Source organism: Allobosea sp. FBZP-16 (genome assembly GCF_002831785.1).
In the GTDB taxonomy this organism is placed as follows: domain Bacteria; phylum Pseudomonadota; class Alphaproteobacteria; order Rhizobiales; family Beijerinckiaceae; genus Allobosea; species Allobosea lupini.
The window spans coordinates 91,243-148,248 of the sequence record NZ_LNCQ01000014.1 but is presented as its reverse complement, the minus strand read 5'-3'; the positions used below and the strand labels follow the sequence as shown (position 1 = coordinate 148,248).

Sequence of the window (57,006 nt, the reverse complement as noted above, 5' to 3'; positions counted from 1 at the left end):
CCGGCACCGCCGTCCACCACGGCCATTTCAGGCTGATCTGGGTGATGGCGCTCTCGCCGAAGATGGCGACGAGATAGGCGGCGAAGGCCGCGACGGTCATCTGGATCAGGCTGACGATGCCGCCATAGCCGGCAAGGAACATCAGGCTCAACGCGATCATGCCGAGGATCATTGCGTAGGCGAGGATTTGGACGAGCCAGAACGGACTCGCGATCAGCGGCATCACCAGCAGCAGCGCCGCGACGATCCAGAAGGCGGTGCCCTGCCGGGCGATCACCTCGGCGAGGCCCTCGCGGGGCCGCGGGGTGGCGATCGCGAGGCGGGGTTCGGCCAGCGCCATCGTCAGCGCCTCACCGCCGCAAGGCCCTGCGGCCGGATCGCCAGCACCACGACCATGATGACGAAGGTCAGCATCACCGCATAGGTCGGCATGTAGACCGAGCCGAACTGCTCCGCGAGGCCGACGATCAGCGCGCCCATCGCCGCGCCGGGGATCGAGCCCATGCCGCCGACGATGACGACAACCAGCGAGGACAGGAGGATCTTGGTGTCCTCGCCCGGCTGCAGCGACTGGAAGGTGCCGCCGACGACGCCGGCCAAACCGGCGAGTCCGGCTCCGAAGGCGAAGACCATGATGAAGACGAGCTGCACGCGTACGCCGGTCGCCGAGAGCATGTCGCGATCGTCGACCCCGGCGCGCACCAGCATGCCGATGCGGGTGCGGTTGAGCGCGAGCCACATCGCGATGCCGAGGATGATCGCGCCGATCAGGATGGCGATCCGGACCAGCGGATAGGTCATCATCACCGCCTCGCCATTGCTGCGCAGCGCGACGACGAAGGGCAGTTGGATCGGCCCGGACAGCCAGTCCGGCGTCGTGACCTGGAAGGTGTCGCCGCCATAGCCCCAGAGCAGCAGGTCGGCGACGATGATCGAGAGGCCGATCGTGACCAGCGTCTGGCGCAGGTCCTGCCCCTCCATCCAGCGGAAGAGCAGCACCTGCATCAGCATGCCGGCGAGGGCGACGATGACGAAGGCGCCGATCAGCGCTGCGAACCAGGATCCGGTCAGGTTGCCGATGCTGTAGCCGACATAACCACCGAACAGATAGAGCGAGCCATGCGCCAGGTTGACGTTGCGCATCAGGCCGAAGATCAGCGTGAAGCCGCTGGCGACGAGGAAATACAGGCCGCCGAGCGTGATGCCGTTGAACAGCGCGCTCAGGAAGACGCGCTTCCTGCCGAAGGTCAGCTCCATCCACGGCGTCCAGACCGCGAAGATCAGGAAGGCGAGGAGAGCGACGGCGATCAGGATCACCAGCGACCAGATCGGGCGGCGGCCGATGAAATCAGACATGGCTCGCCTGCGAGGGCGGGAGGCCGACGGTGCGCAGCACCCGCCGATAGTCGCGCGGCGCCATGCCGACATGGGCGGTGAAGAAGCGGGTGAACACGCTCTGGCCGGAAAAGCCGAGGCGGTGGCTGATGCTGGTCACCGGGTCGCTCGACAGCACGATCCGCTCGAGCGCCGCGTCGATTCGGGCGGTATTGGCGAAGATGGTCGGGGTCACGCCGACCTGTTGCCGGAAGAGCTTGAAGAAGTGGGCGCGCGACAGCCCGGCCTCGCGCGCGATCCGGGCGAGCGCGCCTTCGGACGAGGTATGCTGCTCCAGCAGCCGGCAGGCGCGCAGCACGCGCCGATCGAGGGCGCCTGCCGAGGTGTCATGTAGCAGCGAGGAGACCAGCTCGGGTCCGATCGGTTCGCTGGAGGCCTGCGCCAGCGCCATCAGCACCGGGGCGAGATTGAGCTCGCGGTGCTGCGACAGCAGCATCTCGACCGCCTGGTCGCGCCAGGCGGCGAGCTCGCGGGTTATGACCAGGTCGGATGACGGGAAGACCAGCGAGCCGGCCGACGGCATGGCCTGCGCCGCGAGCCATTCGGGCTTGAGATAGATGACGAGGAAGAGCCCGAAGGCGCCCGGCTGCTCGGGCTGGAAATTATGCGGTTCCCAGGGATTGACCGCAACGCCCATGAAGGGATCGACACGGACCGTGTGGTCATTGACGGTCACAAGGCCCCGCGAGCCCTCGAGAAAGAAGATCAAATGCGCTTCGCGGTGGGCATGCACCACCATCGGGCGATCGAGATTGTAGATCGACACCCGTCCGAAGGGACCGTGGCAGACCGCGACTGCGCGACTCATGGCTCCTCGCGTAGCAATGCCCGGTGGCGCGCGGCTGCCTCATCAGGTGAGCCTTCGCCCGACGGCGCCCGAAGGATGCGCGCGACGTCGTTGACCGGAGCGGGACGGCTGGCCGGGCAGGACAAGATCGATCGTGTCCTGCCCGGGGAGTCAGTCGGTATGAACGACTAAGGCTTGCATTCCGGATTGGTCCGGGAGGGCAGCCCCACCGCCTTGAAGGCTTCCGCCGACAGCCCCATCGTCTTCGAGACATTCGGGACGGTGCGGACGAATTTGTTGGTGAGGTCGCCGTTCGGCCCCTCGACGACTTCCGTGATGAAGGTCGTCGCGATCGCCTGCCGGTCGTCGTCGAGCTTGATCGGCCCGTTCGGGGCATCGAGCTCGACCTTGGCGAGTTCCGCCCGGAACTTCGCGCCGCCGTCGGAGAGGTCGGCGTTCACCTTTTCCAGCCCCGTCGCCATGCCGTTGAACGCGTTGTAGTAGTTGGTCGCGAACAGCGACGGGCTCGCGAAGCGCTTATCCGCCGGGAAGGCGTCCTGATAGGCCTTGACCCAGGCCTTCCATTTCGGATCGTCCCAGGCATCCGCCACGCCGCCGGAGGACGGCGTGCCGACGAGCAGACGCTTGGCGTTGCCGCGCGACGACAGCACGGTCTGGTCGACCATGATCGAGCCGCCGACGAACTTCGCCTTGCCGCCGGTCTGACCATACTGGTTGAGGAAGTTCACGGAGTCGCCGCCGCCGAGACCGAGGAAGACGGCGTCGACGTCATCGGGGATATTGGCGATGACCGAGCCGAAGTCCTTGGTCCCGAGCGGGACCCACTGGCGCTGCACGATCTGGCCGCCGGCCTTGCAATAGCCCAGCGCGAAGCCGAAAACCTGCGTATAGGGGAAGGAGTAGTCCTCGCCGATGACGGCGAGCTTCTTGTAGCCCTTGTCCTTGAAGACATACTCGCCGAGACCGGCCATCCACATCGCGCCGTTGCTGTTGAAGCGGAAGTAGTTCGGCGATGGGTTGACATAGGTGGTCTCGAGCGCGCCCGAGGAGGCATCAACGACGGTGACGTTCGGCACCGTCTTCGAGTAATCGCGCATCGCGATGCCCTCGGAGCCCGAAAGCGGGCCGAGGATGAGCTGGACCTTGTCCTGTTCGACGAGCTTGCGCGCGGCCCGCAGCGCCGAGTCCGGGCTGGCGTCGGTCGCCGCGATGATGAACTCGACCTCGCGGCCGGCGATCTTGCCGCCACGCTGCTTCAGCGCGATCTGCGCGCCGCGGACACCGTCTTCGCCGCCCGAGGTCAGCGCGCCTGAAAGCGTTGCCAGCACGCCGATCTTGAGTTTTTCCTGAGCCTGGCCGGTCGTTCCAGCCGCAATCAAAGCGCACGCCGCGACGGCGGCCATGAGTGCCTTCCGCATTGCATTTACCTCCCTGCGTGGACGGCCGCGCCGAAGGTTTCCAACGGCGGAGCCGATGGCGGATTTTTTATCCCGCTCTAAATCTAGGCTAGCACAGGCGGTTCTACTGCCAAGGTCGTAGATATTGCCGAGGGTCTGCTTTTCGCGGCCGGAGCGGACAAGGCGGTGCAGGACATTGCGAGACCCCGGGCGCCTTCAGATTTGCGCACGTGACGGATGGAGAGACGGATTTGCATTTCCTCTTCGACGGCCCGGAAGAGGCCAGGTACACAATCCTCCTGGCTCATGGCGCAGGGGCTCCGATGGATTCCGCGTCGATGACCGCTGCGACGGAGAGCCTGGCCTGGGAGGGGTTTCGCGTCGCCCGCTTCGAGTTCTCCTATATGGCCAGCCGCCGCAGCGAGGCCGGCCGCAAGCCGCCGCCACGGGCCGAGACGCTCAAGCCGCAATACCTGGCCGCGATCGAGGCGCTCGGCCCGTCGCGATCGCTGATCATCGGCGGCAAGTCGATGGGCGGGCGTGTCGCCAGCATGGTCGCCGACGACCTGTTCGCAGCCGGCCGGATCGGGGGCCTGCTCTGTCTCGGCTACCCGTTCCATCCGCCGGCAAAGCCGGAGCAGCTACGGACGCAGCATCTGGCCGATATCAAGACGCCGACGCTCATCGTCCAGGGCACGCGCGACGAATTCGGCACGCGCGAGGAAGTCGATGGCTATGCCCTGTCGCCGGCGATCGAGATGCTCTGGCTGGAGGATGGCGATCACGACCTGCGTCCGCGCAAGGCGTCGGGCTTTTCGGCGAGCGGGCATCTGGCGACGATGGCCAAGACCGTCGCGGCCTGGGCCGAGGCGAGGCCGGGCCAGAGGTGAGGGCGAGGGCGTTCAGTGCGCCCGGCAGTCGCCGCTTCGGAACGACTTGACCAGCCGGGAGATCACCGGGTCGAAGGCCTTCTGCCGCGCCCGATCGTACTCGATACGAAAATAGGCTACCGCCCGGTCGCAAGCTGGGATGGCGCGCGCATAGAGGATGCGGTTTTCCTTGGCTCCGGACCAGGCGGCTCCGCTCTTGTTCTGCGTCTGGTAGCTGATGGCCCAACCGTCGCGCTGGTCGAATGCCTGGCGCTGCTTGGCCTCGGCTGCAAGACTGCTTGCGGTCGGATAGCTGCCCCAGACCCGCAACTCGGCAGTGCCGTCCGGAGACGCCGAGACAGCACCGTCGCCATTGTCGGCTTCCTCTATCTTGGAGAAGCCTGGCGGGATGTCGATCCAGTATTGGAAGCGGGCATTGCCATAGCGCTGCCAGTCGGAAGCTGCAGCGGGGAGGACAATGGCGGTCAGCAGCGCGAGCAGGCCGGCCTTGAGGAGCCTGGCCGGCGGGGTTCCTGCGGGCCGTTCAGGGCCCGGCTCTCCATTCCACGTCATTGGATGCGATCTTCCGTTCACCGCGGCGCGGTATGATGCGCGCCGGCTAGCGCCCGTTTTCAGCCAAGGCGCGCCACTGAGCGCAAATCCTCGGCGGTGGTCGTGGGCAGGCCGAAGAATTCCAGATAGGCCGGGATCTGCTCGAACAGCATGTCGGTGCCGACCTGGATCTGGCAGCCGCGCTGCTGCGCCGCCGCCAGGAAGGGTGTGATCACCTGCGCCATCACCACCTCGCCGACGAAGGCGGAGGCAGGCAGGCGCTCGATGTCGAGCGGGAGCGGATCGCCCGGCTTCATCCCGAGCGGGGTCGCATTGACGACGATGTCGAAGCCGGCCGGATCGTTCGATCCCGTCGACACCTTGAGCGCGGGATAATAGCGGGTGAGCCGTCCTCCCAGTGCCTCTGCCGCCCCGCCATTCATGTCGAACAGGCCGAGCTCGGCGACTCCAGCCTTGGCGAGCGAAGCGGATATCGCCGAGCCGACGCCGCCCGCGCCGACCACGAGCGCGCGGGTGCCGGCGACCTGGCGGCCCTTGCGCAGGACGCCGCGCACGAAGCCCTCGCCGTCGAACATGTCGCCGGTCAGCCGGCCGTCGGATTCGCGGCGCACGGCATTGCAGGCCCCGGCGATCGCGGCCGTCGGCATGAGATCGTCGACCAGGCCAGTCGTCACCACCTTGTGCGGCATGGTGACGAGCGCGCCATGGGCATTGGAGAGCCGGAAGAACAGCTTGAGGAAATCGGGATAGTCCTCGGCGCGGCTGCCCATGGGGACGACCACCGCGTCGATGCCGTCGCGCTCGAAATAGGGATTGTAGATCAGCGGCGCCTTGAAGCTCTCGGTCGGGAAGCCGAGATGGCCGATGAGCTTGGTCTTTCCGCTGATCATGGCTCGTTCTGTCCTGTTTCGGGCCGGAGGAAGACGGCTTGGCTCAGCCGGCGCTGCCTGCCCTCATCGGAATGCCGAGAATCTCGCGCGCCTGCTGCGAGGTCGCGACGGGGCGGCCGTATTTCCGGCAGAATTCAGCTGCCCGCGCGACCAGCGCCGCGTTCGAGGGCGCGAGCCGCTCGCGGTCGAGGCGGACATTGTCTTCAAGGCCGGTGCGGGCATGGCCGCCGGCGGCGATCGCCCATTCGTTCAGCACGATCTGGTTCGAGCCGATGCCGGCCGCGCACCAGGGCGCGTTCTCGCCGAACAGGCGCTTCACGGTTCGGATGTAGTAGTCGAACACGTCGCGATCGACCGGCATCGCGTTCTTCACACCCATGACGAACTGGACGTAAGGGCGCTCGACGATCTGGCCGCGCTGCCACATCTCATGCGCCTTGAGGATGTGCGAGAGGTCGAAGGCCTCGATCTCCGGCTTGACGCCATGGGTCACCATCTCGGCGGCGAGCCAGTCGACCAGGTCCGGCGCATTCTCGTAGACGCGGGTCGGGAAGTTGTTCGAGCCGACGGCGAGCGAAGCCATGTCCGGCCGCAGCGACAGCATGGCGCCGCGGGCCTGGCCGGCGCCCGAGCGGCCGCCGGTCGAGAGCTGGACGATCATGCCGGGGCAGTGCTTCTCCAGGCCTTCCTTGAGGCGGCCATAGCGCTCGGGGTCCGAGCTCGGCTTTCCTTCGTCGTCGCGCACATGACAGTGCGCGATGCTGGCGCCGGCCTCGAAGGCCTCCTGCGTGCTCTCGATCTGCTCGGCGATGGTGATCGGCACCGCCGGGTTGTTGGCCTTGGTCGGCAGCGAGCCCGTGATGGCGACGCAGATGATGCAGGGCTGCGTCATGGCTCAGACGTCCAGGAACACGGTCTCGCCTTCGCCCTGGAGGCGAATGTCGAACCGGTAGACGCCGGGCGCGGTGCGCTTTGCGATCAGGGTCCGGCGGCGGTTCTCCTGCTCGACGAGGCCGAGCACGGGATCGGCGCTGTTGTCCTCGTCGTCGAAATACATCCGCGTGTTGAGGCCGATATTGATGCCGCGCGAGACGAGCCAAAGGCTGATATGCGGCGCCATCACGCGGTTGTTGCGGCCCCGAACGGGCCCGGGCTTGATCGTCTCGAAGCTCCAGAGGCCGCTGTCGAAATCGGTGATGATCCGGCCCCAGCCGCGGAAACCGGCTGCGACCTCGGCGTGGCGCGGGTCCTCGGGATGAGGGTAGATGCCATTGGCGTCGGCCTGCCAGGCTTCCAGCAGGATGTCCTTCACCGGCGCGCCGGTGCCGTCATAGACGAGGCCCTCGACGCGGATGCGCTCCCCGGGCACGTCCGGGCCGGCGATGATCCGGCCGAGTTCCTGGCGATAGATGTCGAAGCCCGCCGCACCCGGTGCCAGGCCGATATGGACATAAGGGCCGGCGGTCTGGGAGGCGGATTCCTTCAGATAGGGCAGAGCCTGGACCATGATCAGTTGCCCTCCAGGCGGTTCTCGAACAGGGTCGAGCGGCGGCCGCGCAGCACGATGTCGAACTTGTAGGCGAGGCAGTCGAGCGGCACGCCGGCGTTCAGGTCGAGCGGCGCGATCAGCTGGTCGATGGCGCGCTGATCGGGAATCGTCGCGACGATCGGGCATTTCGCGATCAGCGGGTCGCCCTCGAAATACATCTGGGTGATCAGGCGCTGGCTGAAGGCCGTGCCGAAGACCGAGACGTGGATATGGGCGGGGCGCCAGTTGTTGACCCAGTTGCGCCAGGGATAGGCGCCGGGCTTGATCGTGCGGAAGAAGTAGTAGCCGTTCTCGTCGGTCAGTGTGCGGCCGCAGCCGCCAAAATTCGGGTCGATCGGCGCGAGATAGGTGTCCTTCTTGTGTCGGTAGCGCCCGCCGGCATTGGCCTGCCAGATCTCGACCAGCGTGTTCGGCACGCCGCGGCCGTTCTCGTCGAGGACACGGCCATGGACGATGATGCGCTCGCCGACCGGGTCGCCCGATTTGGCGTAGTTCTTGATCAGGTCGTTGTCGATCGGGTCGATGTCGCTGTGGCCGAAGGTCGGGCCGGTGATTTCCGACAGCGAGCCCTGGAGCGAGAGCATCGCCAGGCGCGGACTGCGCGCGACCGAGGTCTTGTAGTCCGGCGTCAGCGCCGGCGGCTGCAAGGTCCGGTCACGCTGGTAGAACTCCGCTGGTTTCATGACGCTTCCTCTCCTTGTTCTTATGATCTTATGCCTGCTCTTCCTGAGCCATGGCTGCGAAGATGTCCTTCGCGATCTTGATGGCGTGGTTGGCGCGCGGGACGCCGGCATAGATTGCGACGTGGAGGAGGGCCTCCATCACGTCGTCCTTGCTTGCCCCGGTGTTGCGCGTGGCGCGCAGATGCAGGGCGAGCTCCTCATAATTGCCGAGCCCGGCCAGGAGCGCGATCGTCATCATGGAGCGTTCGCGCGCCGGCAGCGTGTCTCGGCCCCAGACATGGCCCCAGGCGGCATCGGTGATCAGGGCCTGGAAGGGCGCGTCGAATGCGGATTTGTTGGCCTCGGCGCGGTCGACATAGGCTGCGCCGAGCACGCGGCGGCGGGTCGACATGCCTTTCTTGGCAAGTTCAGTCATGGGCGTTGACCCTCAGGAACGGGGACAGGATCGCAGCATAGGCCGCGGGCTTCTCGACGCAGGGCAGGTGGCCCGCGCCGGGGATGACGTGGAAGGCGGAGCCGGGGATCAGCGCAGCCGTCGCCTCGACCAGCTCGGCCGGGGAGGCGCCGTCTGCATCGCCGGCGATCGCCAGAGTGGGCAGGCGCAAGGCAGCGGTCGCGGCAGTCTGGTCGGCCCGCGAGAGCGCCTTGCAGGCGGCGATGTAACCGTCCGCCGGCGTCCGGGTCAGCATGGCGCGCCAGACCGCGAGCTCCGGCGTGGCGCGGAAGGCGGGGGCGAACCAGCGCTCCATGACGGCGTCGGCGATATGCTCCAGCCCATGGCCGGTGATGGCATCGATGCGGGCCTGCCAGCTCTCGGCCGTGCCGAGCTTTGCTGCGGTGTTCGAGAGGACGAGAGCGCGGACAAGCTCGGGACGCCGGCTCGCCACGGTCTGGCCGATCAGGCCACCGATCGAGAGGCCGACGAAGACGACCGGCTTGCCCGCCAGCGCCTCGATCAGCGCGATGGCGTCGTCGGCATGATCAGCGATGTCGGTACCGCTGCCCAGCGTCGAGAGGCCGTGGCCCTGCTTGTCGTAGCGGATATAGCGCAAATCCTGGGGCAGAAGCGGCAGGACCGCATCCCAGAGCCGCAGATCGGTGCCGAGCGAGTTGGCGAAGATGACCATCGGAGCGTCCGCCGGGCCGTCCGTGCGATAGTGGAGAGCGCCATAGGGGCGGGTAAAGGCTTGCACGATCTCTCCTCCTGGCCATAACTTATCAGGGTGAAACAGGCCCGAACAATGCAAAGATCGCTAGGATACATAATCAAATGATTATGCACCCTGCCGTCAAGCTGCGCCATATCCGGGCCTTCCTGGATATTGCGGCCGAGGGTAGCCTGTCGGCGGTCGCGCGTCGCCAGGGCATCACGCAGCCGGCGCTCAGCCGCACCCTCGCGGAATTGGAGACTTTGCTGGCGACGCCGCTGTTCCGGCGCGAGAAGCGGCGCCTCGCGCTGACCGAGCAGGGCGCGCTCTTCCGCCGCCATGCCAGCATCGGCTTGCAGGCCTTCGAGGCCGGCGCCGCGGCGCTGCATCCGGGGGCGCCGGGCAGCACGATCAGGGTCGGCGTGCTGCCGACGGCGGCGACGCGCCTGTTCCCGCGCGTGGCGCTGCGCTTCCGCGAGATCGCGCCCGAAACCGTGCTGGCGATCGAGACCGGGCCGCATTCCTATCTGGTCGGGCTGCTGCGCGAGGGTGCGATCGACCTCATGCTCGGGCGCATGCCGGTGGCCAGCGAGATGGCCGGCCTGGTCTTCGCCCATCTCTATGAGGAGGAGATCACGCTGGTCGCGCGCGGCGACCATCCGCTGCGCCACGAGCCGGTGGCGCAAGTGCTGGCACGGTCGCCGGTGCTGCTGCCGCCCGCCACGGCGATCATCCGCCGCGCGGTCGACGATTACCTGCTCACGTTCAACCTGGCGGGGCTGCAGCCCGCCTTCGAGACGGTCGCCTTGCCGGTTGGACGGGCGATCCTGCTCGGCTCGGATGCCGTCTGGTTCATTTCGCGCGGTGTCGTCGCCGACGACCTCGATCGCGGCGATCTCTGCGAGATCTCGACCGGCGCGCGCTTCCTGTCGGGGGCGGTCGGCCTGACCAAGCGCCAGGGCGGGCCGGCGGTCCCCGGCCTCGACCTGCTGGAGCGATTGACCAAGGAGAGCGCCGACCGGCAAGGTTAGCGTTTGGGCATCCCCGCAGGACGCGCCGCGCGCTTCTGCGCGGCGATGCGGAAAGGGGCATTCGGGGCGCCATAGCCCTGATAATTGCCCTGCCGCTGCACGATCTCGAAGAAGAAGCCGTCGGGTCGCGGCGCCGAATAGAACTGGAAGAACTGCCCACCGGCGTCCTCGTCGTAAAGGATGTTGGCGAGGCGCATCCGCTCGATCAGTGCCGGCGGCAGGCCGAAGCGCGCCTCGACGTCGTGATAGTAGTTCGCGCCGATCTGCAGCACCGGGAAACCGTGCGCGGCCATCGCCGCCGCGGTGGCGAAGATGTCGTCGCTGGCGAAGGCGATGTGCTGGACCGAGGAGCCGAAGCTGTCCTCGATGAAGCGCCCGGCCAGGGTCCCGCGCGCGCTGGCCCCGTTCAGGGTGACGCGCAGGCCGCCGGACTGTACCGCCTGCGAACGCACCAGCCCGTCGGGATCGACGACGTCGACGACCGGCGACTTATGGGCGTCGAAGATGCTGGTGTAGAACAGCGACCAGCTCAGCATCTCGTCATAGGGCATGGTCTGGCCGATATGGTCGATCCGCGTGAGCCCGGCGCCTGCGGCGGCCGGGCTCGTCCTGAAGTCGATGTCCCAGATGCGGCCGAGATCGGATGTCGCATCCAGGAAGCGCAGGACGCTGCCGCCGACGCCGCGAATGGCGGGGATGCTCAGCTCGCCCTCGCCCGCAGCCTGCGCATGCGGCTGGGCGAGCAGTGCGCTCGCGCGTTCAAAGGCGGCGCGCGCATCGGGCAGCATCAGCGCGATCTCCGACACCGCCGTGCCGTGGACGAGATAGGAGCTGTTGGCGAAGCCGCTGGCGTCGGTGTTGACCAGTACGTTGACGCCGCCCTGTCGCCACAGGCCCACCGGCTTCGAGACATGGTTGCCGGTCTTCTCGAAACCGCAGGAGCGCAGCAGCGCCTCGATGCCCGGCGCTTCCTCTGCACTGGTGGCGAATTCGAGGAACTCGACCCCCGCAACCGGGGCCGGCGGTGGGAAGGCGGGCAGGTCCGCGGGCAACGCCGGCTCGGCCCGGCGCACCCGGTCCATCACCGCGATCAGGCTGCGATGGCCGTCCTGCGCCACCAGGCGCGGCAGGCCCGAGCGGAACTGGTCGTTGAAGATCTCGAGGCTGAGGGGCCCGGCATAACCCGTCGCGGTCACGGCGCGCATGAATCCGGCGACGTCGAGATCGCCTTCGCCCGGCATGTTGCGGAAGTGGCGCGACCAGTAGAGCAGGTCCATGTCGATCGCGGGCGCATCGGCGAGCTGCACGAAGAAGATCCGGTCGCCGGGGATCGCGCGGATCGAATCCGGATCGATGCGCCGGGCGAGCGTGTGGAAGCTGTCGAGGATCAGGCCGACATTCGGATGATCGGCGCGCCGCACCACCTCCCAGGCGTCGCGATGGTCGTTGACGAAGCGGCCCCAGCACAGCGCCTCGAAGCCGACGCGCACGCCGTGCCGCTTCGCCAGATCGCCGAGATCGTGAAAATCCTGGGCCATGCGGTCGATGCCGCCGAGGGCGGCCGGATGCGTCGTCGAGCAGACCAGCACGAGATCGGTGCCGAGCTGGTTCATCAGCTCGAATTTGCGGGCGGCGCGGGCGAAGGCCCGGCTGCGATAGGGCTCGGGCAGGCTCTCGAAGTCGCGGAAAGGCTGGAACAGCGTGATCTCGAGCCCGGCGTCGCGCACCATCTGGCCGACCTCGCCGGGCGTGAAATCCGAGGCGAGAAAGTCCTGCTCGAAGATCTCGATGCCGTCGAAGCCGGCACCCGCGATGGCTTCGAGTTTCTGCGAAAGATTGCCGGACAGCGAGACCGTTGCGATCGACGTCTTCATTCTCTGCCCTTTCGCGACGGCGCGCGCCTGCATGCCCGAAACCCGCCTGGCCAGAGGCCGGCGCGGATTCGCGGGGCCACGATACCCGGCTGGCGGCGGAAGTGTAGCCCGAAGGTCATCTGAAACGATTGAGGCCACTGCCCAGGCGAGTTGCCTCGACGGTGCGGGAGGTTCAGCACGTCGATGCTCTGTCGAGAGCTGGGCGCGGCGGAAGCGGCACGCCGGGCGGGCTGCTCGTTTGAGCGCCTCCTGCAACAATACATAATGTCTAGATTATGGATTTCAGCGCATTTTGCATTATTCGTCTCGATTTCGTCTTGGTAGGTTATGAGCAGAAGGAGAGATTGCACAAGATTCATCCCTGCGATGGACTGCTCGGCGCTTGCGCGGACGGCCTCGCAGCGGCTTGGGTGAGCCCCGTTCTGGCGGCGAGGCAGGACTTGCGAGCCGCCACCGCCTGCTTCTCATCCGAATTTTCCCTGCGCGCGAGATAGGCCGCCGGCACGGCCGAATGTCGATCGCGTTGGCGGGTTTGAGTGTCTGACGAGAGCGGCGTCCGGATCGCCGCAGATTGTGCCTGCCTCGCATAAGCGCCGCACGAAAAGCTGCGGCGCAAGAAACAGAAACTAGTCATCGGGAGTGGAACATGACGGCAGCTTTGCATGCTGACATCCAGCACACGCAGCAATCGACGAAGGCGGCAGCAAGCGGCTGGATCGGCTCGGCGCTAGAGTATTATGACTTCTTCATCTACGCGACCGCAGCAGCGCTGATCTTCCCGCAGATCTTCTTTCCGTCGAGCAATCCGACCGTGGCGATCGTCGCCTCGCTGGCCACCTATGGCGTCGGCTATGTCGCCCGCCCGATCGGCGCCTTCGTGCTCGGGCACTGGGGCGACACCCACGGACGCAAGAATGTGCTGGTCCTGTGCATGTTCCTGATGGGCTTCTCGACCATCGCGGTCGGCCTGCTCCCGACCTATGAGCAGGTCGGCATCCTGGCGCCGATCCTCCTCGTCCTCATGCGCCTGATCCAGGGCTTCGCCGTCGCCGGCGAGATCTCGGGCGCGAGCTCGATGATCCTCGAGCACGCGCCCTTCGGCCGCCGCGGCTATTACGCCAGCTTCACGCTGCAGGGCGTGCAGGCGGGCCAGATCCTGGCCGCGGCCGTCTTCCTGCCGCTGGCCCATTTCATGCCGGAGGCGGCGTTCAACAGCTGGGGCTGGCGCATTCCCTTCCTGCTGAGCTTCATCGTCATCATCGCGGGCTGGATCATCCGTCGCGAGGTCGACGAAACCCCGGCCTTCAAGGAGGAAGACAGCCAGAACGCGACGCCGCGCTCGCCCGTGATCGAGGCGATCCAGACCAGCTGGCCGGACATGATCCGGGTCATCCTGATGGCGCTGATGAACGTCATCCCGGTCGTCGCCACCATCTTCGGCGCCGCCTATGCGGTCCAGGCCGCCTATGGCATCGGCTTCCACAAGGATGTCTATCTCTGGATCCCGGTGATGGGGAACATCGTCGCCTGCCTGATCATCCCCTATGTCGGAAACCTGTCCGACAAGATCGGACGTCGCCCGCCCATCATCGTCGGCGCCCTCGGTTCCGGTCTGCTCGCCTTCGGCTATCTCTATGCGATCTCGATCCACAGCGTGCCGCTGGCGATCGTGATGTCGCTGCTGATGTGGGGCGTGGTCTATCAGGGCTACAACGCGGTCTTTCCGAGTTTCTTTCCGGAGCTGTTCCCGACCCGGACCCGCGTCTCCTCGATGGCGATCTCGCAGAATCTCGGCACCGCCGTCACCGCGCTGCTGCCGGCCCTGTTCGCCACCGTCGCTCCTCCGGGCTCGCAGAACGTGCCGCTGGTGGTCGGCGCGATCACCTTCGCCATCTGTGCCGTCGCGGCGGCGGCGGCCTGGTCGACCCGCGAGACCTACCGCGTCCGGATGAACGACCTCGGCAATCCCGAGGCGGCTCCGGTCGACCAGGCGAGCTATGAGCGCCTGCGGGACGAGAGCATCGCGGCCTCGCGCAGCTAGAGCAGGATCGGGCCGGCCTGGTTTGACCGGCAGGGCGGCTCGCGGTCACGCTGCATCCGGGCGGAAGCGTCCTGATGCAGCGTGATCGATTCCGAGGGTCGAGACGGCTTTGCGACGCCGTAGATCCGTCCGGCGCCGGCGCCGGGCTTGCCCATTCGATCGGCCGTGAGGTAGCCATGTCGTCGGCGCCATCGCATCGGACCGAATGGTCGAAGCCTTCTTTTGAGAAGATCGGGCGCGATAACAACGAGATGGATCGCGCTGCCGCATCGTTCCGGCCGCGCCGTGACCTTAGCCGCGGAGACCGAATGCAGCGGAAATCTCGCCTGTGACTGCCGCGCCGGGAAAGCGCATCATCATTGTCGGCGGCGGTGCCAGCGGCGTGTTGATGGCGTGCCACCTGCTGCGCGATCCGCGCGACAACTGCGTGGTGACGCTGATCGAGCGCCGCGAGCGGGTCGGGCCCGGCCTGGCCTTCTCGACCGATCGTCCCGAGCATTTGCTGAACGTCCGGGCTGCGAACATGAGCGCCTTTCCGGACGATCCGCTGCATTTCTGGCACTGGCTGAGCGAGGCTGCCGCGAGCCGGTTCGAGCCCTGCCCTGATCCCTACTGCTTCGCGCCGCGGCATCTGTACGGCGAGTACATGTCCCAACTGATCGCCCAAGAGCGTGCCGGGCCGGATGGGCAGGATCGGCTGACCATCGTCCGAGGCGAATGTCGCACCATCGAGGAGAGGGCGGGCAGGGTCGTCGCGACGCTCGACGACGGGACGACGCATCTCGGCCAGGTCGCCATCCTCGCGACCGGCAACGAAGCCTATGACTGGCAGCAGGCCGATCGCCATGTCAGCCCATGGACGGCAGAGGCGACGCGAGCGGCGGAGATCGGAAAGCCGATCCTCATCCTCGGGACCGGCCTGTCGATGGTCGACTATGTCCTGACCCTGCTGCAGAAAGGCTTTGCCGGGCCGATCCATGCGCTGTCGCGGCGCGGCCTCCTGCCGAGGGTCCACCGCGATGCCTCGCTTGTTCGCTTCGACAAGGAGGACATCCCCTTCGGCGCCAGCGGCGCGTCGCTCCTGCGCTGGTTCCGCGCCAGACTCACCGATCACGAGCGCCAGGACGGCGACTGGCGCGGCGTCGTCGACGGCGTGCGGCCCTTCAGCCAGGAGATCTGGTGGAAGCTGTCGAGCCGGTCGAAAGCGCGCCTGCTCGAGCATGCGCGGGCACATTGGGACGTTCATCGCCATCGCATGGCGCCGCAGGCCGACAGGCAGTTGCAGGAAGCGATCGCCAGCGGGCAGCTGCGCATTCTCTCGGGCAGGATGCTATCCTGCGAAGCCGGCGAGCACGGCTTAAGCGTCTCCTATCGCCCGCGCGGGCAGCCCGCTCCCGAGATGTTGTCGGTCGGCAGCATCATCGATTGCAGGGGGATCACCGGCGATCCCTTCCTCTCGACCAATCCAGTCTTGCAGTCGTTGCTCCGGCAGGGATTGGCGCGGGTCGACGCATTGCGCATCGGCATCGATGTCTCGGCCGATCATGCAGTGCTCGATGCCTCAGGGGCGGCCTCGCGCCGGCTTTTCGCGATCGGACCGCTGACACGGGCGGCGTTCTGGGAGACCGTCGCCATTCCCGACATCCGCGAGCAGTGCACAAGGCTCGCGCGCCAGATCGGCTTGCTGGCGGTGGCGGCCTGACGTGAGAGTGTAGGCATGCTGAGCTTCGATCACGCCCGCGCCCCGCAGCGTTTCAGACAAGGTTAAACACTGCGAGCGCCGCGACGACGACGAATGCCACGCCGAGCATTGTCAGCTGGACCCAATGCCCTGCTCGGCCGCGCCTGGCGCCGGCAGGATGAGCCGGCACGGGATGCCGATGGTCACTTCAGAGATCCTGAACCGTCTCGAAGAAGCTGCGCACCAGCGGCAGGCGCTGGCGTTCCGCCCGGCAGACGACGTATTCGCCGACGTCGAACTCGACACCGGTGATGACGATGCGCTTCAGGCCGGCTTCCGGCCTGAACTCGGAGGCAAAGACCACGCCGATGCCGAAACCGAAGGCGACGGCCTCGCGGACCGCCTCGCGCGACTGCACCTCCAGCAGGTTCGCCGGCTTGATCCCGGCGACCGAGAGCCGGTTCTCGAAGACCTCCCGGGTGATCGAGCCCCGCTCCCGCAGGACGATATCCTGGCCGGCGAAGGCCTCGATCGGCAAATGCTCGTGCCTTGCCAGTTCGTGCTGGTCCGAGACGAAGGCGATGAGATCGTCGGAGCGCAGCTTGATGCTGTGGATGCGCGGGTCGGAGTTGGCGCGCGCCGTGATCGCCACGTCGGCGGCGAAGTCCATGATCTGGTCGACGACCTCCGAGGAATTGCCGATCGTCAGCGAGAAGGTCAGGCCCGGATAGCGCTCGCGCATGCGGGCGAGGGTGGACATGACATGAGTGGCGCTGTCGGCCGCGATCCGCAGATGGCCCCGCTGCAAGGTGCGGCTGCCGGCGAGCAGCGACTGGGCCTCGTCCTCCGCCGCGAACAGCCGGGCCGTGATGACGAAAAGGCTCTGCCCGAGCGGGGTCAGCTTCACCTGCCTGCCGGCACGATCGAACAGCCTGACGCCATAGGCGTCCTCCAGCCCGCGGACCTGGGCGGACAGGGTCGGCTGGCTGACATTGCGCGTCCTGGCGGCGCCGGTGAAGCTCTGGGCCTCGGCCACGGCATGGAAGGCGGAGAGCCCGGAATAGCTGATGGCCATGCCATAGATCCTATCTATGGACGATATGGAAACGATGTATTGGACCTATGTCAATCGCGATCCTAGCGTCGAGATCACCCGCCGCAACGACATCGCGAGACCCTCATGGCCCAGGCCCGCCGCCCTGCCTCCTCCGAAACCGGTGATCCTCTTCTCCTGACCCCTGGCCCGCTGACGACGAGCAAGGCCATCAAGGAAGCGATGGTTCACGACTGGGGTTCGCGCGACGCCACCTTCGTTGGGATCAACAAGGCCGTCCTCGAGGAGCTGCCGAAGATCATCCATGGCGGCGAGGATTTCGTCACGGTGCCGATGCAGGGCTCCGGCACCTTCGCGGTCGAAGCCATGCTGACCACCTTCGTGCCGCGCGACGGCAAGATCCTGGTCCTGATCAACGGCGCCTATGGCCAGCGCGCCAAGCGCATCCTGGAGATCGCGGGGCGCGGCGTCGTCGTCCACGAGACCGCCGAGGACACACCGCCCGATCTTGCCGAGGTCGACCGCATGCTGGTGGCGGATGCCGGCATCACTCACGTCTTCACCGTCCATTGCGAGACCACCAGCGGCATCCGCAACCCGGTCGAGGCGATCGCGGCGCTGGTCAAGCGCCATGGCCGCCGGTTGCTGGTCGATTCGATGAGCGCCTTCGGCGCCCTGCCGCTCGACAGCCGCGAGGTCCATTTCGACGCGGTCGCGGCCTCCTCGAACAAGTGCATCCAGGGCGTTCCCGGCCTCGGCTTCGTCATCGCCCGCAAGAGCGCGCTGGCGGAGACCAAGGGCAACGCCACCACGCTGGTGCTCGACCTCTACGACCAGAACGCCGGCTTCGAACGCACCGGCCAGTACCGCTTCACCCCGCCGATCCACGTCATCGTCGCCTTCCATGCGGCGCTGCAGGAGTTCTGGGCCGAGGGCGGCGTCGCCGGGCGCGGCGAGCGCTATGCCGACAATGCCCGCATCCTGATCGAGGGCATGCAGGAACTCGGCTTCCGGACGTTGTTGCCGGCGGCCCGGCAGGCGCCGATCATCGTCACCTTCCACATGCCGCAGGACAAGAACTTCGTGTTCCAGCGCTTCTACGACGCGCTGAAGGATGCCGGCTACGTCATCTATCCCGGCAAGCTCACGGTCGCCGACAGTTTCCGGATCGGCTGCATCGGAGCGCTGGGCGCGCAGGATATGCGCAATTTCGTCGCCACCGTGTCGTCGGTCCTCGACGAGATGGGCGTCGGCCTGAAGTCGGCCGCCTGAGGAGCAGATCATGACGGTCCATACGAAAATCGACGGCGCGGTCATCGCCAACGGCCGCGGCTATGCCCGCCCGGCTCGTCCGACGGTGGTGATCTGCATGGACGGCTCGGAGCCGGCCTATATCGAGGCGGCCAGCGCCAAGGGGCTGACGCCGAACCTCGACCGGATCATGAAGACGGGGGCGAGCACCCACGCCTATTCGGTGATCCCGAGCTTCACCAACCCGAACAACCTCTCGATCATCACCGGGCGCCCGCCGGCTGTCCACGGCATCGCCGGCAACTTCTTCTACGACCGCGAGGCCAAGGAGGAGGTGATGATGAACGATGCGCGCTTCCTGCGCGCCCCGACCATCCTCGCCGAATTCCAGAAGGCCGGCCTCAAGGTCGCGATGGTCACCGCCAAGGACAAGCTGCGCACCCTGCTCGGCAAGGGCCTCGACTTCAGCAGCGGCTCGGCGATCGCCTTCTCCTCGGAGAAGGCCGACAAGGCCAACAAGGCCGAGAACGGCATCGAGAAGGTGCTCGACTTCGTCGGCATGCCGGTGCCATCGGTCTATTCGGCCGATCTCTCCGAATTCGTCTTCGCCGCCGGCGTCAAGCTGCTCGAGAGCTTCAAGCCGGACCTGATGTACCTCTCGACCACCGACTATGTGCAGCACAAGGCGGCGCCTGGCTCGGAGATGGCCGACAGCTTCTACGCGATGTTCGACGGTTATGTCGGCAAGCTCGATGCGCTCGGCTGCACGCTCGTCATCACCGCCGACCACGGCATGAACGACAAGCACCTCGCCAATGGCGAGCCGGATGTCATCTACCTGCAGAGCCTGATGGACGAGTGGTACGGCAAGGGCACGATGCGCGTGATCCTGCCGATCACCGACCCCTATGTCGTCCACCATGGCGCGCTCGGCTCCTTCGCCACGGTCTACCTGCCTGACGGCGCCAGCCAGGAAGAGGTCGCGGCCCGCATCTCAGGCCTCGACGGCATCGCGCTCGCGGTGACCGCGGCCGAGGCCTGCGAGCGCTTCGAATTGCCGGCCGACCGGATCGGGGACGTCGTCGCGATCTCGACGAGGCAGAAGGTGATCGGCACCTCGCCCGACAGGCACGACCTCTCCGGCCTGACGGAACCCTTACGCTCGCATGGCGGCATCACCGAGCAGCGCGTGCCGATGATCGCCAACCGGCCGATCACCGTCCCGGACGGGCGTATCCTGCGCAATTTCGACGTCTTCGACGTCGCCCTCAACCTGGTGCACTGACGATGAACGCGACCGTGAAGCCGCCGGTGCGGCGCGAGGCGATGCGGATCGCCGGCAAGCTGGTCTCGACCGAGGACATGGTCGAGGTCAGGAACCCCTATGACGACAGCGTCGTCGGGCTCATTCCCGCCGCCCGGCCCGAGCATGTCCGCGAGGCCTTCGCCAAGGCCAAGGCGTTCAAGCCGGTGCTGACCCGCTATGAGCGCCAGCGCATCCTGCAGAAGACGGCCGAACTCCTGTTCGCCCGCAAGGAAGACTTCGCCCGGCTGATCACCGCCGAGGCCGGCCTGTGCTGGAAGGACTCGCTCTACGAGGCCAGCCGCGCCTATGACGTCTGGTCGTTCGCGGCCCAGCTCACCATCAAGGACGATGGCGAGATGTTCTCCTGCGACATCTCGCCGAACGGCAAGGCCCGCAAGATCTTCACGACGCGCCAGCCGCTGCTCGGGGTGATCTCGGCGATCACGCCGTTCAACCATCCGCTCAACATGGTCAGCCACAAGCTGGCGCCGGCGATCGCGACCAACAACCGCCTCGTCCTCAAGCCGACCGAGCTGACGCCGCTGACCGCGCTGGCGCTGGCCGACGTGCTCTACGAAGCCGGCCTGCCGCCGGAGATGCTGTCGGTCGTAACCGGCAATCCCTCGACCATGGGCGATGCGATGATCACCGATCCCGATGCGGATCTGGTGACTTTCACCGGCTCGGTCCGGGTCGGCAAGCACATCGCCAACACGGCGGGCTACAAGCGCATCGTGCTCGAGCTCGGCGGCAACGATCCGCTGATCGTGATGGAGGACGCCGATCTCGACAAGGCGGCCGAACTCGCCGTCACCGGCGCGACCAAGAACTCCGGCCAGCGCTGCACGGCGGTGAAGCGCATCCTGGTGGTCGAGAGCGTCGCCGAGGCCTTCTCCAAGCTCGTCGTCGAGAAGGCGAAGAAGCTCACGTGCGGCGACCCGATGGACCCGGCGACCGATGTCGGCACCGTCATCAACGCCCGCTCGGCCGCGCTCTTCCAGGCCCGCGTCGACGATGCGGTGACGAAGGGTGCCGAGGTCCTCTACGGCAAGCGGGCGGAAGGGGCGCTGTTCCACCCGACCGTGGTCGACAAGATCCCCTACACCTGCGAGCTTGTGCATGAGGAGACCTTCGGCCCGGTCATCCCGATCATCAGGGTGCCCGACGACATCGCCAAGGTCATCGCGATCTCGAACTCGACTGCCTATGGCCTGTCCTCCGGCATCTGCACCAACCGCTTCGACTACATCCAGCGCTTCGTCGCCGAGCTGGAGGTCGGTACGGTCAATCTCTGGGAAGTTCCGGGCTACCGGATCGAGATGTCGCCCTTCGGTGGCATCAAGGACTCCGGCCTCGGCTACAAGGAGGGCGTCGTCGAGGCCATGAAGTCCTTCACCAACGTCAAGACATGGTCGATGCCCTGGAGCGCGTGACCTCAGAAGACCAACGCAGGCGGAGCAATCCGCCTGCGTTTTTGCATGTCAGGGGAAGAAACGTCGAAAGAGCGTTCAAACCGATCAATAAGAGGGGATGAGATCATGAAGAATTGGCTTGCTAGCTGCCTCGTCGGCGCCTTTGCACTCGCGCTTCCCAGCGCCGCCCTGGCGCAGAAGACGAAGGTGACGGTCTACACCGCGCTGGAGAACGACCAGCTCGGCCCGTTCAAGGCCTCGATCGAGAAGGCCGTGCCCGAGGCCGAGGTGGTCTGGGTCCGCGATTCCACCGGCGTCATCACCGCCCGCTTCCTGGCCGAGAAGGACAATCCGCGGGCCGACATGGTGATGGGTCTGGCCGCGTCGAGCCTCCTGATGTTCGAGAAGGCGGGGCTGCTCGAAGCCTACAAGCCGGCCGGCGCCGATGCGCTGAAGCCGGTCTTCCGCGACGGCAGCGAGCCCTACACCTGGACTGGCATGGACGCCTATCTCGGCGTCGTCTGCTTTAACACCGCCGAGGCCAAGGGCGTCCCGGTGCCGACCTCCTGGAAGGACCTGCTCAACCCGGCCCTCAAGGGCAAGATCGTGATGCCGCATCCGGCCTCGTCCGGCACCGGCTATCTGATGGTTGCGGGCTGGCTGCAGAGCATGGGCGAGGCCGAGGGCTGGAAGTTCATGGACGGCCTGCACGAGAACATCGCCGCCTATCTGCATTCCGGCTCGGCGCCTTGCGTCCAGGCGGCGCGCGGCGAGCGCACCGTCGGCCTGGCGCTCGACATGCGCGGCGCCTCCGAGAAGAGCAAGGGCGCGCCGATCGAGGTGGTGATCCCGAAGGAAGGCGTCGGCTGGGAAATGGAAGCCAGCGCCATCGTCAAGGGCAGCAAGAACCTCAGCCTGGCCAAGAAGGTCGCCGACTGGTCGACCACCAAGGAGGCCAACGAGCTGTATTCCAAGACCTATGCGATCGTCGCGGCGCCGGGCATCGAGAACAAGCCCGCCAACTATCCCGCCAATGCCGAAGCCGGGATGATCAAGAACGACCTGGCCTGGATGGCCGATAATCGCGACCGCGTCCTCGCCGAATGGTCGAAGCGTTACGAGTCGAAGGCGGCGCCGAAGAACTGACGCCAGCGCGCCGGCCAGGCTCGCCGCGGCGGGCCAGGCCGGCGCGTTTCATGCAGGGCGTGATGACAGATCGCGCCCGAAGCCAGCTGCGCGTCCAGATGAAGGTCGGCAAGATGAGCACGAACACGGCTCCGTTTATCTCGATCCGCAAGCTCGCCAAGAGCTTCGGCGCTTTCCAGGCCCTGCGCAGCATCGATCTCGACATCCACCGCGGCGAGTTCGTCTGCTTCCTTGGCCCGTCGGGCTGCGGCAAGACCACCCTGCTGCGTGCGATCGCCGGCCTCGATCTGCAGGACAGCGGCAGCATCCAGATGGGCGGGCGCGACGTTTCCCGTGCGAGCCCTGCCGAGCGCGATTTCGGCATCGTCTTCCAGTCCTATGCGCTGTTCCCGAACCTGACGGTCGCCGACAATGTCGGCTATGGCCTGGTCAACCGCCGTCGGCCGTCGGCCGAGATCAACCGGCGCGTCGAAGAGCTGCTCGCGCTCGTCGGCCTGCCCGAACAGAGCAAGAAGTACCCGATCCAGCTTTCGGGCGGCCAGCAGCAGCGCGTCGCCCTGGCCCGCGCGCTCGCGACTGCACCGGAGCTGCTGCTGCTCGACGAACCGCTCTCGGCGCTCGACGCCAAGGTCAGGATCAGGCTGCGCGACGAGATGCGCTCTCTCCAGCAGCGGCTCGGCGTAACCACGATCATGGTCACCCACGACCAGGAGGAGGCCCTCGCCATGGCCGACCGCATCGTCGTGATGAGCAATGGCGCCGTCGAGCAGGTCGGCACGCCCGAGGAGATCTATCGCCGCCCGGGCACGCCCTTCGTCGCCGATTTCGTCGGCCACATGACCTTCCTCGATGCCGTCGTCACCGGGCCGGGCCAGGTGCGCGTCGGTGAGCTCGACCTGCTCGTCGCCAATGCCGCGCCCTTTGCAGTGGGCACGTCGGTGCGGCTCGCCATGCGTCCCGAGGAGGTCCGCACCCGCTCGATCACGGCCGAGACCCCGAACCGCTTCGATGCGACGATCGGCGATCTCTCCTTCCTCGGATCCTATTGCCGGGCGCATCTGGAGCCGACGCATTCGCGCTCGACGCGGATCGCCGCCGATTTCTCGACCAATGCGATGCGCGATCTCGGCATCCAGCCGGGACAGGTGCGCACGGTCGCGTTTCCGCCGGAGGCGCTGCATGTCTTTGCCGGGGGCAGTCGATGAGCCATGCCGCGACACCGCTCACGATGACAAATGCCACCGTGAAGCTCTCGCCGCCGCGGCTCAGCGAACGCCACGTCGCCGGCGTGCTGATCCTGGCGCTCTGCGCGGTGCTCATCCTGATCATCGCCTTGCCGCTTTGGGCGCTGCTGTCCAAGAGCCTCGAGGATACCCAAGGCCGCTTCGTCGGGCTGGCGAACTTCGTCAGCTACGCCACGACGCCGACGCTGCTCTCCTCGCTGACCAACAGCCTGCTCGTCGCCAGCGTCACCACGGGAATCGTGCTGCCGCTCGCCTTTCTCTACGCCTACGCCCTGCGCCGCAGCTGCATTCCCGGCCGCGGGCTGTTCTATGCCGCGGCGATGGTGCCGGTCTTCGCGCCCTCGCTGCTGTCGGGCCTCGCGCTGATCTACATCTTCGGCAATCAGGGCCTGCTCAAATCCTGGATGATGGGCGCTTCGCTCTACGGGCCGGTCGGCATCATCGCCGCCGAGGCGCTCTACAGCTTCCCCCATGCCGTGCTGATCCTGGTGACGGCGCTCGGCCTCTCGGACGGCCGCCTGCGCGAGGCGGCCGAGGCGATGGGTACGACGCGCTGGCGCATCTTCCACACGATCACGCTGCCGGGCGCGCGCTACGGCGTGATCAGCGCGGCCTTCGTGGTCTTCACGCTGGTGATCACCGATTTCGGCATTCCCAAGGTGATCGGCGGGCAGTTCAGCGTGCTGGCGACCGACGCCTATCGCCAGGTCGTCGGGCAGCAGAACTTCCCGATGGGCGCCGTCGTCGGCATCATCCTCCTGGTGCCGGCCGTGCTCGCCTTCTTCGTCGACCGCGCCGTCCAGCGCCGCCAGAGCGCCATGCTCTCGGCCCGCGCCGTGCCCTATGCGCCGCGGCCCGACAGGCGCCGTGACCTCGCGCTCCTCGGCTTCGTCAGCCTGACGGCCCTCGCCATCGTCGGCCCCTACGGCATCGCGATCTGGGGCTCCTTCGTCAAATACTGGCCCTATAATCTCTCGCTGACGTTGAACAATTACGACTTTGCCGCCGTCGATCCCGAGGGCTGGTCGACCTATGGCAATTCGCTGCTGCTGGCCTCGCTGACGGCGGTGATCGGCACGGCGCTGATCTTCACCGGCGCCTATCTGATCGAGAAGCTGAAGCTGTTCCCGCGCCTGCGCGCCTTCGCCCAGTTCCTGGCGATGCTGCCGATGGCGGTGCCCGGGCTGGTGCTCGGCCTCGGCTATGTCTTCTTCTTCAACGCCGGCTGGAATCCGCTCAACGCTCTCTACGGGACGCTGACCATCCTGGTGATCAACACCATCGCCCATTTCTACACGGTCGGGCACATCACCGCCCTGACCAGCCTGAAGCAGATCGATAGCGAGTTCGAATCGGTCTCCGCTTCGCTCAAGGTGCCGTTCTGGTCGACCTTCCGGCGTGTCACCGCACCGATCTGCCTGCCGGCGATCCTCGACATCGCCGTCTATGTCTTCGTCAACGCGCTGACTACGGTCTCGGCCGTGATCTTCCTCTATGGTGCCGACACCAAGCTCGCCTCGATCGCCATCGTCCACATGGACGAAGCCGGCGCCATCGCCTCGGCCGCCGGCATGGCGAGTGTGATCATGCTGACCGCCATCGCCGTGAAGCTCGCCCATGTCGGGCTCGATCGGCTGGTGTTCGTCCGGCTGCAACGCTGGCGCGAGCGCTAGCTCCGCCGGACGCGTCGCCATGACCGGACAGACGCCGACCCAGATCCTGCTCGCGCTCGCCGGCGAGGTCGCGCTGCTGCTCTGGAGCGTGCAGATGGTGACGGCGGGCATCTCCGCCGCTTTCGGCAGCCGCCTGCGCGCCGTGCTGGCGACCGGCCTCGACAGCCGCTGGCGCGCCTTCGGGGCCGGCGTACTGGTGACCGCCGGCCTGCAGTCCAGCACCGCCACGGCGATGATGATCGCCTCCTTCTCGGGGGCGGGGCTGATCGCGCTGGCGCCGGCGCTGGCGATGATGCTCGGCGCCAATGTCGGCACGACGCTGATCGTCCAGTTCGTCAGCTTCGACACCAGCACGCTCGTGCCGCTGCTGATCCTGGCGGGCTATGCCGGCATGCGGCGCTTCGGGCGGCTGCCGGCGCGGGAGACGGCGAAGGCGCTCTTCGGCCTCGGCCTGATGCTTTTGTCGCTGCGGCTGATGCAGGGCACGATGGGGCCGGTCGAGCATTCGCAGGTGCTGCGCACGGTGCTCGGCTCGCTCTCGGGCGACCCGCTGATCGCGCTGCTGCTGGCGGCGGCACTGAGCTTCGCCGCCCATTCCTCACTCGCGGCGATCCTGATCGTGATGAGCCTTGCCGCCACCGGCGTGATCGGCACGCCGACCATGCTCGCGATGGTTCTGGGCTGCAATCTCGGCACGGCGATGAACCCGCTCGTCCAGGCGCTCAAGGGCAATGCCGCAGCGCGTCGGGTGCCGCTCGGCAACATCGCCAACCGGGCCCTCGGCTGCCTGCTCGGATTGGTTCTGCTGCCCTTGCTGACCCGGCTCGTCGAGCAGCTTGCTCTTGCGCCTGCGCAGGCGGCGGCCTTGTTCCATCTCGCCTTCAACCTGGCGATGGCGGCGCTCTTCCTCGTGCCGCTGCCGGCGATCGCGCGGCTGCTGATGCGCGTCATGCCCGAGCCTGCCCCGGAGGCCGATCCGTCGCGCTCGCGCTATCTCGACAAGGCCGCTCTGGCGACGCCGACGATCGCACTCTCCAATGCGACGCGCGAGGTGCTGCGCATGGTCGATGTCGTCGACGACATGCTGAAGTCCTCGCTCTCGGCCTTCGAAGGCGATGATCTCGCGCGCGTCACTGCAGTGAGCCGCGCCGACGACGTGCTCGACAGCCTGTTCAACCATATCCAGCTCTATGTCGGCGCGATCCCCCGGACGGCCCTGTCGGAAGCCGATGAACGCCGGCTCTCGGCGGTGCTGGTGCTGGCGATCAACCTCGAACATATCGGCGATATCGTCGAAAAGAACCTGATGCAGATGGCCGGGCAGCGTATCCGCGACCAGCGCCGGCTGCCGCCCGAGGCGCTCGAGCGCATCGCCGACATGCACCAACGGCTGCGCGATCACCTGCGCCTTGCGATCACCGTCTTCATCTCCGAGGACGAGATGACGGCGCGCCGCATCATCCGCGAGAAGGAGACTTTTCGCGAGCTGGAACGCGAGGCGATCGAGTCCCATCTCGCCGAGATGCGCACCGGCCAGCGCGAGGCCGTCGTCGTCAGCGCACTGCAGCTCGACATCACCCGCGACCTCAAGCGGATCGACGCCCACATCGCTGCGACCGTGCACGGGCTGCTGGAGCAGAAGGGCGCTCTGATCGGCAGCAGGCTCCTGCGCGCGGCGGAGTGAAGGAGAACGCCTAAGCGACTCTGTTTCCGGCCTGTTAAGGCCGGCTGCGCAGCGCCTGCGCGGTTGCGAAGAAGGCCTGGATCGCCTTGCTGTTGCGGCGCTCATGCAGGCAGATCAGCGTCTCGCGCATCAGGAGCGGCGGGCCGTCGAGCGCGATGCGGGCAAGGCGCGGATCGTCCTCGCCGAATTCCGCCGCCGAGACGAAGCCGATCCCGCCGCCCGCGGCCACGATCGCCCCGACAGCCTCGCGTCCTTCCGCTTCCACTGCGTAACTGAGCGCGATGCCGCTCTCCGCCGCCCGCTGCTCCAGCATCTGGCGGGTGCGCGAGCCGGCCTCGCGCATGATCAGCGGCCAGTCGCTCAGTTCAGCCAGCGAAAGGCTCGCTCTAGCCGCGGCCGGATGGCTGCGGGCGGCGAAGGCGATGATCGGCGAGACGTTAAGCGGAAGGACTTCGAAGGGGCGCTCGTCGCCGAGTTCGCCGAGCACGCCGATATCGGCTTCGTAGCCGGTCAGCATCTCGACGATGCTGCCGGTATTGCCGCGCGCGACGCTGATCTGGATGCCGGGATGGCGCGCGCGAAAGGCGGTGAGCACGTCGAGCACGTGCTGGACGGAATCGGCGACGATCCGCAACGAGCCCGTCCGCAGCGAGCGCTCTTCTTGCAGCAGCTCCAGCGCCTCGCCTTCGGCGCCGAACAGGCGGTGGGTGACGGCAAGCAGCCGGTGGCCCGCCGGGGTCAGGACGATCTGGCGATGGCGCCGGCTGAACAGGGCGACGTCGTACTCCTCCTCCAGCCGCCGGACCTGGTCGGAGATGGCCGGCTGGGTGAGGTGCAGCGCCTGGGCTGCCTTGGAGAAGCCGCCCGACAGCGCGACCTGGTGAAAGGCTCGGAGCTGGACATAGCGCATGCGACTGGGACCTGTGCGGAGGGTGCCGCACGATATCGCTGAAATTTATCGATGGATATGAATTAACGATTTTTCAGATCGTTCGGTTGCCGCCATTCTGCATCCCGTCGCACCGTGCCGGGGCGTGAAACGGGAACTGCTCATGCGCGCCGAAGCTTCCGCGATCGTCCACACCGAGGGCGAATCCAACACCTCTGCCGCACGCAGCGGCTGGAACGCCGGCATCGGCGACGCGGCGACGCGCCGGCTGCTGGCGCGCGATTCCGCCGCCTTCCTGCACCAGAGCCTGTCGAGCCCCTGTCTCACCGCCATGGCCAAGGCGGAAGGCATCTGGATCGAGGACACGATGGGGCGGCGCTACATGGATTTCCATGGCAACAGCGTCCACCATATCGGCTACGGGCACCCCCGCCTCAAGGAGGCGATCAAGAAGCAGCTCGACGATCTCTGCTTTTCACCGCGCCGCTTCACCTGCGAGCCGGCGGTCGAGCTTGCCGAGACGCTCGGGCGGCTGGCGCCGGGCGATCTCGGCAAGGTGCTCTTCACCACCGGCGGTTCGGATGCGATCGAGGTGGCGCTGCGGCTCGCTCGCGCCGCCACCGGCCGGTTCAAGACCCTGTCCTTCTGGGACGCCTTCCACGGCGCCGGCTTCGGCGCCTCCAGCGTCGGCGGCGAAGCGACCTTCCGCTCCGGCATCGCCGGCCCGCTTCTGCCCGGAGCGGAGCATGTCGCGCCCTGGGGCACCCGCAACTGCGCCTATGGCCACGACAATCTGGAAGATTCCGCCCGCGCCTGCGCCAAGATGATCTCCTATGTACTGGCGAGGGAGGGGGATGTCGCCGCCGTCGTCGCCGAGCCGATGCGGGCGACGCCCTATCCGCCGGCACCGGGCTTCTGGAAGAGCGTGCGCGAGGCCTGCAACCGGCACGGCACGTTGCTGATCTTCGACGAGATTCCGACCGGGCTCGGCAAGACCGGGCGCTTCTTCGCCCATGAGCATGACGGGGTGCAGCCGGACATGGTCGTGCTCGGCAAGGCGCTGGGCGGCGGCATCCTGCCGATCGCCGCGGTCATCGCCCGTCGCGATCTCGACGTCGCCGGCGGCTACGCCATCGGCCACTACACGCATGAGAAGAACCCGGTCACCACGCGCGCGGCGCTGACGACGATCGCGATCATCCGCGAAGAGGGGCTGACCGAGCGGGCGGCCGAGCTCGGCGCCCATGCGATGGACCGCCTGCGGAGTTTCAGCGAGCGTTGCCCCTCAATCGGCGATGTCCGGGGGCGCGGCCTGCTGTTCGGGGTCGAACTGGTCAAGGACCGCGCTGACTTCACCCCCGACAATGCTCTGGCCGAGCGCGTCTATTATCGCTGCCTCGAAGGCGGGCTGAGCTTCAAGATCAGCCAGGGCAACATCCTCACCCTGTCGCCGCCGATGGTGATCGCCCGCGCCGAACTCGACCGCGCGCTCGACATCGTTGAGCAGGCGATTCTCGCAGGCTGAGGGGCGATGATGAAGGCTGTCCGCACCGACCGCGAGCTGGAATGCCCTGAGATCGACGCCGGCCTGCGCGCCCGCGGCGTCGAGCTCGTCACGCTGCCCGACGGAATTTCCGAGGAGGCTTTGGCGCGGGAGGTCGCCGAGGCCGACCTCCTGCTGATGTGCTACACGCCGGTCACCGAGCGGGTGATCGCCGCGGCCGGCAGGCTGAAGGGCATCGTCAAATACGGCGTCGGCATCGACGCGATCGATATCCCCGCGGCGATGGCGCGCGGCATCCCGGTGGTCAACGTGCCTGACTATGCCGAGGAGACGGTTGCGGAAGGCGCCTTCGCCCTGATGATCGCGCTCGCCAAACGGATGCCGGAGATTGGCCGCGCCATCCAGAGCGAGGGCTGGGTCTGGCCGGCGCAGCGCTGGCTCGGCCGTGACATCGCCGGCGCGACGCTCGGGCTCGTCGGTGCCGGCAAGATCGGGCGAAGCATGGCGCGGATGGCCGGGCAGGGCTTCCGCGCCCGCGTCCTCGGCTACGATCCGCATGTCGACACCGCGACCATGGCCGCCGCGGGTATCGAGAAAATCGATGATCTCCACGCGATGCTGCGGCAATGCGACTTCGTCTCGCTGCATTGCGTCCTGAACGATGCGACCCGCCATGTCATCGGCCAGGCGGAACTCGCCTGCCTCAAGCCCGGCGCCATCCTCGTCAATGTCTCGCGCGGTGCGCTGATCGACGAGGCGGCACTGGTCGAGGCGGTGCTGGCCGGCCGGCTCGGCGGGGTCGGCCTCGATGTCTACAGCCAGGAACCGCTCGCCCGGCAGGGCCATCCGCTCAGCCCGCTCTTCGGGCGCGACGACGTCATCCTGTTCCCGCACCTGACCTTTTTCACCGCCGAGGCGATGCGGCGCCTTTCCGACGATACGCTGGCGCGCTGCTTCGAGGTCCTGGACGGCAAACCGGTGCAGATCCGCTCGCACGATCCGCGCCTGCGGGCGCAGACGCGCAACGTCGTGTTCGCCTGAGATAGAGGCTCCGGGCAAGCCGGCTGTGGCGATCAGCCGTCAGCTTGCGCTGATATCGGTGCTCTCGCGACCTTGCCGGCGATCCGCTCGGCAGCAGAAACAGTGTTCACCAGCAACATGGTGACCGTCATCGGACCGACGCCGCCCGGCACTGGCGTTATATAGGATGCCTTCGCCTTGACTGCGTCGAAGTCGACGTCGCCGAGCAGTTTGCCCTGCGGGTCGCGGTTGATGCCGACATCGATCACCACCGCACCGGTGCGGACCATTTGCGCTCCAATCAGCCTGGGCACGCCGGCGGCGACGATCAGTATGTCGGCAAGGATGGTGTACTGTGCGAGGTCCCGCGTCTTGGCATGGCACACCGAAACGGTCGCATCGCGCGCCATCATCATCAGGGCCATCGGCTTGCCCACGATGTTGCTGGCCCCGACGATCGTGACATTTCGTCCCTCGACCGGAATCGCGGCGTGATCGAGCATGCGCATGACGCCATAGGGCGTGCAGGGAGAGAAGATCGTTCGGTCGACGACCAGCCCGCCGACATTGTAGAGGTGGAAGCCGTCGACATCCTTGTCGACCGATATCGTCCGCAGCACGGCCTGGATGTCATGGTGAGGTGGCAGCGGCAGCTGGACGAGGATTCCGTGGATGTCGGGAGATAGGTTCAGCTGCTCGATCTCATGGATGAGGCCATCTGCCGGGATGTCCGTGCCGAAGCGCAGGAGCGTGGACCTGATGCCGACCTCGGCACAGGCGCGTACCTTGTTGTCGACATAGACGCGCGAGGCCGTGTTCTCACCGACGAGGATCACGACCAGATGCGGAACGACACCGGCACTTGCGGCCAGATCGGCGACCCGCAAAGAGGTCTCGGCACGGATGTCGCGCGCGATCTCGCGGCCGTCGAGGATGCGGGCTCCCACGCCGGTGCTCCTAGCGGAAGATCACGGTGCGGCGGCCGGCCAGCATCACCCGGCGTTCGACATGCAGGCGCAGCGCGCGGGCCAACACCACCGCCTCGATATCGCGCCCCACGCTGACGAGATCGTCCGGAGCGAGCGAATGATCGGCGCGCCCGACGTCCTGGTCGATGATCGGGCCTTCATCGAGATCCGGGGTGACGTAGTGCGCGGTCGCTCCAATCAGCTTCACGCCGCGATCATAGGCCTGATGATAGGGTTTCGCGCCCTTGAAGCTCGGCAGGAACGAGTGATGGATGTTGATCGCCCGCCCGTCGAGCGCGCGACAGAGGTCGTTGGAAAGCACCTGCATGTAGCGGGCGAGCACGACCAGTGAGGATCTGGTCTCCGCGACGATTTCGAGCAGCCGTGCTTCCTGCTCGGCCTTGTTGGCAGGCGTGACCGGCAGATGGTGGAAAGGGATATCGTAGCTGCGCGCCAATGCCTCGAAATCACGATGGTTGGAGACGATGGCGGGGATTTCGATGTTGAGATTGCCCGTGGCCTGCCGGAACAGCAGGTCGTTCAGGCAATGTCCGAAGCGGGAAACCATCAGGAGCACGCGCGCGGGGGCGGCGGCTTCGATCGCGTGCCACTCCATGCGAAAGGTGCCGGCGACACCGTCGAACTCGCGTCTGAACGCGGCCTTGTCGAAGCCCTCGCCCGCCGCGAAGGCGACGCGCATGAAAAAGCGGCCGTCGCGCGGATCGCTGAACTGTGCGCTCTCCAGAATATTGCAGCCATGGCGGTAGAGCACGCCGCTGACGGCATGGACGATGCCCGGGCGATCCTCGCAGGACAGCGTCAGGATACGGTCAGGCTTCTGCACCTTGAAGTCCCGCACCTGGGTCGGGACATGCGCGGAATGAGCGTCGGCCATGGTCTACGTCCTCTGGCCCGGCTTGCGGTCGAGCGGCGCGGCAAGGCTGGCCGTGACGGGGACCGTCGTGCCGGCGAGGTCGATCGTCCATTCGCGCGCATCGAGCCAGGCCTGGTCGATCGGCTCGTGGCTTTCGGCCCAGCCGAGTGCGACGATTCCGTCCATGGTCGCTCCGAACGCAGCCGAGGTGATCTCGCCGACCGGCTTGCCGTTCGCCAGGATCGCCTCGCCGCCCCAGGCCATCTGCCCCCTCGGACGCGGCCCGACCAGTGCGATGAGGCGTTTCGTGCGGGGAGCCGACTTGGCCGCGACCAGCGCCTCGCGGCCAATGAAATCGCCCTTGCCGAGCTTCACCGCGAAACCGAGTCCGGTCTCAAAGGGGTTGACGTCGGGCGTCAGTTCGCGGCCCCAGGCCCGGAAGCCCTTCTCGATGCGCAGCGAGTCGACGGCGTAGTAGCCGACATCGACGAGACCGAGATCGGCGCCGGCCTCGTGCAGGGCGTCGTAGATCGCGGCTGCGAACTCGGCGGGGACATAGAGCTCGAATCCATCGCCGAGATAGGAGCGGCGGCAGGCCCATGTCGTGGCGTAGCCGATCGTGATCTGGCGGATGGCGTTGGCCGGGAAGTCGGCTAGGTCGAACGAGGTCGGCGAGACGCGAGCCAGGATCTCCGGCACCTTCGGGCCGCAGAGCGAGAGCACGGCATAAGCCGAGGTCACGTCCGTCAGCGTCACGCCGACGGGAAGCTGGCGCCGGATCCAGTGGGCGTCGCGGGTCGCCTGTGCAGTGCCGGTCAGGAGCAGATAGGTATCGGGCGCGATGCGGGCGGCGGTGAGATCGCTCTCGAAGGTGCCGCGCGTATTGAGCAAGGCGGTGTAGACGGAGGTGCCGACCGGCACGGCGACGTCGTTGGCCGCAAGGTGCTGCAGCGCGGCCTCGGCCTGCGGCCCCTGCAGCAGGAACTTGGCGAAGCTGCTCATGTCGACGAGGCCGGCGGCCTCGCGGCAGGCGCGATGCTCGGCGGCGACCGTCTCGAACCAGTTCTGCGGGCCGAAGGAGTAGCCGATCGTGCGCTCGTCTTCGCTCTGGGCGAAGTAGTTGGCGCGCTCCCAGCCCATCTTCGAGCCGAAGACGGCGCCCTTGGCGGCAAGGCGGTCATAGAGCGGCGAACGTCGGAACGGCCTGGCGGTATCGAGCTCGCGGTTCGGCCAGGGCATGGCGTAGTGCAGGCCGAGCGTTTCCTTGATCCGATCCTTCAGCCAGGCCGGGTTGTTGTTGAAATCGGCGAAGCGGCGGATGTCGACCGGCCAGAGATCGCTGGTCGCCTCGCCGGCGACGATCCATTCGGCCAGCGCCCGGCCGGCGCCGCCGGCCGAGGCGATGCCCATCGAGTTGAAGCCCGCGCCGACATAGACGCCGGCGACCTCCGGGGCCTCGCCGAGCAGGAAGTTGTTGTCGGGCGTGAAGCTCTCGGGACCGTTGAGGAAGGTCTTGATCTGCGCGGTCTCGAGAGCCGGCACGCGCTGCAGCGCGTTCTCCATCAGGATCGCGAACTGGTCCCAGTCGTCGGGCAGGAGCTGGAACTCGAACGGGTAGGGGATGCCGTCCATGCCCCAGGGCTTGGCGTCCGGCTCGAAGCCGCCCATGACGAGACCGCCGACCTCCTCCTTGTAGTAGGTGTAGCCGTCGGGATCGCGCATCACCGGCAGATCGGGCGTCACGCCCTCGATCTTGCCGGTGACGATGTACATGTGCTCGGCCGAATGCAGCGGCACCGAGACGCCGCACATCCGCCCGACCTCGCGCGACCACTGCCCGGCGCAGATCGCCAGCACCTCGCATTCGACCCGGCCCTGGTCGGTCAGCACGGCCTTGACCCGGCCCTTGTCGGTCTCGACGCCGGTGACGCGGATACCCTCGCGCACGATCGCGCCGCCATTGCGGGCACCGCGCGCCAGCGCCTGTGTGATGTCGGCGGGATTGGCCTTGCCGTCGCCGGGCAGCCAGACGCCGCCGACGAGGTCGTCGGTGCGCATCACCGGCCATTTGTCGCCGGCCTCCTTCGGGCTGAGCTCCTCGATCTCGACGCCCTGGGCGCGGGCCGCCGAGATCGTCCGGCGCAGCTGCGTCATGCGTTCGGGCGTGCGGGCGACCGAGACCGAGCCGCAGCGCTTCCAGCCGGTGGCGAGTTCGGTTTCGCTCTCGAGCGAGGCATAGAGCTCGGTCGAATAGCGGATCAGCCGCGTCATGCTGGACTGGCTGCGCAACTGGCCCACCAGGCCGGCCGCATGCCAGGTCGTGCCGCAGGACAGGCGCCCCTGCTCCAGCAGCAGCACGTCGCGCCAGCCGAGCTTGGTCAGATGATAGGCGAGCGAGCAGCCGATGATGCCGCCGCCGATGATGACGACACGGGACTGGGTGGGAATGGACATGGGATGCCTCCGCGATGGAGGCAGTCTAGCGGGCTTGATTCATAAAACAACAAAAAACCACAAAAACGGTCAAATCAGGAAATGCGTACTGCGACCCCCCTTTCCGCCAGTTTCGTGGCGATGGGCGCAGGGAGAGCCTGGTCGACGAGGAGGCCGGCGAACGGCGCGTCGCCGCCGATGCGGCTGGGCAGGACGAGCCCGAACTTGCTGGCGTCGGCCATCAGGAAGCCCTGCTCGGCCGCGCCCAGCAGCGCGCCGCGGATCGATGCCCCGGCGCGGGTGTAGTCGGTGAGGTGGCCGTCCGGACCGACGCCGCCGACGCTGACGAAAGCGATGTCGGCAGAGAGGCGCGCGATCGCCCGCAAGGTCTCCGCGCCGCTGGTCGCATCCTCGTTGCGGTCGAATTCGCCGCCGATCAGGAAGACGCGGGCGTCGGCCAGCCGGCTGGCCAGCCGTGCATTCTCGAGCGAGGTGGTGTGGACGACCAGCCGCTTGCGGTCCGACCGCGCCAAAGCGCGTGCCAGGGCTTCGGTCGTCGTGCCGGAATCGAGCAGGACGGTCATGCCGTCACCGAGCAGCGAGACCGCGAGATCGGCGATCTTCTCCTTGCCCGTGCGGTTCACCGTCCGGCGGCTGGCGAAGGAGGCCTCCGAACGCTCGTGCCGGACCGCGCCGCCATGGACGACCGAGAGCAGGCCGTCTGCGGAGAGGGCCTTGAGATCGCGCCGAACCGTCTCGCGCGAGACATCGAGCGACTGGGCGAGCTCCTCGACCGTCACCGAGCCCTGCTTGTCGAGAGTTGCGAGGATGGCCTGGTGCCGCCGCGCAGCGATGTCGCGTGTCATGGAGGCGAGACCGGAAATTCTGGCCAGCGAGGGAATAGACCCGATCGGACATATGGAGTTGATCGGCGCTTGGCAATCGAAGCGGCGCTGGGCGGCAGACGCGCTCTGCCTATCTCAATTTTACGCATCGATTACGATTTAAACGTATAAGTTGCATAAGGCGAGACTATCCAACCACGCATATGCGTCCGTGGTCTCGCCCGATGCCAGGAGCTTCGATGTCGCTGCTTGAACCGCTAACAGCCGCGCATGTGCGCTCCCCGCGCAAGGGCACTGTCAGGCCGATGACCGGAGCGGATGTGCCCGCAGTCGCCCGGTTGTTCCTGAAGGTCTTCAGGGGGGCGGACAAGCCGGCGGATCAGGAGCTTCAGCACTATCTCTGTACCCTGGCCCTGGCCTCTCCGTCCCATGACGAGACGCTGGGCACGCACGTCTACGAGCAGCAGGACGGGCGCATCCGCAGCGCGCTGCTGGCCGTGCCGATGCGGTTCGTCGCCTGCGGAACGGTGCTGCCGGGTAGGCTTCTCGGCGTCTTCATGACCGATGCCGAGAAGGAGGCCGCCGGAGCGGCGCAGCTCATCCTCGCCCTGCGGCCGAAGCGAGCCGATTTCGCCTTCTGCGACAGCGCCTCGCCGACGAGCCGCGACCATCTCCTCGCGATCGGCGGCAGGTCGATCCCGGTGCAGAACCTGGAATGGGTGCGCAGCTTTCGTCCCGCAGGGGCCCTTGCCTGGCGCGTTGCCGAGCGCTTCCTGGGTGGCAGGCGTTTCGGACTATCCATCCTCATACGCCCTCTCGACAGCCTGTTGCGGCGCAGATTGCCGGCGCAGGACTCGGCGGAAGCGGGCGCCGTCGAGGTCGTCGAGATGTCCGCTCCGGATTTCCTCGTGCAGGCGCCCCGGCTCGTCGCCCATTACGCGGTGCGCCCGCTCTGGAGCGAGGAGGAGCTCTCCTGGCTGATCGCGCTGGCGGCGCAGAATACACGGCTAGGCGCCTTCACGATCCGCGGCGTCGTCGATCGCGCCGGAGCGGTGATCGGCAGCTTCGTCTACTACGCGGTGCCCGGGCGCTGTGCGCATGTCCTCAACGTGCTGTCGCTGCCGGGCCGCGAGCCCGCCGTCCTCGACGCGATGTTCCGCCATCTCGACCAGGCTGGCCATGTCGAGGCGCGGGGGCGCGCTCAGCCCGCTCTGATGGCCGGGCTCTCCTTGCAACGCTGGCTCGTCTTCCGCCACCGGGCCTTCGTGGTCGCGCTGACGCGCGTTCCGGAGATCAACGACGCAATCGCGCGCGGCGATGTCTATGTCGGCGGCCTCGCCGGCGAGGACTGGAGCCGGCTCCTCGGCGATTTCCACTGAGGCTGGCGCGATGGCGGTCTCGGTCATCCTCAAGACACTCAACGAGGAAGCAAGGATCGGCGCCGCGATCGAGAGCGTTCTGGCGGCACTTGATGGGATCGGCGGCGAAGTCATCGTCGCCGATGGCGGTTCGCGCGACCGCACGCTGGCCGTTGCCACCAGCTATCCCATCCAGGTCGTCCAGCTCGAGCCGACCATTCGCCCGAGCTGCGGCATCGGCCCCCAACTCGGCTTCCAATATAGCCGCGAGCCGTTCATCTGCCTGATGGACGGCGACATGCTGCTCGATCCCGGCTTCCTGCCCGAAGCGCTCGCCTATCTCTCGACCCATCCGCGTGCCGCCGGCGTGACCGGCCATGTCGAGGAGATGAACGACACCAGCCTCGAATATGTCAGGCGCGGGCGCCGGGTCTCGCCGGAGAACCGGATCGGCACGATCGACCGGATGAATGGCGGCGGCCTCTATCGCCGGGAGGCGGTCGAGCAGGCCGGCTATCTCTCGGATCGCAACCTGCACGGCTACGAGGAGTTCGACCTCGGCCTGCGCCTGCGGGCGCAGGGCTGGACCCTGCATCGTCTCAACCGCCGCTTCGTCCGCCATTTCGGCCATGCGATCAACGCCTATGCGCTGCTGCTGCGGCGCTGGAAATCGGGTTATCTGCGTGGGATCGGCGAAGTGCTGCGTGCCGCGCTCGGCAAGCCGCAATGGCCGCGCCTCGTCGAAGAGCTTCCGGAGCTGAAGCTCTGGGGCGTGGTCTATCTCTGGCTGGCTGCGATGCTCGCATTACCCTTCGTGCTGCCGAGCCCGGTCATCGCGCTCGCCATCGACCTCGCCCTGATCGTCGGCATCGTCGGTCTCATGAGCCTGCGGCAGAAAAGCTTGTCGCTCGGCCTCTATGCGGTCGTCGCCTGGCTGTTCCATGCCGCCGCCTTGCCGCTTGGCTTTATCCAGGCACGCAAGGCGCCGGGGGCCTGGATCGAGAGCCGGGTCGTCAACGAGGGGTCATGAGGGCAGGGGGCTCGCCTCAACCGGCCCCGCCGCTTGCAGGCGGTGTTTCCGAGCGAGGCGGAGCAGGACCAGCCAGGCGGCGATGACGATGGCGACCTCGATGACATAGAGCGCGACGCAGGTGCCGACCGGCGCCGCCAGCCAGGTCGCGACCGCGATGACGACACTGCCCGCAAGATTTGCGCTGTTCAGGATCCAGGCCCGCGCATCCTGACGCCCTGAGGCGCCCAGCAGGTCGACAGCGGCAGCCCATGCGCCGACGAGGATGATGGTGCCGCAGAGGCAGCGGAGGAAAAACGGGAGATCACGATAGTCGCGGCCGAACAGGGCAGGAAGCCAGGGTGCCAGCACGAACAGCGTGAGCGCTGTCGTCACGCCGAGGGCGAGCGCCGCAAGCAGGGCCCGCCTGGCCGTGGGCAAGGCGAGATGCAGGCCGTCGCGGCTTTCGCGCGCCAGGCGCGGATAGAGCAGCCGGTTGAGCGCGTCGATCGCAAGGTAGCTTGCGTCCATGATCCGTCTCGCGACGCCATAGCTGCCGACCGTCTCGATCGGGGTGAACAGGCCGATGACCAGCAGGTCGACATTGGAGCGAATGGCCCGCGCGGCGAATTGCGATGCGAACAGCAGGCCGGCGCGCAGTTCATCGCGCAGGATCGCGAGCCGTGGCCGGCCGAGGGGCGAGAGCCAGATGGCCCCAAGTAAAGCGTAGAGAAGATTGCCGCCGCACTGCCAGAGCGCCCAGTCCGACAGGCTCGACACCTTGAACAGCAGGCAGGCGAGGGCGGCAGTGACCATGCGCGCGGCAGCGAAGCCGATGACCGCGCGGTTGGCGGCATGAATCTGTCCGAGGCCGAGGAAGACGGTCTCGACCAGCAGGATCAGCCGCACGAGAACGACATTGCCGAGGAACAGCAGCGCCAGGGTCGGCATGTCGACCGAAGGGCCTGAGCCCAGGCGGGCCCAGGACGACATCGCCGCGACACCGCCGGCGACGAGGGCAGCTCCGCTCAAGCCGATCAACAGAAGATTGTGGCCGAGCAGACCCGGATAGCTCGCGGGGTCGCGCGAGACCCGGCGCAGCAGGCAATCGGACGCGCCCAGGCCGCAGATCTGAACCGCAATCGCGGTCACGGCCGAAATCTGCACGAACAGACCGAACTCGGCCGGGCCGAGGGCGCGCGCCAGAATGGCGAAGGTCACGAGCTGCGAGAGAGCGGCCGATGCCAGCGATCCACCCGACAGGACGTAGCCGACGAGGGTGGGGCGGTGGGAGCGGATGATCCGGCCGATGTCCTTCCTGCCTTTCCCCAATGCATCCCTCTGAAGCCAGCTTGGCGGCCTGCCCGTTAAGGTAAACGTTTAATTTAGATATCTATCTAAGGTTGTATTTTGATCATCGATTTCGAATTACTGCAACCTATAAGTGCATGCGTGAAGACATCGCGAAGATGGGGAGTTCCATGATCACGATCGCGGCCATTGGCCCTGTTCCGGTCTTCGCCATTGCTGGTCAGGCGGGGTCTGAGTGGGCAAGGCGTGTCTTCCTACGCTGTGGTCACGTCGCGCTGCAGCGGCACGTCTTTCTCAGGACCGGGCCGGCGGAGCTGAGGCGTAGCTCCGCGACGCCCAAGGCATGCGCGCCCTCTCGCTGACGCAGGTCGCCATGTACCTCACGACCGACAGCAACAGGATGCGCCACGGAGACGACGTCCCTTATCGCCCGGCCACCGAACCGGTCTCTTCGCCCGTCCTCACGATGTCGGCCCTCCAGGTGTTGGGCTGGCTGCTGCGCGGCTGGCCCTGGTTGCTGGTCGCCGTGCTCATCGGCGCCGTCGCGGGCCTCGGCGCCACGCGCCTGCTGACGCCACGCTTCACCGCGACGACGGAGCTGACGATCGCGCCGTCCAACCTGCTGATCGCCCCGAACGACCTCTATGCGGCGAATGCGCAGAGCGACAGCCAGATCCTGGATGTCGAGAGCAAGATGCGGATGATCGCCTCGGGCAACGTCCTGCGCCGGGTCGTCGACCAGCTCCAGCTGAAGACCGAGCCCGAATTTGCCGGCAAGCCGCTGCTGTTCGGTCTTCTGGGCGTATCCGACCGCCAGCGCGCCGATGGGTCCGATCTCGCCGCCATGCTGGCGCGGCGCATCACCGTCGCTCGGCAGGAACGCTCCTATGTCGTCTCCCTGTCGGTCTGGGCGAGCGATGCGGTGCTGGCGGCCCGGCTCGCAAACGCCATCGCCGAGACCTTTCGCGACGAGGTCGTGCGTGCCGATGCGGAGCGGGTCGGGCGTGCGGCGCAGGGGCTGACCGCCCGGCTCGGCGAGATCAAGACCGCAGCGGCCGAGGCGGAGGACCGGGTCGAAGCCTTCCGCCGCGACCATGGCCTGCAACAGAACGCCTCCAAGCAGCCGCTCAGCGCCGAGGCTTTGGAACGGATGAGCGGCAAGCTGACCGACGCCAAAGCGCGGCTCGCCGAGGCGGAGGCGCGCTATGCCGAGGTCTCGCGCGCGCTCTCGCAGCATGGCGTGCAGGGCGGCGGCGTCCAGTCGCAGACGCTAGCCGGGCTGCTCGCCGACGAGGCGGCCCTGCGCCGGCAGGTGGCGGTGCTCTCCAAGACCCTCGGCCCACGCCATCCCTCGCTGGTGAGCGTGCTGACCGAGGCCGATGCGCTGGCCAAGGCGATCAGGTCGGAGACCGAGCGGCTGCGGCGCACGGCGCGCATCGAGGTCGACCAGGCCCGCAAGGCGCTCGATGCGCTGACCGGCGAGACGCGTTTGCTGCGCGGCAGCGTCTCGGTCGACGACCAGGCGCAGGTGAAGCTGCGCGAGCTGGAGCGCGAGGCTGCCGCCAGGACCGCGCTCTACCAGACCTTTCTGACCCGGGCGGGCGAGGCGGCCCAGCGCCAGCAGATCGACGCCACGGATGTCCGCGTGATCACCGCCGCGGCCGCCCCGTCGCGCGCGACCTGGCCGCCCCGTCCGATCGTCGCGGCGGCGGCCGGCCTGCTGCTCGGCCTGCTGCTCTCGGCGGGGGCGCTCCTGGGGCGGGGCTACCTCGGTGAAGTCCGGTCCGGCAGGAGTGCAGCGCCATGAGACAGGCCATCGAGAGGCGCGAGACGTCGAGCGTCGGCACTCTGGGGCCAGTGCTCTTCACGGCGACGCTGCTGTTCTATCTGGTCACGCTGACGCCGTTCATCGATCTGTCGGCAGCCGACGCGAACGCCGCCGCGACCGCGAAGTCGAATACGATCAACCAGCTCATCTATCTTTGCCTGACCATGGCGCTGTGGCTGACTGTCTTCGCCTCGCCCTCGCGCGGTCTGGTGGCGCGGCCGCGCGGTCTCCTGATCGTGCTGCTGGTCTGGTTCGCGGTGGTGTCTGCGTTCTCGGCCCAGCCGGATCTCGCGCTCAAGCGCGTCTTCCTGGCGATGCTGACGATCGTGAACGGCAGCATCCTGCTGCTCCTGCCCCGCTCCGAACGGCAGTTCGCCGGCATGCTCGCGTTCTGCTGCCTCGGCGCGCTCGGGCTCGCCTATGCCGGCGTCGCCCTGATGCCGCAGCTGGCGATCCACCAGGCCAGCGAGGTCCGCGAGTCGATGAATGCCGGATTCTGGCGCGGCCATTTCGCCCACAAGAACGTGGCGGCCGCGGCCATGGTAATCATCAGCTTCGCCGGGCTCTATCTGTTCAGCACCGGCCGCCGGGCCCTCGGCGGGCTGGTGGTGCTGCTGGCGCTCGTCTTCCTGACCCGTACCGGCGGAAAATCCGCCGCCATGGCCTTGCCCGGCATCCTCGCCATCGCCTGGGTGTTCGAGCGCTGGCGCGCCGTCCGCATCCCGATGGTCGTGCTGGGCATCGCTGCGGTCAACATCCTGACGATCGGCTGCTCGGTGTCCCCAACCATGCGCGAACTGGTCGCGCAGCTCGGCATCGATCCGAGCTTCACCAACCGCACCGACATCTGGAAGATCGGCGCCGGCGCCGCGGTGGACAATCCGCTGACCGGCTATGGCTTCCAGCTGTTCTGGCAGACCGATGCGATGGTCCACAAGGGCGGCGCCGCGGCGAGCTGGGCCTTCGCCGCCTTCAACGGCCACAACGCCTATCTCGACATGGCGATCACCACGGGGCTGCCCGGCCTCGCGCTGACGTTGGTGCTGCTGGTCTGGCTGCCGCTGCGCGACATCGCCCGGGCCGAGGCGACAGCGAACGACCCCGCTTTGACGCGCCTCTTCGTGCGGATCTGGCTCTACGGGATCCTGGTCGCCTGCGTCGAAAGCCTGTTCTTCCAGTCGGGAAGCCTGATCTGGTTCATGCTGGTCGTCGCGATCTTCGGCCTGCATCTGCAGGCCAATGCGCACGAGATCCGCGAGCCGGCCCAGCATCGCCGCCGCGTGGAGCCAATCCATGCGTAGCGCCTTCACGCTGCCAGTCCAGCCGGAGCGCATCGCCCGTCTGCCGGCCCTGATCGACCGCTTTGCCGGCCGCCTCGAGAACCGGCTGCTGCGGGCCGCGCCCTGGCAGGTCATGCAGGTGCAGACCCGGGAGCCGATCGTCTCCTTCACTTTCGACGACGTGCCCGCCTCCGCCTTTGAGGCGGGCGCTGCGATCCTCGAAGCGGATGGCGTGCGCGGCACCTTCTACATCTCGGGCGGCCTCGCCGGGCGCATCGAGCCGGGCCGCACCCTGATCGACCAGGCGGGCTGCCGGGAGCTCGCCGCCCGGGGCCACGAGATCGGCTGCCATACCCATGCGCATCGCAACCTGCGTCATGTCGACGGCGAGGCCCTGGTCGATGACCTCGCCCGCAATGCCCGTTATCTCCAGTCGATCGACCCCAGGTCCGGCCGGCGCAACTTCGCCTATCCCTACAACAGCGGCTCGTTCGGAACGCGGGCGATCCTCGCCGATACCTTCCGCACCTGCCGGGCCGGAGGGGAGGGGATCAATCGCGGCCCGACGGACCCGAGCTTCCTGCGCGCGGTCGAGATCCGGCAGCCGCAGCGGCATGTGCTCGGGCTCGCGCGCTGGATCGACGCCGTGGTCGCCAAACCCGGCTGGCTGATCTTTTTCGCGCACGACATCGCGCCGCGGCCTACACCCTATGGCTGCACGGCTCCCGGCTTCCGGCTGCTGGTCGGCTATGCGCTGGCGCGCGGCTGCCGGGTGCTGACCGTCGACGCTGCGCTCGACCGCATGGGCTTGCGGGAGCAGATGCCATGACGCGCGCCCGGCGGCTCCTGGCCATCAACAACTACTTCTATCGCCGCGGCGGCGCCGAAAGCGTCTTCCTCGATCATATCGACCTGTTCACCGCAGCCGGCTGGGAGGTCGTGCCCTTCGCGATGCAGCACCCGGCCAATCTGCCGAGTGCCTGGTCGGAGTATTTCGTCTCCGAGATCGAATATGGCGGGGCGGGCGGCCCGCTCACCAAGGCGAGGCAGGCGGCCAAGGTGATCTATTCGCTGGAGGCGCGGCGGAAGATCCGGGCCCTGATCGGGCGGGCGCCGCCGACGATCGCGCATGCCCACAATGTCTACCACCACATTTCACCGTCGATCTTCGGCGCCCTCAAGGCGCAGTGCGTGCCGCTGGTGATGACGGCACATGACCTGAAGCTCGCCTGCCCGGCCTACAAGATGCTGAGCCAGGGTCGCGTCTGCGAACGCTGCCTGGGCGGGCGCATCCACAACGTCCTGCTCCGTCGCTGCGTCAAGGAGTCTATCGTGGTGAGCGGGCTCGTCCTGCTCGAGACGCTGGCCCATCGCAGCTTCGGCCTCTACCGCAACACGATCGACCGCCTGATCGCGCCGAGCCGCTTCTATCGCGACAAGCTCGCTGAATGGGGCTGGGACGCGGGCCGCGTCGCCTATATTCCCAACAGCATCGATGCGAAGGCCTATTCGCCGGCCACGCATGAAGGAGATTACGTCGTCTATGCCGGCCGGCTCGCTCCGGAGAAGGGGCTGGCGACGCTGCTGCGCGCCGCAGCGCTTTCGCATCAGCGACTGGTGCTGGCTGGTAGTGGCCCCGAAGAGCAGACCTTGCGCAAACTCGCGGGGGAGCTCGGCGCCGATGTCGCCTTCACCGGCCATCTCGACAGGCCGGAGCTGAAGCGGGTGATCGGCGAGGCGCGGGCGCTGGTGCTTCCGTCCGAGTGGTACGAGAACGCGCCGATCAGCGTCCTCGAAGCCTATGCGCTCGGCCGTCCGGTCATCGGCACGCGGATCGGTGGCATTCCCGAGCTGATCGCGGATGGTGAGACCGGCTCCCTCGTGGAGCCCGGCAACGCCGCGATGCTGGCCGAGGCGCTCGCCGGGCTGGCGAGCCTTCCATCCTCCGCTCGTGCCGCGATGGGCGCGACCGGCCGCGACTGGGTCGCCCGGGAGTTCTCGCCTGACCGCTACCGCGACCGCACCATGGCTCTCTACGAGGCGCTGCGCTGATGTACACGCTGATACCGCCCCTTGGCGCAAGGCCGCCCGAACGCAGCGTGATCTTCGTCGGCCTGCGCGGCGTCCCCGAGATTCAGGGCGGGGTCGAAACCCATGTCGCCGCGATCTCGGCGCGGCTGGCGGAGCGCGGCTGGCGGGTCGAGGTGCTCGGCCGCGCGCCCTATCTGCGCTCGCGGCGGCCCTATGGCTGGAAGGGCGTCACCGTCACACCGGTCTGGGCGCCACGCTCGCGCAGTTTCGAGGCGCTGGCGCATACGGCGCTCGGCCTGATCGTCGCGGCCGGGCGCAATCCGGACCTCGTCCACATCCATGCGATCGGGCCGGCTTTGCTGACCCCGCTTGCGCGCCTGCTCGGCCTCCATGTCGTGGTGACCCATCACGGCTTCGACTATGAGCGCCAGAAATGGGGGCGCCTGGCCAAAGCTGTCCTGCGGGCGGGCGAAGCGATGGGCATGCTGTTCTCCCACGCCAATATTGGCGTGTCGAAGGGGATCGTCGACAGCGTCCGCCATAGGTTCGGCGTCGGCGCGACCTTCATCCCGAACGGCGTCGAGAATCCGTTCCCGCAGCAGGACATGTCCTGTCTCGACCGGCTCACCGTCGCGCCGCGCCGCTATGTCCTCAGCGTCGGCAGGATCGTCGAGGAGAAGCGGCATCTCGACCTGATCCAGGCTTTCGAGCGCCTCGGCGATCCCAGTCTCAAGCTCGTCATCGCCGGCACGGCCGACCATGCCGGGCGCTATCAGCACGCCGTCGAGGCGGCGGCCGCGGCGACGCCCGGCGTGGTGATGGCCGGGTTCCAGCGTGGCGAGGCGCTGTCCCAGCTCTACCGGCACGCCGGGCTGTTCGTCCTCCCCTCGAGCCATGAGGGCATGCCGATGGTGCTGCTGGAGGCCCTGAGCTACGGCGCGCCCTGCCTCGCCAGCGACATCGATGCCAATCTCGCACTCGCCCTCGGGCAGGACAGCTATTTCCCTCTCGGCGATGTCGATGCGCTCGCGCGAGCGATGCGGGTAAAGCTCGCTGCACCCAACCCGGCCGAGGGCGCGCAGCGCGCCGCCCGGGTGCTCGATTCCTTCGGTTGGGGCGCGATCGTCGACCGCACCACGGAGGTCTACGAGAGTGCGCTTCTCGGCTGGCGGGTGGGCAAGGCGCGCCATGGCAGAGCCGGCTTCCGTTCACGTGTCGAGTTCGGAGGCCGATGATGCCGCCATCCCTGCGCAACCTCGAAATGACGATCCTCGGCCTCGGCTTCCTCGGCCTGGCCTGGGGCAAGAGCAGGCTTGGCGGCTACACCACACCCAACGGCGTGGCGAAAGCGGATGAGCAGGGCAAGATCGCCTATCTCCTCGACATCTTCGCCTCGCTGCGCCGCTTCCTGCCGCCTGGATTCGACCTGCGCGGGCGCGACGTGCTGGAGCTGAGTCCAGGCTCCTCACGCGGCAATGGTGTGCTCTTCCTGGCGCTGGGCGCACGCTCCTATCACGCGATCGACGTCTTCGATCTCGCCGGGGGCGAGGACCCGGCCTTCTATGGCAGGCTGCTCGACCGCTTTCCCGAAGGCCGCGAGGCCGACCGGGAGCGGGCCCGGGTTCTCGTCGGCACCTCCGGGCCGCGCGAGTTCGGCTATGCCGTCGGGCGGGATTTCGACATCCCGCGCCTGGCCGAGGGCCGGAGCTTCGACCTGATCGTCAGCTGCGCCGCATTCGAGCACTACGACGATCCTGCGGAGGCGATCGTCAGCCTGACGCAGGTCGCACGGCCGGGCTGCAGAACCGTCCACATCATCGACCTGCAGACGCATTCGCGCTGGATCCGCGAGCACGACCCGAACAACATCTATCGCTATCCCGAGCGGCTCTACCGGCTCTTCCGGTTTCCCGGCCAGCCGAACCGCCTGCGTCCAGCCGACTATGTCGGCTGTTTCGCGGCGCAGGGCTGGAGCGATGTCCGCTTCGTGCCGTCGCGCGTCATCGATCCCGCGCTGCGCGAGGTATCGCTGCTGGGCCTCGCCGCGCCCTTCGCCGGCCGGGACGACATGAGCATCCTCGATGGCGCCCTGACGGCGCTTTATCCCGGCCCGGATGGCGTTCGGTGGACGGCGTCATGACCAGCCGCCGCTCCGTGCTCGGCGGGCTCGCCGGTATTGCGGCACTCGCCTCCCTTGGGACACGGCCAGGGGCGGCCGGAACCGGCAGCGACATCCCGCTGTTCCGTCGCGGCATCGGCGTCTCGCATGCGCTGGGCTGGGCGCAGGTCGAGGCCGGCGGCTCCTATGGCGAGGCGCCGTTCTCGGGCCCGCGCTTCCGCTTCGACCAAACCCAGCGCCAGGCGATCCGGGCCGCGGGCTTCGATTTCGTGCGGCTGGCGGTCGACGTCGGACCTTTCCTGGCGTTCACGGGAGTGGCACGCGACAAGCTCGACGAGCTCCTGCTCGGCACGGTCCGCGACCTCATCGATGCCGACCTCGGCGTGATCGTCGACCTGCACCCTAGCGCGATGAACCCGGCCTATCGGCCTGCCGCGCTGACCGCAGGCGTCCAGACGGCGAACTTCCAGGCCGTTCTCGTCCTGCTGCAGCGCCTGGCCGGACAGCTGGAACGGCTTGCGCAGGGCAGGGCGGCCCGGCTCGCGCTTGAACTGATGAACGAGCCCGAACTGCCGCAGGCGGCCTGGCAACCGATGCTGGAAGCCGCCTACCGGGCCGCGCGCAGTGGCTCGGCGACGCTGCCGCTCGTCTTGGGCGGCGGTTCCATGAACGCGGCGGAGGCGCTGACTGCGCTCGATATGCGCCCGTTCGCCGGGGATACCCGGCTGATCTACACCTATCACGACTATTCGCCATGGCAGTTCACCCATCAGGGCGTGCGCGGAAATCCCGCCTTCGCGCTGGATGCGATCGCCTATCCGGCGCCGTCCTCGGCCGAGGCGATGATCGCTGCGAGCCGGCGGCGCACGAAAGAGCTTGCCCTCGACGGCCCGGCATTGGTGCAGGCAGGGCAGGCGAAGCGCACGCTCGCGCGTTACGCCGGCTTCGATCGCTCGATCCTGGAGCAAACTTTCCGGCAGGTGAGCGCCTGGCGCAGTGCGCAGCGCCTGCCAACCCATGCCATCCTGCTCGGCGAGTTCGGGGTGCACCGGACGCCCTTTATGAATACGCCCGAGGGGGCAGCGGCGCGCGAGCGCTGGCTGCGTGACATGCGCGAGCTGGCCGAGGCGCATGGCTTCGCCTGGGCTTGCTGGACCTATGTTGGGCCGGGCGGTTTCGCGCTCGCGGAGGATGAGACGGGGCCGGGTTTCGATGCGGCGACGCGCCGCGCACTGGGGCTCCAATCCCCATGAGCGCCGCGATGCGCCGGCAGCGCCATGCCAATCTTGACGCCTTGCGCGCGATTGCGGCGCTCGCCGTGATGGTCGAGCACATGTTCGGCGACCTCATCAGGCAGGTCCCGTCCGCGACAGGCCCGATGAGCACGCTCGCTCGGTCGCTTGTCGAGACTCTCAGCCTTGGCCGCTTCGGTGTGGCGCTGTTCTTCCTGGTCAGCGGTTTCGTCGTGCCGTTCAGCATCGACGGCGAGCGGCCGCTCCGGCATTTCGCGATCTCGCGGCTGTTCCGGCTCTATCCGGCGTTCTGGCTGGCGCTGGCGGTGCTGACGGCTATGTCCTGGCTCGCCGGTGACATGCCGAGCACTGCAATGGTGCTGGCCAACCTGACCATGGCCCCACCGCTCTTCGGCCACCCCTGGCTCTCGCCGATCCACTGGACCCTGTTCGTCGAGCTCCTCTTCTACGGTCTCGTCGCGCTGCTGTTCGCGGCAGGGGCGCTGCGACAGGTCGGCATCCTGCTCGCCTTGAGCCTTGCCCTGATCGCCGCGACGGTGCTGCCGGTGCAATTGCGCGTGCACGGCTTCGCCAACCTGCCGGTCCAGTATCTCGGCCTGCATCTGTCCTTCCTGCTCCTGGGCCTGCTGCTGCGGCTGTGGCTGGTGGAGAGAAGGCGGGGAGCGGGGCTCGCAGCCCTGGTTCTCGTGCTTGCGCAGCTCGCGGGGTTGCTCTCGGTCGAGCAGTTCTCGCTGGCGCGCGGCGACAATTTCATCATGGAGGGACTGAGGCCTGTCCTGGCCGCTTATCTGCTGGCTGTCGCGGTCTTCCTCGCCGCGATCAGACTGGAGTGGCCGCGTTCCGTGCGGCTCGTGCGGATCGGGCTGACCAGCTATTCGATGTATCTGTTCCATGGGGTGGTGAACGCGCTCGTCTATCGCGTCCTGCCCCTGACCGGCGAACTCGGTGACATCGGCACAATGCTGCTCTGCACCGCTTTGACCCTGGCGCTGTCCTGGCTGGTCTATCAGACGGTCGAGCGTCCGATGATCGCGTTCGGGCGCCGGATCGCGTCGCCGCAGAGCGGCGTCTCCCTCGTCTCGTCGTCGCGGGGAACCGACGGGTTCAAGGGGCGCGCGGAATCACCTAGAGCACTTCCGCAATTCTCCGAATCGCGGAAGTGCTCTAGGTCTTTGTTTTATCGCATTTTCTTCACGCGAACCGGTGTCCACTTCGCTCGAAAATGCTCTAGGCCACTTGGCGGAACCCACGCCGGGAAACAGGACACAATGCTTCACCTGCCATCCGATTATCGCGCTGTCAGGCGTGGCGACGGGCCCTTGCCTGCGCGGGAGCAGGGCTTGCCGCTGCTCGACATCCCCATCGGGGCCATTCCGGGCACACATCCCGGTGGCAGGCTTGTCAGCGCGGTCCTTGGCATCGCGATCGCCGCCGTCACGCTGAGCTGGTTCGCACTGCTCGGCTATGTCGGGTGGAAGATCGCGGAGTCGTTGTGAGCGCGCGGAGCGGTCAACCGGTCGAGGTCTGCGGCAGCATGAAAGCAGCGAAGAACGCAGCCAGGGCGGCGTGATCGTCGAGCGGCAGGGTGTTCGCGACGTATTGGTCGGGCCGCACGATCACCAGGCAGCCGCGCTCGCGGTCGATCCCGCGCAGGTCGAAGATGTCCCAGCCGCTTTTGAAGTCGGGGCAGAACACCTTTTCGTAGTCGATCAGGCCGAGGCGGCCCTTGCGCGGCAAGAGCAGGCTCGGCAGCGCCTCGACGGCGACCTCGCGATGAGGCTGCTGCAGGATCGCCCGCAGGTCGATGACCGCGTCGATATCCTGCCCTGGCTTGGTGTAGCGACGCAGCGGCGATGCGTGCGAGGTTGCCAGAGCCTCGCACAGCGTGCGCAGGCGTGACGTCGGCGCGGACGGATCAGCCCTGTCGGCGAAGGCGTAGAGGCGCCAGCGGCCATCGGCCTGCGCGACATGGCCGAGCTCGACCGGCTTGGCGTCGCCGAGCCGGATCACTGGCGCGGACTGGAAGCGCGCGCCGATCGGCAGTCCCGTCGCCAGATGCGCATGAGTGGACTCGCCCGTCAGGACGGAGGGCGCGTAGCGGGTCGCGGTTCCCGCGGTGTAGCGGCCGTGCCTGACGAAATAGGCCTCGACCTCCTTGGGATCGACACCGTCGCCGCTCTCCGAAGTCTTGAGGGGGGCGCTCAGCATCTTCGCCCATTCGCGGTCGAAGTCGATCAGCTCCTTGGCGATGGCCTGGCGCTCGGCCGAGTAGCTGTGCAGCAATTCCGGCGGGCATTGCCCGCGCAGCACCGCGGCCAGCTTCCAGCCGAGATTGAAGGCATCCTGCATCGAGACGTTCATGCCTTGGCCGGCCTTGGGGCTGTGGGTATGGCAGGCATCGCCGGCGATGAAGACGGCTGGCAGGCGTTGGTCCAGCTCGCCTGCCGGCACGTCGTCGAACTTGTCGCAGAGGCGCTGGCCGATCTCGTAGACCGACCACCAGGCGACCTCCTTCACCTCGAAGCTGTAGGGACGCAGGATGCGCTGTGCTGCGGAGATCAGGTGCTCGACGCCGATGTTGCGGCTCGCGACCCGCTCGTTTGCGGCGAGCTTGTCGAGCTCGACATAGATCCGGATCAGATAGCCGCCCTCGCGGGGAATGATGATGATCGTGCCTTCGCCGGCCGACTGGATCAGCGCCTTCAGCCGCACATCCGGGAAATCGGTGACGGCGAGGACGTCCATGACGCCCCAGGCCTGGTTGGCGGAATCGCCTTCGAGGGTGCGGCCGATCGATTTGCGTACGGCGCTGCGCGCGCCGTCGCAGCCGACGACATAGCGCGCCCGGACGGTCTCGATCGCACCCTCATGCGCGGGATCGACGCGCTCCAGCCGCACTGTCACCGGATGCGATGCGGCGTGGTCGATCTCGAGGTCGATCAGGCGGCGCGAATAATCGGGTTCCAGCCGGCTTGGCGAGCGCCTCATCACGTCGAGGAAGAAGTCGTGGATCCGCGCCTGATTGAGGATGACATGCGGGAATTCGGAGAGCCCGTCCTCGACGTCCTGGATCCGGCCGCTGCGCGTGATCGCGCCCGGCCTGCCTGCGTCCGGCTTCCAGAACACGGTCTCGTTGACCCAATAGCTCTCCTTCAGAACCTGCTCGGAGAAGCCGAAGGCATCGAACATCTCGATGGTGCGGCAGGCGATGCCATCCGCCTGGCCCAGCTCCAGCGGCCCGGGCTTCTGCTCGACGATCCGGGTGGAGATCTCGGGAAAGGCCGAGAGCTGGGCTGCCAGGGTCAAGCCGGCCGGGCCGCAGCCGACGATCAGGACATCGACCTCCTGCGGCAGGGTGTCCCGGGCAGACGACGCAAGATTGGTGGCGGGCTCGGAGACGGAAGGATCGCCGGTCCGGAAGCCGTTGAGATGGAACTGCATGGCGGCGACCTTCGGTGATGCAGGACGATTGAGAGGACCGAACGCGACCGGCGTCTCAGCGCCGGCGGGCGCGGGCCTGTTCGAGCCACATCTCCCAGGGGCGGTGGACCTGCGCCTCGATGCTGGCGACGCAGGCGCGGCTTTCGCCCTCGGTGAGGTAGGTGACTTCGCCGAGCTGCATCGCCTGGAGCTGATAGCGCGCATTGAGCTCGGCATAGACGGCGCGGTAGACCGCCTGCTTGATCGAGCCGCCGACCACGGTCGAGCCATGGCCGCGCATCAGGACGATGTCGTGCCCGTCGAAATGCTCCGCCAGCGCCCGGCCGAGCTGGTTGTTGCTGATCAGCAGGTCGGTGGCATCGCCCCCTGCCTCGCGAATCTCGAAGACCGGCGCGCCCTGGCCGACGAAGCCGGCCATGTGGAACATCGCCCGGAGCCGGGTTCCCTTGACGACGCTGAGCGGCACGATCGAATGCGAGTGACTGTGGATCACCGCCATCACATCCGGGCGCCTGCGGAAGATCTCGGCGTGGATGAAGCGCTCGAGATAGACCTTGCGGCCATTGGCATTCACCGCCTCGCCGTCGAGCGTGAACTCGACGATGTCCTCGGCGGCGACCCGGCTCGGCGCCATGTTGCGCGCCAGCAGGAAGCGGTCGGGGCGCTTGTCGTGGCGCACGCTGATATGGCCGAACGCGTCGACGACGCCCTGGTCGAACAGGATGTGGTTGGCCGAAACGAGCTCCTCGACGATCTCCGGTGAGGGCGCGACCGAGGCGGTGGCCGTGTCGGCTAGGTCGACGGCGATGGGCTGGTTGCCATAGTCAGACGTGCACATTGCTCGCTCTCTCCGAAATCGACTTGATCAAAACGACCAGCCGGGCCCGCCAATCAGGCGGTGGCCGCCTGGTCGGGTTGACGGTCAGAGAGGCTGAAGGAATGCAGGGGCTACCAGCCGCTGCACGAGCGGCGCCAGCTTGCCAGCGCCTTTGAAGGCACTGGAACCAACCTCCCATCCGGCGATCTCTGAAAATCGTCCGTATACTGATTAACAGGATACGCGCAGATTTTCCGGTGTCAACCGGGGCCGAACGGTGAGTGCGTTAGTGCTCGGTTCGGACAAGCCTGAGGCGGGGGCGCTTTGACCGCTTACGGATTGAAAGCATACGATCTATAGCGGAGATGCAGCGATCGAGCCGAGCAGGCTTCGCCTGACGAAGAGCCGGCGACACGAATATTCGAGCGGCGGAATCCACCCGTTGCCCCACCAAGGCAAAGCGACGATGGCGATGGACGATATCTATCATATGCCCGGCCATCTCATCCGGCGCGCGCAGCAGATCGCCGTCTCGCTCTTTCTGGAGGAATGCGCGCCGGTCGACCTGACTCCTGTCCAGTTCGCGGCGCTGGTCACGGTGCGCGACAATCCCGGCATCGACGCCACCCGCCTGTCGGCGCTCGTCGCCTTCGACCGCTCGACGCTCGGCAATGTGCTGGAACGCATGGAGGCCAAGGAGCTGATCCAGCGTTCGGGCAGCAAGGACGACAAGCGGATCAAGGTTCTGCACCTGTCACCGAAGGGCGAGCGCATCCTGGAGGAAGCCGGGCCCCTGGCGCAGCGGGCGCAGGAGCGCATCCTCGCCCCGCTAGCGCCGGAGGATCGCGAGATCTTCATGCGCATGCTCGGGCAACTCGTCGAACTCAATAACGAAGCCTCCCGCGTGCCATTGCGCCTGGACGCGGTTCGCTCATCCGACGCCGCCTGAGGGCGCGGCTTCCAACATTGCGATCGGGCCGAAGCGGCCGCGCGACTCCGTTTCGGGTTCGGGCGGCTCGCTGTTTGACAGCATCAAGATACGATGCATACTGATAATAAGTATGCGTCCTTGTTTCGCGAAGCGAGCGGCAAGAGCACCTGCCGGCACCACCTTGCCGTGCCGGGTGCTGCTGCAAGTCGAGATTGAGGACCACAGACTGCTTTTCGAACCGAACCCGAGAACCGCGAGCAACGCGGCTCAATCCGGAGGAAACCAGGTGATCATCACACGACGTGCCGCCCTGACGGGGCTCGCTGGCGCCGCGCTCGCGCCCCGTGCCGCCTTCGCCCAACGCAAGATCGTCAGGCTGATCGTGCCCGCTGCGGCGGGCGGCGCGATCGACGTGATCGGCCGGCTCTACGCCCAGCGCGTTGCGCCGGCACTCGACGAGTCCTGGGTGGTCGAGAACAAGGCCGGCGCCAGCAACACGCTGGGCGCGGCCGAGGTCGCGCGCGCTGCGCCCGATGGTACGACCTATCTCACCAATGCCGACATCCACATCATGGCCAGGCATGTGATGCGCAGCGTGTCCTATGACCCACTTGCCGATTTCACGCCGATCTCGCGCTTCGCGATGTCGCCTATGGTGCTGATCGGCTCGACGAAGACGCCAGAGACCCTGCCGGCGCTGATCGCGCAGATGAAGGCGAAGCCGACCGAGTATACCTTCGCCAATTCGGGGCTGGGCAGCATGGGCCACCTCGCCACCGAGAGCTTCAAGCTCCGCACCGGCACGAGCGCCGAGCTGGTCAACTATCGCGGCACGGCTCCTGCGATCACCGATGTCGTCGCCGGCCAGGTGCCGCTGATGGTCGCCCCGCTCGGCTCGGCGCTGTCCTTCATCACCGACGGAAAAGTGCGGGCCTTCGCGATCATGGGGGCGCAGCGCAGCAAGCTGCTGTCGAACGTGCCGACCGCCGGCGAGCAGGGCTTGTCCGATCTCAACTTCACGCTCTGGTACGGTCTCTGGGGGCCGAAGGGGCTGCCGGCCGAGACGGTGCAGCGCGTCAACGCAACGGTGCAAGCCGCGTCGAAGGATCGCGAGATCGTCGAGAAGCTGACGGCGCTCGGCGCGGAGGCCGTGACCGAGGATCCCGCGAGCTTCGCCAAGTTCATCGAGGCCGAGATCCAGCGCGCCAACCGTGTGGTCGAGGAAGCCGGCATCAAGCCGGGCTGATTGAGCGAGCCCTGCAGCTTTGGCGCGTCCACGCTCGCCTGGGCGCGTTACTCGGCGTTGAAAACAGCCGATCACGCTTCGCATCGCCTCCTGGATCGATTACGTTGTCTAAAATCTGAGATTCAGATGATGCGGCAGGTGAGGCGGCTCGATGGCAATCCGGTTCGAGGACATCGGTGAGCGGCTGAAAGCCTACCGCCTGGGGCGCGGGCTGCTGGCCGAGGACGTCGCCGAACGTCTCGGGATCTCGCGGGCGGCGGTCTACCGGATCGAAGCCGGCGGCGTGGTCAAGATCGAGACCCTGGAGCGGCTGGCGACGCTGCTGGAGACGACCGTCGCCTCGCTGCTCGGGGCAGGGGTCGAGTACTATTCAAGCCCGCTCAGCTATTTCGAGCGCATGCGGCAGATCGAGGAGCAGGCGGACCAGGTCGTCGCGCATTTCCCGCCGCTATCGTACCTCCTGACCTCGGATGGCTATTCTGCCCATTTGCGGCAGACCCTGGTGGAGGTGCTGCCGCCCCATGTCGTCCGAGATCAGGCCGTGGCCGAGATCGACGCGATCATCGCGATCCTCGACGAGCGCAAGAATGCCCGCAAGCGCCGCCGGCTGAGCGTCGTCAATTTCGTAAACGTCCTCGAGATCGAGCGCTGGCTGAAGCTCGGCGTCGTCGGACGCTTCAATCTACCCATTGCCGAGCAGGCCCGGCGACGCCTCGCGGCGCGCGTCGAGGTCGAGCATCTGATCGGGCTCATCGAGAGCGAGCCGATGGGCGTGCAGATCGGCCTGATCGAGGAGACGGTGCCGAACATCACCTTCCAGCTTTTCCGGACGGCGGAAAAGACGCTGCTGGGGCTGAGCCCGTTCCGCCTCGGCGGCGAGTTGCCGAATCTGCGGTCCGGGATCGCCATGCTGACGGCGGATGAGGAGCCGGTACGCCTCTACGAGGACATCGCCGACGGGCTCTGGCGCCGGGCCCTCAAGGGCAGCGAGGCCGGGGCGGTGCTGCGGGCGACGCTCGATCGCTCGGCGATCGCGCAGGTGCCGCCAAAGGAAGCGTCGTCGGAGCTGGTCTGAAGCCGATTGAGTGATCTGTCGCAAAATTGAGATTGTTCTTGCAATTGAGATTTTCGCGTGACATAGGGGAATGACACGATGGCGCCGGTCTTCCGGTGCCGTAGCGGATTTCCCGCGGTCGACCTCGATGTCTCGGCCGTCAAGCGGCGCAGCCAAGCGCCCCGGGAAAGCGGGCGAGGGCCCAAACTCCAACCGTCTTGAGACCGGCCGGCAGCCGCGCGCGGGAGCGCGCGCTGGTGCTTTGGCGTTTTGGTGCGCATCGCAAAGAAAAACAGACCGGGGAACTTCACCGTGAGTGACAACCAGGCCGCCATGAGCGGCTCCATCACCCTATCCTCTCCGACCGAAGTCGACGGCAAGGCCCGCAAGGCGCTTTGGGGCGCCGCGATCGGCTATGCCATGGACGGCTTCGACCTGCTGATCCTCGGCTTCATGCTGCGGACGATCTCCGCCGACCTGCAACTGACCCAGGGCCAGGCCGCCTCGCTCGTCACCGCCACGCTGATCGGCGCGGTGCTGGGCGGCATCGGCTTCGGCATGCTGTCGGACCGCATCGGCCGCGTCCGAGTCCTGACCTGGACGATCGTCCTCTTCGCCGTCTTCACCGGCATGTGTGCGCTGGCACAGGGCTATTGGGACCTGCTGATCTATCGCACCATCGCGGGCCTTGGCCTTGGTGGCGAATTCGGCATCGGCATGGCCCTGGTCGCAGAAGCCTGGCCGGCGTCGAAGCGGGCGCGCGCCTCCTCCTATGTCGGCCTCGGCTGGCAGGTCGGGGTGCTCGCCGCGGCGATCGCGACCCCGATCCTGCTGCCGACGATCGGCTGGCGCGGCATGTTCGCCATCGGCATCCTGCCGGCGGTCGCCGCCTATTTCATCCGCCATTCGCTGCATGAGCCGGAGGTCTTCGTCGCCCGCAGCAAGGACCGACCCAAGGAGTCGGCGCTGCGCCTGCTGGTCAAGGACTGGGACACGACGAAGCTGAGCCTCGGGATGGTCGTGCTCTGCTCGGTCCAGAACTTCGGCTATTACGGCGTGATGATCTGGTTGCCGAACTACCTGGCGACCCGCTTCGGCTTCGCCCTGACGCAGTCGGCGGTCTGGACCTCGGTGACCATCGCCGGCATGGCGGTCGGCATCTACGCCTTCGGCCATATCGCCGACCGGATTGGGCGCCGCCCGGCCTTCTTCGGCTACATGCTCGGCGCCGCCGTGATGGTGATCGTCTATTCGCGGCTGACCGACCCGTTCCAGCTCCTGGTCGCCGGTGCGGTGATGGGCTTCTTCGTCAACGGCATGCTCGGCGGCTATGGCGCGCTGATCAGCGAGCTGTTTCCGACGGCCGCCCGCGCCACGGCCCAGAACGTGCTGTTCAATATCGGGCGCGGCGTCGGCGGCTTCGGTCCGCTCGTGGTCGGGACGATCGCGGCGGCCTACAGCTTCGAGATGGCGATCGCCTTGCTGGCGACGCTCTACGTGCTCGACATCCTCGCCATGTGGTTCCTGATTCCGGAGCGGCGTGGCGCCGAACTCGCCTGAGCGCGGGGATTTCGTGATGTCGATCCAACGCGATCAGTCGCTGGCGACACCCGTCGCCGCAATCGGCGGCGGGAGCTCTCCGGCACCGTGGAAGGCGACCATCGTCGCGGAGCTCGCCGAGGTCGTCCGCAACGAGGCTGTGAACGCCGAATATCGGCATCTCGTGGCGAGCTGCAGCGAGGAGGCCGCGGCGGCCCAGCCGGGGCAGTTCTTCCAGCTACTCTGTCCACAGCCGGCCGGCGAGCAGCCATTCCTGCGCCGGCCGATGAGCCTCTATGGCGCCGATCCCGACAAGCGCCAGGTCGAGTTTCTCTACAAGGTGACCGGCGCCGGCACGCGCGGGCTCGACACGCTGAAGCCGGGCGACCGGCTCGACATCATGGGACCTCTCGGTGTCGGCTTCACGCTCGACCCGGCATTGCGCCACATCGTCGCCGTCGGGCGCGGCGCGGGACTGGCGACGCTCGCCCCGCTGGCCAGGGCGGCGAGAACAAACGGCACCCAGGTGACGGCGGTCTTCAGCGCG

Annotated in this window: 49 protein-coding genes (1 of these 49 only partly in view); 28 read left to right on the top strand and 21 right to left on the bottom strand. The window is 67.2% G+C overall.

The genetic code is table 11. The annotated features are described in order from the left end of the window. The 4 genes from CXY91_RS04875 to CXY91_RS04860 all read right to left on the bottom strand — a co-directional run. Positions 1-340, bottom strand: the 5' portion of a protein-coding gene (locus CXY91_RS04875; RefSeq protein ID WP_100959523.1) for a branched-chain amino acid ABC transporter permease. Its footprint begins 749 nt before the window's first position; the window shows 340 of its 1,089 coding nt (coding positions 1-340); the start codon lies at positions 338-340; its stop codon lies beyond the left edge, outside the window. A 2-nt stretch (positions 341-342) separates the two neighbouring features. Further along, positions 343-1,356, bottom strand: coding sequence for a branched-chain amino acid ABC transporter permease (locus CXY91_RS04870; RefSeq protein ID WP_100959522.1), 1,014 nt, complete (start codon positions 1,354-1,356; stop codon positions 343-345). Then, on the bottom strand, positions 1,349-2,203 hold the full coding sequence (locus CXY91_RS04865; protein ID WP_100959521.1) for a helix-turn-helix transcriptional regulator: 855 nt from the start codon (positions 2,201-2,203) through the stop codon (positions 1,349-1,351). Before CXY91_RS04865 ends, CXY91_RS04870 begins: the two co-directional genes overlap by 8 nt. A 167-nt stretch (positions 2,204-2,370) precedes the next feature. Next, positions 2,371-3,621: an ABC transporter substrate-binding protein gene (locus tag CXY91_RS04860; protein WP_100959520.1), complete on the bottom strand. Its 1,251-nt coding sequence runs from the start codon at positions 3,619-3,621 to the stop codon at positions 2,371-2,373. Between the two features lie 230 nt (positions 3,622-3,851). On the opposite strand from CXY91_RS04860, the gene CXY91_RS04855 reads away from it, so the two are divergent. Further along, on the top strand, positions 3,852-4,490 hold the full coding sequence (locus CXY91_RS04855) for an alpha/beta hydrolase family protein (RefSeq protein ID WP_100959519.1): 639 nt from the start codon (positions 3,852-3,854) through the stop codon (positions 4,488-4,490). Positions 4,491-4,502: 12 nt separating this feature from the next. Here the strand turns inward: CXY91_RS04855 and CXY91_RS04850 are convergent, their stop codons facing one another. Genes CXY91_RS04850 through pcaD form a run of 7 tightly spaced genes read right to left on the bottom strand, consistent with a single transcriptional unit; the run spans position 4,503 to position 9,357 of the window. Continuing rightward, complete coding sequence (locus CXY91_RS04850) at positions 4,503-5,042, bottom strand: hypothetical protein (RefSeq protein ID WP_248307358.1); 540 nt, start codon at positions 5,040-5,042, stop codon at positions 4,503-4,505. A gap of 59 nt (positions 5,043-5,101) precedes the next feature. After that, positions 5,102-5,932 (bottom strand): shikimate dehydrogenase family protein, encoded by an 831-nt coding sequence (locus CXY91_RS04845; RefSeq protein ID WP_100959518.1) that lies wholly within the window; start codon positions 5,930-5,932, stop codon positions 5,102-5,104. A 43-nt stretch (positions 5,933-5,975) separates the two neighbouring features. After that, positions 5,976-6,824, bottom strand: a complete 849-nt coding sequence (locus CXY91_RS04840; RefSeq protein WP_100959517.1) for a 3-oxoadipate:acetyl-CoA acetyltransferase — start codon at positions 6,822-6,824, stop codon at positions 5,976-5,978. Between the two features lie 3 nt (positions 6,825-6,827). Then, positions 6,828-7,439 (bottom strand): protocatechuate 3,4-dioxygenase subunit alpha, encoded by a 612-nt coding sequence (pcaG, locus tag CXY91_RS04835; protein ID WP_100959516.1) that lies wholly within the window; start codon positions 7,437-7,439, stop codon positions 6,828-6,830. Positions 7,440-7,441: 2 nt separating this feature from the next. Beyond that, on the bottom strand, positions 7,442-8,164 hold the full coding sequence (gene pcaH / locus CXY91_RS04830; RefSeq protein WP_100959515.1) for a protocatechuate 3,4-dioxygenase subunit beta: 723 nt from the start codon (positions 8,162-8,164) through the stop codon (positions 7,442-7,444). A gap of 28 nt (positions 8,165-8,192) precedes the next feature. Then, positions 8,193-8,579 (bottom strand): 4-carboxymuconolactone decarboxylase, encoded by a 387-nt coding sequence (gene pcaC / locus CXY91_RS04825; RefSeq protein WP_100959514.1) that lies wholly within the window; start codon positions 8,577-8,579, stop codon positions 8,193-8,195. Further along, the gene (gene pcaD, locus CXY91_RS04820) at positions 8,572-9,357 is read right to left on the bottom strand and encodes a 3-oxoadipate enol-lactonase (protein ID WP_100959513.1); all 786 of its coding nucleotides are present in this window, start codon (positions 9,355-9,357) and stop codon (positions 8,572-8,574) included. The genes pcaC and pcaD overlap by 8 nt, the downstream gene beginning before the upstream one ends. A gap of 77 nt (positions 9,358-9,434) precedes the next feature. Between pcaD and CXY91_RS04815 the strand changes: the two genes are divergently transcribed. Beyond that, entirely contained in the window at positions 9,435-10,343 is a 909-nt protein-coding gene (locus CXY91_RS04815; protein ID WP_100959512.1) for a LysR substrate-binding domain-containing protein, read from the top strand. Here CXY91_RS04815 and CXY91_RS04810 read toward each other — a convergent pair. Continuing rightward, positions 10,340-12,217: a bifunctional sugar phosphate isomerase/epimerase/4-hydroxyphenylpyruvate dioxygenase family protein gene (locus CXY91_RS04810; RefSeq protein ID WP_100959511.1), complete on the bottom strand. Its 1,878-nt coding sequence runs from the start codon at positions 12,215-12,217 to the stop codon at positions 10,340-10,342. The two genes, CXY91_RS04815 and CXY91_RS04810, sit on opposite strands and share 4 nt — an antisense overlap. A gap of 646 nt (positions 12,218-12,863) precedes the next feature. Here CXY91_RS04810 and CXY91_RS04800 point away from each other — a divergent pair. Together CXY91_RS04800 and CXY91_RS04795 are read left to right on the top strand one after the other, a co-directional pair. Next, positions 12,864-14,258, top strand: a complete 1,395-nt coding sequence (locus tag CXY91_RS04800) for an MFS transporter (RefSeq protein ID WP_100959509.1) — start codon at positions 12,864-12,866, stop codon at positions 14,256-14,258. Positions 14,259-14,586: 328 nt separating this feature from the next. Continuing rightward, positions 14,587-15,960, top strand: a complete 1,374-nt coding sequence (locus CXY91_RS04795; RefSeq protein ID WP_100959508.1) for an FAD/NAD(P)-binding protein — start codon at positions 14,587-14,589, stop codon at positions 15,958-15,960. Between the two features lie 187 nt (positions 15,961-16,147). Here CXY91_RS04795 and CXY91_RS04790 read toward each other — a convergent pair whose 3' ends face one another. Beyond that, positions 16,148-17,014 (bottom strand): LysR substrate-binding domain-containing protein, encoded by an 867-nt coding sequence (locus CXY91_RS04790; protein ID WP_100959507.1) that lies wholly within the window; start codon positions 17,012-17,014, stop codon positions 16,148-16,150. A gap of 105 nt (positions 17,015-17,119) precedes the next feature. Between CXY91_RS04790 and CXY91_RS04785 the strand changes: the two genes are divergently transcribed. The 7 genes from CXY91_RS04785 to CXY91_RS04755 all read left to right on the top strand — a co-directional run bounded on the left by CXY91_RS04785 (position 17,120) and on the right by CXY91_RS04755 (position 26,709). Beyond that, a complete protein-coding gene (locus CXY91_RS04785; RefSeq protein WP_100959506.1) occupies positions 17,120-18,265 on the top strand; it encodes a 2-aminoethylphosphonate--pyruvate transaminase in 1,146 nt (381 codons plus the stop codon). 10 nt (positions 18,266-18,275) lie between these two features. Continuing rightward, entirely contained in the window at positions 18,276-19,529 is a 1,254-nt protein-coding gene (gene phnA, locus CXY91_RS04780) for a phosphonoacetate hydrolase (RefSeq protein WP_100959505.1), read from the top strand. A gap of 2 nt (positions 19,530-19,531) precedes the next feature. After that, entirely contained in the window at positions 19,532-20,983 is a 1,452-nt protein-coding gene (gene phnY / locus CXY91_RS04775; RefSeq protein WP_100959504.1) for a phosphonoacetaldehyde dehydrogenase, read from the top strand. 105 nt (positions 20,984-21,088) lie between these two features. Beyond that, entirely contained in the window at positions 21,089-22,108 is a 1,020-nt protein-coding gene (locus CXY91_RS04770; protein WP_100959503.1) for a putative 2-aminoethylphosphonate ABC transporter substrate-binding protein, read from the top strand. 98 nt (positions 22,109-22,206) lie between these two features. Continuing rightward, the gene (locus CXY91_RS04765) at positions 22,207-23,313 is read left to right on the top strand and encodes a putative 2-aminoethylphosphonate ABC transporter ATP-binding protein (RefSeq protein WP_199777363.1); all 1,107 of its coding nucleotides are present in this window, start codon (positions 22,207-22,209) and stop codon (positions 23,311-23,313) included. Positions 23,314-23,336: 23 nt separating this feature from the next. After that, positions 23,337-25,025, top strand: coding sequence for a putative 2-aminoethylphosphonate ABC transporter permease subunit (locus tag CXY91_RS04760; RefSeq protein WP_248307356.1), 1,689 nt, complete (start codon positions 23,337-23,339; stop codon positions 25,023-25,025). Positions 25,026-25,044: 19 nt separating this feature from the next. Continuing rightward, positions 25,045-26,709: a Na/Pi cotransporter family protein gene (locus CXY91_RS04755; protein ID WP_100959606.1), complete on the top strand. Its 1,665-nt coding sequence runs from the start codon at positions 25,045-25,047 to the stop codon at positions 26,707-26,709. Positions 26,710-26,743: 34 nt separating this feature from the next. Here CXY91_RS04755 and CXY91_RS04750 read toward each other — a convergent pair whose 3' ends face one another. After that, positions 26,744-27,619, bottom strand: a complete 876-nt coding sequence (locus CXY91_RS04750; protein ID WP_100959501.1) for a LysR substrate-binding domain-containing protein — start codon at positions 27,617-27,619, stop codon at positions 26,744-26,746. Positions 27,620-27,761: 142 nt separating this feature from the next. Here CXY91_RS04750 and pbfA point away from each other — a divergent pair, with 142 nt between their 5' ends. Both pbfA and CXY91_RS04740 read left to right on the top strand, forming a co-directional pair. Then, positions 27,762-29,123: a (R)-1-hydroxy-2-aminoethylphosphonate ammonia-lyase gene (gene pbfA / locus CXY91_RS04745; RefSeq protein WP_100959500.1), complete on the top strand. Its 1,362-nt coding sequence runs from the start codon at positions 27,762-27,764 to the stop codon at positions 29,121-29,123. Between the two features lie 6 nt (positions 29,124-29,129). Further along, complete coding sequence (locus CXY91_RS04740; protein ID WP_248307355.1) at positions 29,130-30,143, top strand: 2-hydroxyacid dehydrogenase; 1,014 nt, start codon at positions 29,130-29,132, stop codon at positions 30,141-30,143. A gap of 32 nt (positions 30,144-30,175) precedes the next feature. Here CXY91_RS04740 and CXY91_RS04735 read toward each other — a convergent pair whose 3' ends face one another. From CXY91_RS04735 to CXY91_RS04720, 4 genes are all read right to left on the bottom strand, one after another. Next, entirely contained in the window at positions 30,176-31,069 is an 894-nt protein-coding gene (locus CXY91_RS04735) for a bifunctional 5,10-methylenetetrahydrofolate dehydrogenase/5,10-methenyltetrahydrofolate cyclohydrolase (RefSeq protein ID WP_100959499.1), read from the bottom strand. A gap of 10 nt (positions 31,070-31,079) precedes the next feature. Next, complete coding sequence (gene purU, locus CXY91_RS04730) at positions 31,080-31,985, bottom strand: formyltetrahydrofolate deformylase (protein ID WP_100959498.1); 906 nt, start codon at positions 31,983-31,985, stop codon at positions 31,080-31,082. 3 nt (positions 31,986-31,988) lie between these two features. Further along, entirely contained in the window at positions 31,989-34,418 is a 2,430-nt protein-coding gene (locus tag CXY91_RS04725; RefSeq protein ID WP_100959497.1) for a GcvT family protein, read from the bottom strand. Positions 34,419-34,492: 74 nt separating this feature from the next. Beyond that, positions 34,493-35,263 carry a DeoR/GlpR family DNA-binding transcription regulator gene (locus CXY91_RS04720; protein WP_100959496.1) on the bottom strand — a complete coding sequence of 257 codons (771 nt, stop codon included), beginning with the start codon at positions 35,261-35,263 and terminating at the stop codon, positions 34,493-34,495. A gap of 218 nt (positions 35,264-35,481) precedes the next feature. Here CXY91_RS04720 and CXY91_RS04715 point away from each other — a divergent pair, with 218 nt between their 5' ends. Further along, on the top strand, positions 35,482-36,621 hold the full coding sequence (locus tag CXY91_RS04715; RefSeq protein WP_100959495.1) for a GNAT family N-acetyltransferase: 1,140 nt from the start codon (positions 35,482-35,484) through the stop codon (positions 36,619-36,621). 10 nt (positions 36,622-36,631) lie between these two features. After that, positions 36,632-37,630, top strand: a complete 999-nt coding sequence (locus CXY91_RS04710; protein WP_100959494.1) for a glycosyltransferase family 2 protein — start codon at positions 36,632-36,634, stop codon at positions 37,628-37,630. Here CXY91_RS04710 and CXY91_RS04705 read toward each other — a convergent pair. Then, on the bottom strand, positions 37,625-38,941 hold the full coding sequence (locus CXY91_RS04705) for a lipopolysaccharide biosynthesis protein (protein WP_100959493.1): 1,317 nt from the start codon (positions 38,939-38,941) through the stop codon (positions 37,625-37,627). The genes CXY91_RS04710 and CXY91_RS04705 overlap by 6 nt on opposite strands. 322 nt (positions 38,942-39,263) lie before the next feature. On the opposite strand from CXY91_RS04705, the gene CXY91_RS04695 reads away from it, so the two are divergent. From CXY91_RS04695 to CXY91_RS04660, 8 genes are read left to right on the top strand one after another with little or no spacing between them, the layout of a single operon-like run. Further along, positions 39,264-40,727, top strand: coding sequence for a GumC family protein (locus CXY91_RS04695; RefSeq protein ID WP_100959491.1), 1,464 nt, complete (start codon positions 39,264-39,266; stop codon positions 40,725-40,727). Beyond that, the gene (locus tag CXY91_RS04690; protein WP_100959490.1) at positions 40,724-42,049 is read left to right on the top strand and encodes an O-antigen ligase family protein; all 1,326 of its coding nucleotides are present in this window, start codon (positions 40,724-40,726) and stop codon (positions 42,047-42,049) included. The genes CXY91_RS04695 and CXY91_RS04690 overlap by 4 nt, the downstream gene beginning before the upstream one ends. Beyond that, the gene (locus CXY91_RS04685) at positions 42,042-42,857 is read left to right on the top strand and encodes a polysaccharide deacetylase family protein (protein ID WP_100959489.1); all 816 of its coding nucleotides are present in this window, start codon (positions 42,042-42,044) and stop codon (positions 42,855-42,857) included. Before CXY91_RS04690 ends, CXY91_RS04685 begins: the two co-directional genes overlap by 8 nt. Then, complete coding sequence (locus tag CXY91_RS04680) at positions 42,854-44,080, top strand: glycosyltransferase family 4 protein (RefSeq protein WP_100959488.1); 1,227 nt, start codon at positions 42,854-42,856, stop codon at positions 44,078-44,080. The genes CXY91_RS04685 and CXY91_RS04680 overlap by 4 nt, the downstream gene beginning before the upstream one ends. Then, complete coding sequence (locus tag CXY91_RS04675) at positions 44,080-45,294, top strand: glycosyltransferase family 4 protein (RefSeq protein WP_100959487.1); 1,215 nt, start codon at positions 44,080-44,082, stop codon at positions 45,292-45,294. The genes CXY91_RS04680 and CXY91_RS04675 overlap by 1 nt, the downstream gene beginning before the upstream one ends. Beyond that, positions 45,291-46,199 carry a methyltransferase domain-containing protein gene (locus tag CXY91_RS04670; RefSeq protein WP_210202594.1) on the top strand — a complete coding sequence of 303 codons (909 nt, stop codon included), beginning with the start codon at positions 45,291-45,293 and terminating at the stop codon, positions 46,197-46,199. The genes CXY91_RS04675 and CXY91_RS04670 overlap by 4 nt, the downstream gene beginning before the upstream one ends. Continuing rightward, a complete protein-coding gene (locus CXY91_RS04665) occupies positions 46,196-47,431 on the top strand; it encodes a glycoside hydrolase family 5 protein (RefSeq protein WP_158673262.1) in 1,236 nt (411 codons plus the stop codon). The genes CXY91_RS04670 and CXY91_RS04665 overlap by 4 nt, the downstream gene beginning before the upstream one ends. Further along, entirely contained in the window at positions 47,428-48,927 is a 1,500-nt protein-coding gene (locus CXY91_RS04660; protein ID WP_100959484.1) for an acyltransferase family protein, read from the top strand. Before CXY91_RS04665 ends, CXY91_RS04660 begins: the two co-directional genes overlap by 4 nt. A gap of 13 nt (positions 48,928-48,940) precedes the next feature. Here CXY91_RS04660 and CXY91_RS04655 read toward each other — a convergent pair whose 3' ends face one another. Further along, complete coding sequence (locus CXY91_RS04655; RefSeq protein WP_100959483.1) at positions 48,941-50,872, bottom strand: FAD-binding monooxygenase; 1,932 nt, start codon at positions 50,870-50,872, stop codon at positions 48,941-48,943. A gap of 55 nt (positions 50,873-50,927) precedes the next feature. Then, positions 50,928-51,710, bottom strand: a complete 783-nt coding sequence (locus CXY91_RS04650) for a class II aldolase/adducin family protein (RefSeq protein WP_100959482.1) — start codon at positions 51,708-51,710, stop codon at positions 50,928-50,930. 451 nt (positions 51,711-52,161) lie between these two features. Between CXY91_RS04650 and CXY91_RS04645 the strand changes: the two genes are divergently transcribed. The 5 genes from CXY91_RS04645 to CXY91_RS30805 all read left to right on the top strand — a co-directional run. Next, a complete protein-coding gene (locus tag CXY91_RS04645) occupies positions 52,162-52,638 on the top strand; it encodes a MarR family winged helix-turn-helix transcriptional regulator (RefSeq protein WP_425285458.1) in 477 nt (158 codons plus the stop codon). Between the two features lie 268 nt (positions 52,639-52,906). After that, a complete protein-coding gene (locus tag CXY91_RS04640; RefSeq protein WP_100959481.1) occupies positions 52,907-53,866 on the top strand; it encodes a Bug family tripartite tricarboxylate transporter substrate binding protein in 960 nt (319 codons plus the stop codon). Between the two features lie 151 nt (positions 53,867-54,017). After that, entirely contained in the window at positions 54,018-54,941 is a 924-nt protein-coding gene (locus tag CXY91_RS04635) for a helix-turn-helix domain-containing protein (protein ID WP_100959480.1), read from the top strand. Between the two features lie 291 nt (positions 54,942-55,232). Next, on the top strand, positions 55,233-56,480 hold the full coding sequence (locus CXY91_RS04630) for an MFS transporter (protein WP_248307354.1): 1,248 nt from the start codon (positions 55,233-55,235) through the stop codon (positions 56,478-56,480). A gap of 16 nt (positions 56,481-56,496) precedes the next feature. Further along, on the top strand, positions 56,497-57,006 hold a 510-nt coding region (locus tag CXY91_RS30805), incomplete at its 3' end, for a ferredoxin reductase domain-containing protein (protein ID WP_465246840.1).

Bases quoted from the DNA above. Each gene is read 5' to 3' on its own strand.
- CXY91_RS04870 (WP_100959522.1), bottom strand. From the start codon at position 1,356: ATGTCTGATTTCATCGGCCGCCGCCCGATCTGGTCGCTGGTGATCCTG.
- CXY91_RS04865 (WP_100959521.1), bottom strand. From the start codon at position 2,203: ATGAGTCGCGCAGTCGCGGTCTGCCACGGTCCCTTCGGACGGGTGTCG.
- CXY91_RS04860 (WP_100959520.1), bottom strand. From the start codon at position 3,621: ATGCGGAAGGCACTCATGGCCGCCGTCGCGGCGTGCGCTTTGATTGCG.
- CXY91_RS04850 (WP_248307358.1), bottom strand. From the start codon at position 5,042: ATGACGTGGAATGGAGAGCCGGGCCCTGAACGGCCCGCAGGAACCCCG.
- CXY91_RS04845 (WP_100959518.1), bottom strand. From the start codon at position 5,932: ATGATCAGCGGAAAGACCAAGCTCATCGGCCATCTCGGCTTCCCGACC.
- CXY91_RS04840 (WP_100959517.1), bottom strand. From the start codon at position 6,824: ATGACGCAGCCCTGCATCATCTGCGTCGCCATCACGGGCTCGCTGCCG.
- pcaG (WP_100959516.1), bottom strand. From the start codon at position 7,439: ATGGTCCAGGCTCTGCCCTATCTGAAGGAATCCGCCTCCCAGACCGCC.
- pcaH (WP_100959515.1), bottom strand. From the start codon at position 8,164: ATGAAACCAGCGGAGTTCTACCAGCGTGACCGGACCTTGCAGCCGCCG.
- pcaC (WP_100959514.1), bottom strand. From the start codon at position 8,579: ATGACTGAACTTGCCAAGAAAGGCATGTCGACCCGCCGCCGCGTGCTC.
- CXY91_RS04815 (WP_100959512.1), top strand. From the start codon at position 9,435: ATGATTATGCACCCTGCCGTCAAGCTGCGCCATATCCGGGCCTTCCTG.
- CXY91_RS04810 (WP_100959511.1), bottom strand. From the start codon at position 12,217: ATGAAGACGTCGATCGCAACGGTCTCGCTGTCCGGCAATCTTTCGCAG.
- CXY91_RS04800 (WP_100959509.1), top strand. From the start codon at position 12,864: ATGACGGCAGCTTTGCATGCTGACATCCAGCACACGCAGCAATCGACG.
- CXY91_RS04790 (WP_100959507.1), bottom strand. From the start codon at position 17,014: ATGGCCATCAGCTATTCCGGGCTCTCCGCCTTCCATGCCGTGGCCGAG.
- CXY91_RS04785 (WP_100959506.1), top strand. From the start codon at position 17,120: ATGGCCCAGGCCCGCCGCCCTGCCTCCTCCGAAACCGGTGATCCTCTT.
- phnA (WP_100959505.1), top strand. From the start codon at position 18,276: ATGACGGTCCATACGAAAATCGACGGCGCGGTCATCGCCAACGGCCGC.
- phnY (WP_100959504.1), top strand. From the start codon at position 19,532: ATGAACGCGACCGTGAAGCCGCCGGTGCGGCGCGAGGCGATGCGGATC.
- CXY91_RS04770 (WP_100959503.1), top strand. From the start codon at position 21,089: ATGAAGAATTGGCTTGCTAGCTGCCTCGTCGGCGCCTTTGCACTCGCG.
- CXY91_RS04765 (WP_199777363.1), top strand. From the start codon at position 22,207: ATGAAGGTCGGCAAGATGAGCACGAACACGGCTCCGTTTATCTCGATC.
- CXY91_RS04760 (WP_248307356.1), top strand. From the start codon at position 23,337: ATGACAAATGCCACCGTGAAGCTCTCGCCGCCGCGGCTCAGCGAACGC.
- CXY91_RS04755 (WP_100959606.1), top strand. From the start codon at position 25,045: ATGACCGGACAGACGCCGACCCAGATCCTGCTCGCGCTCGCCGGCGAG.
- CXY91_RS04750 (WP_100959501.1), bottom strand. From the start codon at position 27,619: ATGCGCTATGTCCAGCTCCGAGCCTTTCACCAGGTCGCGCTGTCGGGC.
- pbfA (WP_100959500.1), top strand. From the start codon at position 27,762: ATGCGCGCCGAAGCTTCCGCGATCGTCCACACCGAGGGCGAATCCAAC.
- CXY91_RS04740 (WP_248307355.1), top strand. From the start codon at position 29,130: ATGATGAAGGCTGTCCGCACCGACCGCGAGCTGGAATGCCCTGAGATC.
- purU (WP_100959498.1), bottom strand. From the start codon at position 31,985: ATGGCCGACGCTCATTCCGCGCATGTCCCGACCCAGGTGCGGGACTTC.
- CXY91_RS04725 (WP_100959497.1), bottom strand. From the start codon at position 34,418: ATGTCCATTCCCACCCAGTCCCGTGTCGTCATCATCGGCGGCGGCATC.
- CXY91_RS04720 (WP_100959496.1), bottom strand. From the start codon at position 35,263: ATGACACGCGACATCGCTGCGCGGCGGCACCAGGCCATCCTCGCAACT.
- CXY91_RS04715 (WP_100959495.1), top strand. From the start codon at position 35,482: ATGTCGCTGCTTGAACCGCTAACAGCCGCGCATGTGCGCTCCCCGCGC.
- CXY91_RS04710 (WP_100959494.1), top strand. From the start codon at position 36,632: ATGGCGGTCTCGGTCATCCTCAAGACACTCAACGAGGAAGCAAGGATC.
- CXY91_RS04695 (WP_100959491.1), top strand. From the start codon at position 39,264: ATGCGCGCCCTCTCGCTGACGCAGGTCGCCATGTACCTCACGACCGAC.
- CXY91_RS04690 (WP_100959490.1), top strand. From the start codon at position 40,724: ATGAGACAGGCCATCGAGAGGCGCGAGACGTCGAGCGTCGGCACTCTG.
- CXY91_RS04685 (WP_100959489.1), top strand. From the start codon at position 42,042: ATGCGTAGCGCCTTCACGCTGCCAGTCCAGCCGGAGCGCATCGCCCGT.
- CXY91_RS04680 (WP_100959488.1), top strand. From the start codon at position 42,854: ATGACGCGCGCCCGGCGGCTCCTGGCCATCAACAACTACTTCTATCGC.
- CXY91_RS04675 (WP_100959487.1), top strand. From the start codon at position 44,080: ATGTACACGCTGATACCGCCCCTTGGCGCAAGGCCGCCCGAACGCAGC.
- CXY91_RS04670 (WP_210202594.1), top strand. From the start codon at position 45,291: ATGATGCCGCCATCCCTGCGCAACCTCGAAATGACGATCCTCGGCCTC.
- CXY91_RS04665 (WP_158673262.1), top strand. From the start codon at position 46,196: ATGACCAGCCGCCGCTCCGTGCTCGGCGGGCTCGCCGGTATTGCGGCA.
- CXY91_RS04660 (WP_100959484.1), top strand. From the start codon at position 47,428: ATGAGCGCCGCGATGCGCCGGCAGCGCCATGCCAATCTTGACGCCTTG.
- CXY91_RS04655 (WP_100959483.1), bottom strand. From the start codon at position 50,872: ATGCAGTTCCATCTCAACGGCTTCCGGACCGGCGATCCTTCCGTCTCC.
- CXY91_RS04650 (WP_100959482.1), bottom strand. From the start codon at position 51,710: ATGTGCACGTCTGACTATGGCAACCAGCCCATCGCCGTCGACCTAGCC.
- CXY91_RS04645 (WP_425285458.1), top strand. From the start codon at position 52,162: ATGGACGATATCTATCATATGCCCGGCCATCTCATCCGGCGCGCGCAG.
- CXY91_RS04635 (WP_100959480.1), top strand. From the start codon at position 54,018: ATGGCAATCCGGTTCGAGGACATCGGTGAGCGGCTGAAAGCCTACCGC.